27 protein-coding genes and 1 pseudogene (1 of these 28 running past the window's edge) are annotated in these 40,589 nt (G+C 39.7%); 20 read left to right on the forward strand and 8 right to left on the reverse strand.

Annotated elements, in window-relative coordinates:
* The 8 genes and pseudogenes from BW980_RS04590 to BW980_RS04620 form a co-directional block, all read left to right on the forward strand.
* Nucleotides 1-779: the final stretch of a carbohydrate-binding protein gene (locus BW980_RS04590; protein WP_076453712.1), read on the forward strand. It extends 829 nt beyond the left edge of the window; 779 of the gene's 1,608 nt are visible here — the last part of the coding sequence; its start codon lies beyond the left edge, outside the window; its stop codon occupies nucleotides 777-779.
* Between the two features lie 406 nt (nucleotides 780-1,185).
* Nucleotides 1,186-4,017 carry an AbfB domain-containing protein gene (locus BW980_RS04595; RefSeq protein WP_076453713.1) on the forward strand — a complete coding sequence of 944 codons (2,832 nt, stop codon included), beginning with the start codon at nucleotides 1,186-1,188 and terminating at the stop codon, nucleotides 4,015-4,017.
* Between the two features lie 395 nt (nucleotides 4,018-4,412).
* Nucleotides 4,413-4,541 (forward strand): hypothetical protein, encoded by a 129-nt coding sequence (locus tag BW980_RS22900; RefSeq protein ID WP_262508136.1) that lies wholly within the window; start codon nucleotides 4,413-4,415, stop codon nucleotides 4,539-4,541.
* 193 nt (nucleotides 4,542-4,734) lie between these two features.
* A complete protein-coding gene (locus BW980_RS04600) occupies nucleotides 4,735-4,938 on the forward strand; it encodes an IS66 family transposase (protein ID WP_076453714.1) in 204 nt (67 codons plus the stop codon).
* Between the two features lie 12 nt (nucleotides 4,939-4,950).
* Nucleotides 4,951-5,073 (forward strand): annotated as a pseudogene (locus BW980_RS04605) (transposase domain-containing protein); the annotation flags it as partial.
* 668 nt (nucleotides 5,074-5,741) lie between these two features.
* A complete protein-coding gene (locus BW980_RS04610) occupies nucleotides 5,742-8,543 on the forward strand; it encodes a triple tyrosine motif-containing protein (protein ID WP_076453715.1) in 2,802 nt (933 codons plus the stop codon).
* 317 nt (nucleotides 8,544-8,860) lie between these two features.
* Nucleotides 8,861-10,738 (forward strand): beta-1,3-glucanase family protein, encoded by a 1,878-nt coding sequence (locus BW980_RS04615; RefSeq protein WP_076453716.1) that lies wholly within the window; start codon nucleotides 8,861-8,863, stop codon nucleotides 10,736-10,738.
* Between the two features lie 135 nt (nucleotides 10,739-10,873).
* The gene (locus BW980_RS04620) at nucleotides 10,874-12,322 is read left to right on the forward strand and encodes a carbohydrate-binding protein (protein ID WP_076453717.1); all 1,449 of its coding nucleotides are present in this window, start codon (nucleotides 10,874-10,876) and stop codon (nucleotides 12,320-12,322) included.
* A 470-nt stretch (nucleotides 12,323-12,792) separates the two neighbouring features.
* Here BW980_RS04620 and pcaF read toward each other — a convergent pair whose 3' ends face one another.
* The 7 genes from pcaF to pcaH are packed head-to-tail and all read right to left on the reverse strand — an operon-like array spanning nucleotide 12,793 to nucleotide 20,290.
* Nucleotides 12,793-14,013 carry a 3-oxoadipyl-CoA thiolase gene (gene pcaF / locus BW980_RS04630; RefSeq protein ID WP_076453719.1) on the reverse strand — a complete coding sequence of 407 codons (1,221 nt, stop codon included), beginning with the start codon at nucleotides 14,011-14,013 and terminating at the stop codon, nucleotides 12,793-12,795.
* Nucleotides 14,014-14,017: 4 nt separating this feature from the next.
* Nucleotides 14,018-15,361, reverse strand: a complete 1,344-nt coding sequence (locus BW980_RS04635) for a 3-oxoacid CoA-transferase (RefSeq protein ID WP_076453720.1) — start codon at nucleotides 15,359-15,361, stop codon at nucleotides 14,018-14,020.
* Nucleotides 15,362-15,373: 12 nt separating this feature from the next.
* Nucleotides 15,374-16,567, reverse strand: coding sequence for a 4-hydroxybenzoate 3-monooxygenase (locus BW980_RS04640; RefSeq protein WP_175609847.1), 1,194 nt, complete (start codon nucleotides 16,565-16,567; stop codon nucleotides 15,374-15,376).
* Between the two features lie 9 nt (nucleotides 16,568-16,576).
* Nucleotides 16,577-17,707, reverse strand: a complete 1,131-nt coding sequence (gene pcaDC, locus BW980_RS22765) for a bifunctional 3-oxoadipate enol-lactonase/4-carboxymuconolactone decarboxylase PcaDC (RefSeq protein ID WP_076453721.1) — start codon at nucleotides 17,705-17,707, stop codon at nucleotides 16,577-16,579.
* 4 nt (nucleotides 17,708-17,711) lie between these two features.
* Nucleotides 17,712-19,022: a 3-carboxy-cis,cis-muconate cycloisomerase gene (pcaB, locus tag BW980_RS04650; protein ID WP_076453722.1), complete on the reverse strand. Its 1,311-nt coding sequence runs from the start codon at nucleotides 19,020-19,022 to the stop codon at nucleotides 17,712-17,714.
* A gap of 14 nt (nucleotides 19,023-19,036) precedes the next feature.
* A complete protein-coding gene (gene pcaG, locus BW980_RS04655; RefSeq protein ID WP_076453723.1) occupies nucleotides 19,037-19,573 on the reverse strand; it encodes a protocatechuate 3,4-dioxygenase subunit alpha in 537 nt (178 codons plus the stop codon).
* A gap of 9 nt (nucleotides 19,574-19,582) precedes the next feature.
* The gene (pcaH, locus tag BW980_RS04660; RefSeq protein WP_076453724.1) at nucleotides 19,583-20,290 is read right to left on the reverse strand and encodes a protocatechuate 3,4-dioxygenase subunit beta; all 708 of its coding nucleotides are present in this window, start codon (nucleotides 20,288-20,290) and stop codon (nucleotides 19,583-19,585) included.
* A 192-nt stretch (nucleotides 20,291-20,482) separates the two neighbouring features.
* Here pcaH and BW980_RS04665 point away from each other — a divergent pair, with 192 nt between their 5' ends.
* A complete protein-coding gene (locus BW980_RS04665) occupies nucleotides 20,483-21,352 on the forward strand; it encodes a helix-turn-helix domain-containing protein (protein ID WP_076453725.1) in 870 nt (289 codons plus the stop codon).
* Nucleotides 21,353-21,456: 104 nt separating this feature from the next.
* Here the strand turns inward: BW980_RS04665 and BW980_RS04670 are convergent, their stop codons facing one another.
* A complete protein-coding gene (locus BW980_RS04670) occupies nucleotides 21,457-22,224 on the reverse strand; it encodes an IclR family transcriptional regulator domain-containing protein (RefSeq protein ID WP_076453726.1) in 768 nt (255 codons plus the stop codon).
* 202 nt (nucleotides 22,225-22,426) lie between these two features.
* Here BW980_RS04670 and BW980_RS04675 point away from each other — a divergent pair, with 202 nt between their 5' ends.
* The 11 genes from BW980_RS04675 (at nucleotide 22,427) to xylE (ending at nucleotide 40,425) form a co-directional block, all read left to right on the forward strand.
* Nucleotides 22,427-25,180 carry a TonB-dependent receptor gene (locus BW980_RS04675; protein WP_083690346.1) on the forward strand — a complete coding sequence of 918 codons (2,754 nt, stop codon included), beginning with the start codon at nucleotides 22,427-22,429 and terminating at the stop codon, nucleotides 25,178-25,180.
* 59 nt (nucleotides 25,181-25,239) lie between these two features.
* Nucleotides 25,240-27,090, forward strand: a complete 1,851-nt coding sequence (locus BW980_RS04680) for an aryl-sulfate sulfotransferase (RefSeq protein WP_076453728.1) — start codon at nucleotides 25,240-25,242, stop codon at nucleotides 27,088-27,090.
* Nucleotides 27,091-27,647: 557 nt separating this feature from the next.
* Nucleotides 27,648-28,499, forward strand: a complete 852-nt coding sequence (locus BW980_RS04685) for an MBL fold metallo-hydrolase (protein WP_139327590.1) — start codon at nucleotides 27,648-27,650, stop codon at nucleotides 28,497-28,499.
* Between the two features lie 7 nt (nucleotides 28,500-28,506).
* The gene (locus BW980_RS04690; RefSeq protein ID WP_076453730.1) at nucleotides 28,507-30,261 is read left to right on the forward strand and encodes a SulP family inorganic anion transporter; all 1,755 of its coding nucleotides are present in this window, start codon (nucleotides 28,507-28,509) and stop codon (nucleotides 30,259-30,261) included.
* Nucleotides 30,262-30,267: 6 nt separating this feature from the next.
* On the forward strand, nucleotides 30,268-31,605 hold the full coding sequence (locus BW980_RS04695; protein ID WP_076453731.1) for an MFS transporter: 1,338 nt from the start codon (nucleotides 30,268-30,270) through the stop codon (nucleotides 31,603-31,605).
* A gap of 29 nt (nucleotides 31,606-31,634) precedes the next feature.
* Complete coding sequence (locus BW980_RS04700) at nucleotides 31,635-33,086, forward strand: aldehyde dehydrogenase family protein (protein WP_076453732.1); 1,452 nt, start codon at nucleotides 31,635-31,637, stop codon at nucleotides 33,084-33,086.
* Between the two features lie 12 nt (nucleotides 33,087-33,098).
* Entirely contained in the window at nucleotides 33,099-33,863 is a 765-nt protein-coding gene (locus BW980_RS04705; RefSeq protein ID WP_076453733.1) for a coniferyl-alcohol dehydrogenase, read from the forward strand.
* A 10-nt stretch (nucleotides 33,864-33,873) separates the two neighbouring features.
* Nucleotides 33,874-35,673 carry a sulfatase-like hydrolase/transferase gene (locus BW980_RS04710; RefSeq protein WP_076453734.1) on the forward strand — a complete coding sequence of 600 codons (1,800 nt, stop codon included), beginning with the start codon at nucleotides 33,874-33,876 and terminating at the stop codon, nucleotides 35,671-35,673.
* Nucleotides 35,674-35,924: 251 nt separating this feature from the next.
* Nucleotides 35,925-37,607 (forward strand): glycoside hydrolase family 43 protein, encoded by a 1,683-nt coding sequence (locus tag BW980_RS04715; RefSeq protein ID WP_083690347.1) that lies wholly within the window; start codon nucleotides 35,925-35,927, stop codon nucleotides 37,605-37,607.
* Nucleotides 37,608-38,801 carry a hypothetical protein gene (locus BW980_RS04720; RefSeq protein WP_076453735.1) on the forward strand — a complete coding sequence of 398 codons (1,194 nt, stop codon included), beginning with the start codon at nucleotides 37,608-37,610 and terminating at the stop codon, nucleotides 38,799-38,801. It abuts the gene before it with no gap.
* A 208-nt stretch (nucleotides 38,802-39,009) separates the two neighbouring features.
* The gene (xylE, locus tag BW980_RS04725) at nucleotides 39,010-40,425 is read left to right on the forward strand and encodes a D-xylose transporter XylE (protein ID WP_076453736.1); all 1,416 of its coding nucleotides are present in this window, start codon (nucleotides 39,010-39,012) and stop codon (nucleotides 40,423-40,425) included.
* The last annotated feature ends 164 nt before the right edge of the window (nucleotides 40,426-40,589 follow it).

Below are 40,589 nucleotides of genomic sequence, written 5' to 3' on the forward strand. Positions count from 1 at the left end.
CCTATCAGGGCTACAACACCGGGGCGGCTAGTAATCGTAAGATCATGTATGACGCATACAAACACTATGCGGATCAGTACGGCTTCAACATAGCGGCGGGTACCCATTATCCCAATGAGCCTTGGGGCCCACATTACACTTATGACTATCAAACAATTGCCGACCTGTCGGAGCATATCGCGGCCAAAAGCCAAAATGACGGTCTAATGATCTGGCAATTGCTGTTGGGCAATGGCAACACCTCGTCCTATGGCTATTTGCATGTAGGCAGCCAAATATTGAACGGTGTTTCTAGGTCGACCGCCATAGCCAATGCTGAAAATTATCCCGATGGTGGTAATGGAAACCCAAATCCGGATCCAGACCCAGATCCAAATCCAGACCCAGATCCAAATCCAGATCCAGATCCGAACGATGGCACGGATTGCGATTCGGCTGCGGCATGGAGCGCTACTGCGACCTATACTGGAGGTATGTACAGTACCTACGAAAATTCACTTTATCGAGCCAAATGGTGGACACTGGGCGACCTGCCTACTAGTGGTGGCGTATGGGAATTTATCGGCAGTTGTTCTGGTGATGAGGGTGGTAATAATGGTAACGATGGGGGCGATTGCTCATCTATTGCCCAATGGAGTGCATCAGCCGCCTATCTCGGTAATGCGGAAGTAGTTTACAGCGGAACCGTATATAAGGCGAAGTGGTGGACCAGTGGAGATGTACCTTCTGAAAGCACTGGTGACGGTCAGCCTTGGGAGGTGGTACGGTCTTGTAATTAAACCCATATCTCCTATGTTGTTTATGACAGGCCCATGTCAATTATTCAACATGCTTCAAACTTAAATAGTATAGTCTTAACCTACTAGAATGCGATTGATTAGGGACGATAGTGATATCGTCCCTTTTTTTTCAACAAATCATATAAACATCAACCATACGGCATCAATATGTTTTTGGTTTAGATCGATAAAATTCCAATAGTCAAGTATTTCTACGGAACATCGGGATGTCCGTCAAATCGGGTAATCCCACCTAGGGAATTTTTAAAAGCAGGGCCAGGTATTTGGCTTGTATGTTTTCTGTTGATGTCATTCTTAATCATTTACAAAAAATTAAAAATACTTTGGCAGTTAGATTAAATCACGAAAGGTGGAAAATTTTTAAAGGAAACTAAAAATTAATAAAATGAAAAATTGTTACACAAAGAAGGAATTTAGGAAGGGGCAAAAGGGAATAGGAACACCGATGTATTTAAAGTCAATCTTATTGGTGTTGATTGGTTCCGTTTTGTTCCTGTCAAATGTTCAAGCTCAGGTAGGCCAAGTTTTATGGGAAGATAATTTCGATACGTTTGACGAAAGTTTGTGGACTCCCGACATAGGCGATGGCTGCGCACAGGGTATCTGTGGTTGGGGAAATCAAGAACTTCAGTCGTACGAATCCGATAATATATATATAGAAGACGTGCCTGGCGAACCGGGGAACAAGGCCCTGGTACTCGAGGCCAAAAGGGAGAATTCTGGCAGCAAGTCGTTTACTTCAGGAAAAGTCACCACCAATAAGAAGGTAGCTATACATTACGGTCTTATCGAGGTCAGGGTGCGGGTGCCAGACCTACAGACCGGTCTATGGCCGGCTGTATGGCTCTTGGGAACTTCTAATCTGGTATGGCCCGCTAAAGGGGAAATCGATATGATGGAAATGGGCTTTAACCAAGAAGAGCGAACCCGGCAACTGGAACCTAATTCTACGGTCAACACCTACACGGGTGCCAATGCCTTTTTTCCAATACCCGATAACGGAGGGGTGGGAAACATCGCTTATGAAGTCGATTATAATACGCCCTATGTGGCCGACCGACCGCTAAACGATCGTTTTGTTACCTACAAGCTCTATTGGGAGCCTACGTCCCTGCGCTTTGTGGTTGAGGATGAAGGAACGGAGTACGATTTGTATGCCGGACCGCTACCCCTGGATCCCGAAGGCGATACTGCTGTTTTTACACGTCCTTTTTATATGTTGCTGAACTTGGCGGTAGGCGGTAGCTTAACGGGTGTTACGGATCCTAACGGTATCAATGCGCCCCTGCCTGGTAAAATGATGGTGGACTATGTGCGTGTTTCTGAATATAACGGACATGGAAGCGTAGAATTTGGTGATGGCAGTGACGATCTAGTGGCCGAATCGGGCAACTTTGGCGTGTTCACTGAAAACACCCCAGTGGCGAATAGACTGAATTTTGGCAGTGATGCCGATATCTTCGTTTTTTCTGAGACCTTTGCCGAAGGTTCTGAAGCGCCTTACGAGGGCGAGGAGGTCATCAGTTGGGAAACTCCCTCATCCAATACTTGGTTCGGTGCCGGAATTACCAGTCTGTTCGGTAAAAATATGTCCAATTATGTCGAGGAGGGCACCATGAAGTTCAAGATCAAGATTCCCGCCGACGTATCCTTCCGTATCGGTATCACCGATAATTTTACCAATGAAAAATATATCACTTTTCCAGCGGGCGAGACCAAATATGGTCTGGTAAGGAACGGTGAATGGGGGCAAGTAGAGATTCCCCTTTCTGATTATGAGGGCTTGTTGGCTTTTCAAAACTTATCCTATTTGTTCATATTCTCCAGTGACCCCGAGAATCTACCATCCTCGCCCTTCAAGGTGGCCATCGATGATATTGTCTGGGAAGATGGAAGTGGTGCGATAGGTTGTCAACCTTCGGATATCATCGCCTCTGCCAATGTAAATGGTGATGCGACCTCTCAAACGAATTTGACCGTTGGTAGGGGAGATAGCGTGAGCTTAACTCCGGAACCCTTGGAAGGTACTTGGAACTGGTCCGGTCCCAACAATTTTTCATCGAACCAAAGACAGGTCGATCTCCTTGCTGTCGAGGAGGGTGATGGGGGTAGTTATACGGGAACCTACACCAACGGTTGTGGCGCCGAGACGACTATTACCTATCGTATTACCATCGATTCCGTTACCTTACCGGAGCCACCGGTCGGAGTGATCAAATCTTGGACCAGTGTCAGCAAGGCGGGGAATGTTATTAGACATCTTGATGGTCGGGCTGGAATTGCCGATGATGTCGTGCCCGTTGAAGCGGGACAATGGAATATGGTAGCGGGACTTGCCGGTAGCGGCGTATCGTTTCAATCCGTTGATTTTCCGAACAAATACCTAAGGCATCGGGGTGGAGAGGTTTGGTTAGATGATGTTGAAGATAACACTATGTACAGAGAGGATGCTACCTTTTTTGAACGGGAAGGATTGGCCGACATCTCGGCGACCTCGTTCGAATCCTTCAACTATCCCGGATATTATCTGCTGCACAGAAATTCTCTATTGTACATCGATACCGTGGATACTGATTCGGCAAGAAATGATGCGACCTTTACGGAGAATGGCGAACAGGATAATGATGGTGACGGCAGCTGTTCTCAGCTTGCGCCCAATAACGATTACACCGTCAAGATAACCGAAAATAGTGAGGGAAGCTTTCTGACTTTTGTACCTGAAAAACCGGGTATCGGAGATAGCGTGGCCATTCTGTACTATGGTACGGTCGAAAACGGAATTTTTCCCGGTTATAACGTGATGCCCAATGAACCGAAGGCCATTAATGTCGAGCTTGGGCAGACCGTCTATTTCTACTACACCTACAACGTTCCCGAGGGTGGGGAGCACAATACATCGGCGAACCGACATAGTTTCGAGGTCGGCAGTTGTGCCGCTGCCGCTGCCGTACAATTCAATGCTTCGGTGTTTGGTTCGGAAGCCCCCGATTGCTTTGTCTATCCGAACCCTGTTCAAGATAGGTTACAGGTGAATATAGACCGTACGACCGATTATCATACGGCCATTCTAGTAAACGGATTGGGACAGGAATTGGACAGGAAGGACATCAAAAACGGGGAAAGTCCTGTTTTTGAAATGGCCAGTCTGCCTAGAGGTATTTACTTTATTCGGATGATAGCGGCCGATAGGACAGAAACCGTTAAAGTGATCAAATAGAATGCTTAGATAGGAATGTTTACGGGAAACTCCCCGGTTTCCCGTAAACCCTATTTTACCTTTTTTGCCTCATTTTTTATTGAACATTAACCTGGCATGCTAGTATGAAAAATATCACACTATAGCTTTTTAAGGTGGCCGGTACCCTGGTGTACGAATATTTTGGGAAAACGCTTGAGGGAAGGTTTGAGTTCCCTTGATGTCGCGATCGATAATCAGGGCTAAAGGCTATGTTTTATACGGTTTCAATCGGTGGTGAAATAATGGCCAATGAAGGATTTTTAGTGGACTCATATAAAACGGAAAAACAAGCTCCTTTTCAAAAGTAGGAGGATTATGTCTATTCTGATACCCTGTCCGTTACCAACACACCCCTCTTCGGAAAATCGCAGCTGATGTTGAGTATTATTGGTATCTTCAACCGAATACCTTTGTTCGTAGAAACCCTGAACCTAGCTGCCATGACGGTCAGAACTACCAAGGGGCACAGTATTCATCGCGTCAAAAAATTGGGTGCGTTTTGAATAGGTAGGGGTATATACATAAAAGTCTCCTTTTCTTATATTTTTTCTAAAAATAAACGTAACCATTTGGTAAACTGTATATTGTATTGCTGGTATTTAGCTTTGTGCTATGCAAAAAGAAGACACTAAACGAAAACTGTATGCTGTTCCTATTTTAACGGCATTAGAGGTTTGGTTCTAACAACAGACACTTATGGTCCTTCCTAAAAGCGCTATTGGTAAAGCAATCTCCTACACTCTTAAGTTATGGGGCAAACTCATAGCATACGCTAGTGATGGTAGCTATGAAATAGATAATAACCGCATAGAAAATACCATCAGACCATTGGCAATAGGGAGAAAGAACTATTTATTTGCAGGATTACATAAGGCTGCCCAGAAAGCTGCAATGGTATAGTCTTTCTTTACTACTTGTAAGATTAACAATGTAGATCCCTATACTTGGCTAAAAGATATTTTAGAAAGAATCTCAGACCATAAGGCTAATCGGTTATATGAGTTGTTACCACATATTTCGGAGGTATCATCATAGAGCAAAGTGGATAACAATAGATTCATCCCTGAGTAATAATTTTGAAACTTTCTAATGCCAATGGCTATAAAGGCGGTTATAACATCTCCAGTCAAAGGTATTATATCCAAGTCGTCGTTCTAGCCGTACTTGATAACCAATATTTTTGATATATAGTGAATTACAGGTTCGCTTAGAGTTACCGCTTATTTACTGTGTACTGAACCTATATTTACTCCAACAAAAGAAAAGAACTGTTAAAAATTACATTTTTCATAGGGTAATGATTTATGTAATTGTTTTTAAATAAAGATAAGTTTTAAAATTAATACTAGATATAAGACTTTACTTTTAGAATTATCGAACCTGTTTTTATTAAAAAAAAGCTTTCTTAATTATAAGTGATTTAAATACAGATAAAATATGAAACGAATAGAAAATACAGATCTGGAAAGCGATTTTAGAGCACTTCTTATAAGTCATCCTTCGTATGGACCCCGCAAAACTAAACTAGAGCTAACTATATATTAGAGCAAATTCAGCGTTTATATGTTCTGGAGCGAAAAACCGGAGATCGGAGTAAGCGTATGGTAATGTGCATTGCCATATGTTTACAAACAGACCATACGGTGATATATAAACGTATACAAATTATGTAGGCTGCCAATTTGAAAAATCGACGTAATCATTTGAAAACACTGTATTTTACAACGCTTTTTTTGACTGCCCTATGCTTAGGGGCGCAGGAACTTCCACCTATACAAAACTATGCGACCTTTGATTACGGGGCAGAGACCCAAAACTGGGCCATCTCGCAATCCAAGGAGGGCTACCTATATTTCGGTAACAATAGTGGGTTGCTGCAATACGACGGGGAGGATTGGAAAACCTATTATACCACTAATCGATCTGTCATTCGTTCCGTAAAGGCCAAGGGCGACCTGATTTACACCGGATGTTACATGGAATTTGGTTATTGGGAAATCAATGCCCTTGGAGATCGGGTGTACCGTAGTCTACTTGATAAATTGGAAACCCCTTTGGTGGAGGACGAGGAATTCTGGAACATTCTTATACTGGATCAGTACATTTTCTTTCAGTCCCTCAACCGTATCTATATTTATGATACCGATGCCGAGACCTTCAATATAATCGATGCGCCTTCAACTCGTGCACGTATCTTTGAAATGGGCGGTACAGTGTTCTTCCAGCGTTCGGGGGAGGGACTCTTTAAGATTGAAGACGGCGGGGCAACCAAAGTTTCGACCCACCCCTTACTTAAGTCTACTACGATTATCGGATTGTTCGAAATACAAGATAAACCATTGCTTTTATTGGAGAACGGAACCTTCTTCTTTTTGGAGGATGGGCGTCTATCTCCATGGAAAATACCAGCTTCCGATCAACTGGAATCGCTTACCATCTATAGCGGACTGCAACTTATTGACGGTAGTATTATTGTGGGGACTATTGCCGATGGTATCTACCATTTAGATGCCGAAGGAAGCATTCTACATCATATCAACCAAGGGGCAGGCCTAGGTAACAACACGATATTGTCTATCTATGAAGATAGGGAACAAAACCTCTGGCTGGGTCTCGATAATGGCATCAGCGTAGTCAACCTGAACTCTTTTTTCGAGGAATATGTCGACAAGATGGGCACTTTAGGAGTGGTGTACGCCGCCACGATTTTCGAAGGGTATCTATACCTAGGCACCAATCAGGGCTTATTCTTCAAAGCTGTGGATGCGACTGGCGATTTTGAGTTTATTGAGAATACGAATGGCCAAGTCTGGGCCCTGAACGTAATCGATAATACCCTATTCTGCGGGCATAATGAGGGTACTTTTACGGTCAAGGGAGGAAAGGCTAAGCTGATTTCCGATTTTCCGGGGTCTTGGGGGGTCAAAAAGATTGCCGACCGGCCCGATCTATTGCTACAGGGGAATTATGGGGGACTCAGTATTTTACATAAAACTGATGATGGGTGGATACTTCGAAATACCATCGAAGGCTTCGATATTTCGAGTCGTTTCTTTGAGTTCACTAAGAACGGGGAGATATTGGTCAACCATGAGTACAAGGGTATTTTTACCCTAGAGCTCGATCCCGATTTCCAAAAGGTCGTCGAAATCGATGAAAAACCGCCCAACGGTATGGGGGCCAGCTTGGTCAAGTTCCAAGATGATATATTGTTTATGAGTCATCTGGGGGTTTTTGATTATGAAGCTGATTCGAAAACCTTTGTAAAGGACAGTGTTTTTACGGCTAACCTATTTTCCGAGGAAGAAAGACCTATCGGTATTCTGATGGCCGATGCTTCGGCCGACAGACTTTGGTGTTTTACCAACGCAAATATTCAGTATTTGAGTCCCGGTAACTTTAACGAAAGACAACAGCGGGTTCAAATACCGATTCCCGAAGCCTTCCGACGAAATTTGGGTCCTTTGGGTTTTGAGTGTCTTATTCCCCTTCCTGATGATAAATATCTGATAGGCATATCCAATGGGTTTGTTACTTTGGATCTTAAAAAACTAGAGGAAAAGGTCTATGACATAAGGCTCAATTCCGTAGCCCTTAAAACCGATGATCCCGAGCTAAGCGTAAGCCTTCCAATAGCAGAGAAGGGCGAATTCGAGGCGGGTCAAAATAGCATTGAATTCACCTATAGCATACCCGAATACGCAAAGTATCTGGAATCCAATTACCAATATCAGCTCGAGGGCCTGCATAGCAATTGGCAAAGTTGGACACTGAGTTCGAAAGCGGTGTTTGAAAAGCTACCCAGTGGCGATTATGTATTTAAGGTGCGGGCCAAGGCCGGTAATCAACTAAGTGAGAATATTGCATCTTATGCCTTCACTATCGCAAGACCCTGGTATTTTTCGAAAATAATGATAGTGGTCTATGCGATTTGTTGCTGCCTGCTTTTCTATATGGTTCACCGTGTTTCCCGAGATTTTTACAAAAAACAACAGGCCCGATTGGAAAAAGAGAGCGCGCGTGAGCTGGAGCATAAGCGCGCCGAGGCCGAAAGGGAGATTATGCGCGTCATGAACGAAAAACTGGAACAGGAAATTAAGGGTAAAAGCCGTGAACTGGCCATCTCGACAATGAGCTTGATTAAAAAGAACAAATTTTTGAATGCCATCAAGGAAGAGCTTAAGGGGGTTGAGGATCCCAAGGTAAAGTCCGTTATACGTACCATAGACCGCAACATCAACCATGCCGACGATTGGAAATTTTTCGAGGATGCCTTCAACAACGCCGATTCCGAATTCTTGAAAAAAATCAAGGCAAAACACCCTGAGCTTACTTCAAACGACCTACGCCTTTGTGCCTATCTTAGGTTGAACCTTACCTCAAAGGAAATTGCCCCGTTATTGAACATTACCGTGCGCAGTGTCGATGTTAAACGGTATCGCCTGCGTAAAAAAATAGGCCTGTCCCACGATGATGGACTAACGGACTATATATTGAGTATTTAAGCCCCCTAACATACCTATGCCCTATCACAACATTATCACTACAACTTGCTACTTATCCTCTTTTTTGTACTGTTTAATCATATGGACTATAATCGCGGAACCCTAATAACTACAGTATGTTGTACTCGAATTCCTACGTTGTCTTAATTTATTTTACGTGATGTATACATTTTGTATTGCAGCCTTATTTAAATCTTTTTGTGTGAACTGATAAATTAGCGGTGTTAAAAAATAATAGTGGCCGTTGTGCAGACTTAGCTCAACTCGCCCATATCATGCCCCATTTATTACTGTAAAAATTAATTAAACGAAATGCTATGAAAACATTCTACTTTACACTGTTATATCTAATTCTTGGAGGGGCCCTTTTGAGTGCTCAGACCCTGCCTTATCAGATTGCGAACAACTCGGAGTTCCCTGATGATGAAGTTTACGTGGCCGTAGTCGGCGAAATTGGAGGCTTCGTTTGGGTAGACCCCGTAAATGGACAGGTCAATAGGATGTCCCGTTCCGATAATACCGTACCTGGCCCTGTCATTAACGGCAATCTCGGTCCCGGACTTGACGGTCGCTACGCGAATTGCTTCAGGAAGTTGAGCGACATCCCTGGTAAAACGGTAAACATCCCAAAAATTGCAGGATGCCGTATCCTGATTTCTTTTGGAAGTCCCCTCTATCTCTATTTTTTTGGGTATGATGGTGACCCAAGGGGATATGCGGCTCCCAACCTAGAGAACCCCACAGACCCGAACCAGGGAATTACATTTGAATCCATCGAACTTACCTATAACGAGTTCGGAATCTTTAACAATACCTCGAGGGTAGATGCCTTTCAATATCCTATCGGACTCGAAGTCGAGGGAGTCAATTTCTTTAAAAAGGTCGGGGAGTTGAAATCCTCACAGGAAATTCAGGATGAATGGGCAAGAACGGCCCCGCCCGAATTTCAGGGGCTTTTAAAAAGAGATCAAGGTATCATAAAGTTTCCCACCAAAGACGATAGCTTTCCGACGAATTATATGGACGGCTACATCGATGCCATTTGGTCGAAATACCGTAATGCCGAACTTTATTTCAACTCTGGGGATGCCGGCCGATGGAGAGGTAGGGTACAGGGTGATAATTTTGTATTTACACGGGAAAGCGATGGCCAGGTGGCCACCATCCCCGGAAAACCTACCACGCTTATGGCAATGGAAGGCAGTGGTGTCATGGCCTCCGGGCAACGTTGGGACTTGGTGGTGCAGGCTCAGATGGTCGCTGCGATCACACGTCACGCTATCGACTTGAACGCACCTTCGGGAGCCTTTCAGGATTTCGGGGACGCTTCAAGATATTATCAGGTAGAACCTTATAATTGGTACTCGAAATTCTTTCACAGAACGGACATCAGTTTCGAGGGCCAGACCTACACGTTTGCCTATGATGACGTATTCGACCAATCGTCGACCATTAGTACCGGACAGCCTCTTCGCGCAAAGATTACCCTTGGCCCGATCAAGGTAGACGGCGATGGAGATGCTACCGATCCCGACCCCTTGCCTTCACGGCTGATCGAGGCGGAAAGCTTTTCCTATTTCAACGGCGTACAAAAGGAAGCCTGCTTTGAAGGTGGCGAGAACGTCGGTTATATCAATAAGGGCAGTTGGATGGCCTATTCCGATATCAACTTTCCGTCTTCAGGAAATTATTTGATCGAGTATCGCGTGGCCAGTGCCATCGACGGCGGTCGGTTTTCTTCCGATCTGGAGGCAGGCAAAACGGTGCTTGGTGAACTTTCGGTACCCAACACTGGAGGATGGCAGAATTGGACTACCATTTCACAAACGGTCAATGTAAATGCAGGAACGTATCAGTTCGGTCTCTATTCGATTTCGGGAGGATGGAACATCAACTGGATTCGCATTACCCCACAAGGGAACTCCACGGCCTTACGGGCCGATTTGACTCAAGAGGCCATAAGTGAAACGAACACCGTCATGTATCCGAACCCCTTCTTCGATACGGTGACCTTCGGAAGAGGGGAAGGCGAAATAGATGTTATGATCCTAAACATAGAAGGTCGTGAAGTATTGGCGCCACATACGTTGAAAGCCGGTAGTTCCCTCGATTTGTCGACTCTCGAAAAGGGAATGTACATCGTAAAGATGAAAACAGGTAGCGGGGAGAAAACCCAGCGTCTTCTTAAAAATTAATAAGATGGTTTAAGCCATTCACCAACTCTTTTTCAATGGCCGTCGGAAGGGTTTAATTGTCGGTCTCCTATTCCGGCGGACATTTATTATTACAGTTTTTTAAAATTTAATTGACAACCCCAAAATTAGAACAAGATGAGAAAAATTACGATCTATTTACTAATGGCCTTGTGCTTTGGCCTGGCCCCGATGCTTTCGGCCCAAAATTACAACTTGGTCTGGCAAGATGAATTCGATGATGTTATTGGCCCTGATTGGGTCTTTGAGACCGGCATGAACTATATGGGCTGGGGCAACAATGAATTGCAGTATTACAGACGCGAAAACGCCCATGTCGAGAATGGCAATTTGGTAATTACCGCAAAACGTGAGAATTTCGGCGGTGCCCAATATACTTCGGCGCGAATGAAGACCCAGGGTCGGAAGAGTTTTAAGTTCGGAAAAATTGAGGCTAGGATCGCATTGCCTTCAGGTCAAGGACTATGGCCCGCGTTCTGGATGCTCGGGAGCAATATTACCAGTGTGAGCTGGCCTGCCTGTGGGGAAATAGATATCATGGAGCGCGTCAATAACGATCTACGGACCTACGGTACCATCCATTGGCCCGATGAAAATGGCGACGTGGTCTCCTATGGTGACGGCGTAGGTGTAAGCGATCCTGGGCAGTATCATGTCTATGCCATTGAGTGGGATACGGACTCCATCAAGTGGTTCGTTGACGGGCAGCAGTTTCACGAGGCGGATATTAGTAACGGTATCAACGGTACTGGCGTATTCCAGAACGAGTTTTTTATTATCCTGAACATGGCAGTAGGAGGTGATTGGCCGGGATTCGATGTGGACCATAGTAAGCTTCCGGCCGAAATGTTGGTAGATTACGTAAGGGTCTACCAAAAGGGAGATGACAATGATAATACTAACGCCCTTCAAATCGAGGCCGAAAGTTATTTACATTCCAACGACGTACAAAAGGAAGCCTGCTCTGAAGGTGGCGAGAACGTCGGTTATATCAATAAAGGCAGTTGGATGGCCTACCCGGGTATCAACTTCCCGTCATCGGGAAATTATTTGATCGAGTATCGCGTAGCCAGTGCCGTCAACGGCGGTCGGTTTTCTTCCGACCTGGAGGCAGGCAAAACGGTGCTTGGTGAACTTTCGGTACCCAACACTGGAGGATGGCAGAATTGGACTACCATTTCACAAACGGTCAATGTAAATGCAGGAACGTATCAGTTCGGGCTCTATTCGATTTCGGGAGGATGGAATATCAACTGGATCAAAATCACAAAGCTGGGCAATGCTCGGGCGGCCCAGACCATGAATTCCGCTTTGATAGTTGCTGACGATGATATTTCCCAAGAAATTAGGGTATATCCCAACCCTTTTACGGAATACGTGTCCGTTAATTTTGAGGGGGGGACGGCGAACCTGATCCTTCAGGATATGTTAGGTACGGTTATCTTTACTAAATCGGGCGTTTCAGCTGATGAATCCGTCGATTTATCGGGACTAAAAAGTGGTATGTATTTCTTGACCATTGAACAAGGCGGAAAGTCTACTGTTAAGCAGTTGGTCAAAGAGTAGCATTCTATCGCCCTATATAAAAACTGACAAAGCAATTAATGATTGATAGAATACCATACGAAGCTTAGGAAATACCTGAATTTTTTAATTGTTAGACTGTGTGGGTCGGTGCTGCTTCTAATCTTGGCGGTACCGACCCTGGTCTTTATTCCTGTAAATCGAAAAAATGTCGGGAAGAAAAAAAGCCATTTATCTGAAAACTCAGATAAATGGCTTCTTATTTAGTAGCGGGGACTGGACTCGAACCAGCGACCTTCGGGTTGTGGGCTTTATACCCAATTTTAACAACAGTTTTATTGAGGGCAATGGCTATAAAATTCTAAAATCGCATCATTTATTTTTCATTTAACTTATTTAAATTAAAGTGTTAGTATCGGTTCTGTCGATTAAAATTAGTGTGCTTAACTTAATAGTCGAATCTGTAATTTAGTATAAGTCAAATGTTTTAAGGGATTTAGGTCTTTTATTGTTTAATTCCTGTTTTTTTTGACATTTTCAATAATTATAGCGTAACCCATACCAACGCCTACACACATAGTTGCCAATCCGTATTTTCCACCGGAACGAATTAATTGATTTGTTGCAGCCTGAATAATGCGAGTGCCTGACATTCCTAAAGGGTGCCCTAGAGCAATAGCACCTCCATTAGGATTTATTCTTGTATCGTCATCAGCTAAACCAAGTTCACGTATGCAAGCTAATGCTTGCGAGGAAAAAGCTTCATTGAACTCCATGACATCCATATCACTTAACTTTAAACCAGCTTTTAGTAAGGCTTTTTTGGTGGCATAAACAGGACCTATTCCCATAATTCTTGGTTCTACACCAACCACGGCAGAAGCCACAATTCTTGCTTTTGGGGTTAAATTGTACTTTTTCAAAGCATCTTCAGAAACAACTAACATTGCAGCTGCACCGTCATTTAACCCTGATGAATTACCAGCTGTAACACTACCATCTTTTTTGAATACGGTTCTTAAAGTAGATAGTTTTTCTAAAGTTGTACTAGGACGTATAAATTCGTCTTGGTCCACAACCATCGGATCTCCTTTTCTCTGTGGAATATCTACTGGGCAAATCTCTTCAGCCAAGATTCCGTTTTGTTGTGCTTTGGAAGCTTTCATTTGAGAATTGTATGCAAACAGATCTTGATCTTCGCGGCTAATGTTGAATAGCTCAGCTAAGTTTTCAGCAGTAACGCCCATAGCATCTGTACCGTACATTTCTTTTAATTTAGGATTCACAAAACGCCATCCGAAACTGGAATCCTCCATTTTTGAATCATTGCCAAATGCTATAGAAGCCTTTGACATCACGTAGGGTCCACGAGACATATGCTCCATACCGCCTACAATAAAAACATCACCGTCACCGGCTTTAATGGCTCTATTGGCTTGAACTACAGTAGACATACCCGATGAGCATAATCGATTGACCGTTTCTCCTGGTACTGAATATGGAATACCTGCCAGAAGCAATGCCATACGGGCAACATTTCGGTTGTCTTCGCCTGCTTGGTTATGACACCCTAAAATAACGTCATCGATAACATCTTTGGGCAAGTTTGGATATTTTTCAAGTAAAGCTTTTATGGGGATCGCTGCCAAATCATCTGCTCTGATTGGAGCCAGAGCACCTCTAAAACTTCCTATTGGTGTTCTTAATGCGTCAACTATATATGCTTCTTTCATTCTTTTATAATTTTTCTACAAATTTTGCCTCAGTTTTTTCACGAACCTCCTCCAAACTACTTCCAGGCAGTATTTCTACAAGTGTCAATTGACCCGCTATAAATTTGAAGACCGCTAATTCGGTAATTAACATATCTACACAGTTGAAATCTGTAATAGGTAAGCTACATTTTTCAACCACTTTAGAAGCCCCATCCCTATCTGTATGTCTTAAGGTGACTATTAATTTTTTTGCTCCAGAGGCCAAATCCATAGCGCCGCCAACCCCTAGTAGAGGTTTTCCTGGAACCGTCCAATTCGCCAAATTTCCTGCAGCATCTACTTCTAGTCCGCCCATTATAGCAACATCTATATGGCCGCCGCGAATCATGGCAAAACTATCGGCACTATCGAAATAACTACTTCCTGGTAAAGCGGTTACTGGCACTTTACCCGCATTTACCGGGTAAAACATTGCGCCACCGCCATCTTTCGGTTCAGGACCAACGCCTAACATACCGTTTTCCGTATGTAGTATAATACCATCTTCTGGTTTAATCAAGTCAGCTACTAAAGTAGGAATGCCAATACCCAGATTTACCACGTCACCCTTTTTCAATTCGGCAAATGCTCGTTTCGCCATATTCATCCGTTTTTCATCAACTACTTTGGAGGAACCTACCGATGCCGAAGAACCTAAATCTTCTTCGGTCAATTTTCGTTCTACCAAAAAATCGACATAACAACCAGGTGTATGAATTTCATTCGGATCTAATTCTCCAACAGGAACAATCTCCTGAACTTCAGCTATAACGATATCTGCAGCGGTAGCCATGGCTCTGTTGAAATTCTGCTCGGTCATTCTGTATTGAAGATTGCCTGCCGTATCTGCTTTCCAAGCACGAATGATGGCTACATTACCTCGTATACCTTCAATAAAGACCTGTTCTTTACCGTTCAGTATTTTAGTTTCTCGTCCTTCGGCAATTAGAGTGCCTGCCGAAGTTGGTGTATAAAATCCGCCAATGCCTGCGCCACCTGCTCTTATGGCTTCGGCTAAAGTGCCTTGTGGCAGTAATTCATAGTCTACGCGACCTTCTTGTGCAGCCAAGACCGCTTCTCGGTTAGAAGTAAAAAAAGAACCTATCACTTTCTTCAACTGTCCGTTATTCAACAAACGGCCACCACCCATATTAGGTTCGCCTACATTATTGGCTATAAAGGTTAAATCTTTGGTTTTTGTTTTAGCCAATTCATGAATGATATTTACAGGGTTTCCCGTCATACCAAAGCCTCCGCCTAGAATAACATCCCCATCCTTTACTAAACTTGCAGCCTTTTCGGCTGATATTATAGGAACTTTTTTCATAATTGTTTGTCGCTAATATTCATAGGTTTCAAAAGGTAGTCCTACATAATTTTCTGCAATGGTAGTTCTACTGGCTTTTGACATTTTTAGGTAATCGAATTTCGCCTTCTGTAACTTATAATTATAAGAACCATGTTCCTCTTGTTTATGAAAAAGTGTGGTCATGAAATTAGAAAAATCTTGTGCTCTCCATATTCTACGTAGCGCCATTTGCGTGTAGTTATCTAAGTCATCTGTAGAATTATGCTTGTAAAAACTTACCAGACCATCTACCAAATGTTTTACATCGGCAATTGCTAGATTCAGCCCTTTTCCGCCAGTTGGAGGAACAATATGGGCAGCATCTCCAGCTAAAAACAAACGACCTGAACTTAGATTGTCAATCATGTGACTACGCATTGGGGTAATACTCTTATCGAATATAGGGCCTGCTTTAAGCTCAAATCCTGGTGTCGCCAAACGTGTTGATAGTTCGCTCCAGATACGGTCGTCCGACCAATCGTCAGGTGATTCTCCATTGGGTACTTGTACATACAATCTACTAACGGTTTCAGAACGGAGACTGTGCAAGGCAAATCCATTTTCATGGTAAGCGTAAATCAGTTCATCTGTTGAAGGTGCAACATTTGCCAAAATACCCAGCCAGCTAAACGGATAGGTGATATCATAAGAGCGATAGTTGTCTTTAGGCATTGTCTTTCTACCTACACCATGAAAACCGTCACAAGCAGCAACAAAGTCACATTCTAAAATTCCGTCTTCACCAGCATGTTTAAAATGAATTTTCGGGTTCTTTGTATCAAAATCTACAATTTCGCTAGCACCGGCTTCAAAATAAAGTTCTTCATCAGCATCCAACCAAGCATCGGTCATATCCTTTACAACTTCTTGTTGTCCGTAAATAGTGATTTTTCGTCCTCCGGTAAGTTCGGCGAAAGGAATATGTACCCGTTCGGAATCAAAACTCAAATTAACCCCATCGTGCTCAATACCTTCTTTCTTCAAGCGGTCGGCCAAGCCCAGATCATTCATGATATCAACAGTGTTCTGTTCGAGCAAACCTGCGCGAACACGCCCTTCAACATATTCTCGGCTGCGAAGTTCTAGAATAACGGATGAAATTCCATTTCTTTTCAACCAGTGCGCTAATGTCAACCCCGCCGGACCGGCTCCTATAATTCCTACTTGTGTTTTAATTTTTTTCATGTGGTGCTATTAAAGTTTGATGTTATTTTCTTGAAATACCTCTTCGGCAGAGTGCATGGCATCGTTAGCTGCTGGCAAGCCACAATAAATACCTGATTGCAATATGACTTCTTTGATTTCAGCTGCCGATACACCATTGTTGAAAGCTGCCTTTACATGCATTTTAAACTCCGCTTTTCGATTTAAAGGAATCAACATTGAAAGCGTTATTAAGCTTCGGTGGTGTTTTGGTAATCCTGGTCTGGTCCAAATTTCGCCCCATGCATAGTGAGATATAAATTCTTGAAAATCGGTATTAAACTTGTTTTTATTGCCGTTCGCCCTATCTACATGTTCGCTGCCCAAGACCGTTCTACGTACGTGCATACCTCTATCAAAAGTGAATTCACCCACAATAAAGTTGATAAGCGTCTCCGCATAGTCAAATGGTAATTCGGTACTTGGTAAATGTCGCGCATGAAATACTTTCATCTTTGCACCGGGAATCTCTTTTTGTATTTTTTGGGCAGCAGCTACATTGGTTACCACATCTTCATCACCCGTAATAATCAAGGTTTCTAAAGATATCGTTTTAACAACCTCCCTGAAATCAGCGGCACCAATTGCAGCGCAACAGGCCGCATAGCCTGCAGGTTTGTTTGCCAAAAACATCGTGGTCATTTCTGCTACACGGGATGTTTTGTTCTTGCGAAAGCCATCTGTGAACCATTTCTCCATAGTACCCTCAACAATAGAAGTCATTCCGTTTTCGGTAATGGTTTTTATGCGTTCGTTCCAACTTTCTACCGTTCCGATTCTTGAATCGGTATTACTGATAATTAGTTTATTTAGTCTCTCTGGATGGTTAATGCCTAACCATTGACCTATGAGTCCTCCCATAGATAATCCACAAAAATGCACTTTGTCAATGTTCAGTTCGTTCAAAAGATCGATAACATCGTTTCCTAATTGCTCAATGCTATATGGGCCTTTCGTAGATTCACTTTGACCGTGACCTCGGGTATCATATTGTAACACCCTGAAATAAGGTAATAGATACGGCACCAGTTCATCCCACATTTCCATGGTAGCCCCTAAAGAATTGGAGAACATTAAAACAGGACTATTAGGTGTGCCTTGTATTTTATAGTTGGTTTTCATAGTGTTACGAATAGGCTTTTAATAGATTCTTAACCCAAATGATGCTATTGCCAATCGCATTTTTTGGTTGAAATAATTTGTCGATATTTTCTATCTGCGGATGCATTTCCAACACCACTTCTTTTAAATGTCTTCTCTGTTGGGTAGCTATCTTACATGCCTTTTTAACCGATTCATGAGCTTGCATTTTTCCAAGAGTTTTGGATAGTTGGAAAGACACTTTTTCAGCATATATTAAACCATTTGTGATTTCTATGTTTTGAAGCATACGTTCCTTATCTACTTCTAGATTTCCAATTAAATCTACCGCCTTCTCCAACGAACCTGCTGTTAAACTCATCAATTGCGAAAGAGTTTCCCATTCGGTATGCCAGAGCCCGGCAGAGCGTTCGTGTTCTTGTGGCATGGCAGAAAGCATGGTAGAAATCAAACCTGGGGTTCGGGCGGCATTGCTCAATATAAGTGCACAAGCAACGGGGTTCCGTTTGTGTGGCATGGTACTGGAGCCTCCCTTACCTTCAGCAGCTCCTTCGAAAACCTCAGCTACTTCTGTTTGCATTAAAAGTGAAATATCTTTTGCTATTTTACCCAATGAACCTGATAGGATGCCTAAGAAAGAAGCGAATTCAACCAACGAATCACGTTGCGTTTGCCATGGAAACGATGGTGATAACCCCAATAATTTTGCAAAAACCAATTGAACATCGGTTGTAATATTGGTATTACCGCTTCCTACAGCTCCGCCCAGTTGAATACACAAAAGGCGACTTTTTAAATCATATAATCTTGATTTGCTGCGGGAAATGCTTTCTAACCATCCAGCTGTTTTGAGGCCGAAGGTCATGGGTTTTGCCTGTTGCAACAAGGTTCTCCCCATCATAATAGTATCTATATGCTTTTTGGTCAAATCAATCAAAATAGTTTCGAGACTATTTAGTTTGACTTCTAACCATTCTATATATTCCTTGCTTGTACTTATAGTGGCCGTATCGATAATATCTTGACTCGTAGCCCCTAAATGAACATACTTAGAGGCTTCAAAATCACTGTTTTTTATAAGTTTCGTCAACTGCTTAACCAAGGGTATTGCAACATTGCCCCCTAAAACCACATCATTCTTCAAGGCATTAATATCAATGGCATCAACCACACAGCAATCAACAATTGTTTTGGCCGCCGCTTCTGGTATAATACCCACTTTTGCCTGAGCCATCGCCAAAGCAGCTTCGACCCTCAATAATTGCGAGACTGCATATCGGTCTTCAAAGAGCTCAGACAATTCTCTGGTATAAAATGTTTCAGCGTATAGAGACATAACAATTTTTCTGATTATAATTGAAAGAAGACGGTTTCGTGATTTCCCTGCATATAAATATCAAATACATAGCGGCCGTCTTCTTTTTTGGCGATTATGGTTTTCCTACGGTCTTCTGGAATACTGTTCAACGTCTCATCAGTAGCGTTTAACGTTTCTTCGTCTTCAAAATAGATTCGTGTGTAGGAATGCAATAACTGCCCGCGCATGAATATAATTACATTGATAAAAGGTGCTTGGCCATCTACTGATTTTGGCTTCACTGTAGTAAAGGAAAATTTATTGCCTTCATCCGTACCTGTACCATATCTACCGAATAATCGACGTTCACCATCATTCTGCCAAAGCTCCAGCATAGCGTCGTCAACTGATTTACCCTCGGCATCATAGACCGTTCCAATTATTTGTACAACATTGCCTTCATCATTCTTGTCAACCATCATTCCATCCACTATACCGGGAAAATTATAACCATATTGACCTGGTGTTAATCCATATGCAAAATAAGGACCTATGGTTTGGGAAGGGGTCTGTAGTTTTTTAGCACTCATAATTTTAGGTTATAAATTCTCGAATGGAGTTGCGTTCTCGCCTCTTAAAACAATATCAAATCGATACCCTAAAGCGAAACTGGGCTCAGTGTGGTCTAGATCAAAAGTGGATACCAATAAATCTCTCCCTTTTGCTGGTACGGCATTAAAAATAGGGTCATACTTGCATAATGGATCGTTAGGGAAATACATTTGAGTAATCAATCGACTAGAGATGGCCCCACCGAACAAGGATAAATGAATATGCGCCGGCCGCCAAGCATTGTAGTGGTTTCCCCAAGGGTATGCCCCAGGTTTAATTGTATAGAACCTATACTTACCGTTTGCATCGGTCATACATCTTCCCGTACCCAAAAAATTTGGGTCTAAAGGTGCATCATGCTGGTCTACTTTATGTACATATCTACCTGCAGAATTTGCTTGCCAAATTTCTATCAAGGTATATGGCAATGGTTGCCCCTTCTCGTTTGTTACGATACCATGTACCACAATACGTTCTCCTAAAGGTTCGGCAACCTTAATTGCATTTTTTGTTAAATCATGGTCCAAGGCTCCAATTTCAAAATCCTTGAACAAGGGCCCCGTACTTTCGGACAATGACTTTTTTGGAAGAACAAGGGCCCTTGATGGCGCCCTTAAAAGAGTTGATTTATAACCTTTATCCAAATAAGATGGCTGAACTTCCATATCAAATCCCTGTTGGGCCATTTCACTCATGACTAACTATTTTTTTATTCTACCGACTAAATTATATGCATCATAAAAAGAACTATTGGACATATTTATTTTATTATTGTACTTTTTAAACATTTATGTTTTGGTTATACCAAAAATATATTCATAACTTACTATATATAAATGGTTAATACTATTTATATATATAGCATACACTTGTTTTAAATACACATTATGAGTAACATTTTACGGTTTAGAGGATTGTATGGGGACCAGCACCTATCTTTTGTTAGCGATTTTATTCACTTAGAACCCTTACAAGAACGAAGTAAGATATACTCATGGGAGATCAAAGAGCACTTTCATTCTAATTTGATACAAATCTTCATTATTGAATCTAGTGAGGGCACTTTATTTTCCGAAGGAAAAAAAATCAACTTAAAAGCACCATGTGTTGTTACGGTTCCATCCAATGTACTACACGGATTTAATTTTGAACCCAAAATTACTGGCGATGTTATAACTATTTCTCAATCTTTTTTTCAGACACTACTGACCGAAAAGCCGTATATCAAGAAAGAAATGGGGAAGCTATCTTGTTTAAACTTAAAAAATAAACCAGAAGTGTTGGCCGACTTGTTGAAGTTGAAATCCAAAATACAACAAGAAATATTCGATGAGGCCCCCGAAAAATCACTGGCCTTAAAAATTTATTTCGAGTTGTTTTATCTAGAACTATATCGCTCCACTTTACGAAGCACCTCCGAAGCCCTAATTAGCAAAAACAAGAACCTTGCCTATTTTCAACAATTTCAAGTACTCATAAGAAAACATGCCCAAAACCTACCTAGTATCAGAACTTTTGCAAAAGCTTTAGGAATAACCCAAACCCACCTTAACCGGGTTTGCCACACCGTTGCCGGCACCTCTGCCCTAAAGGTTGTACAGGATTTTACTATCAACGAAGCCAAAAAATACCTGTTGAATACATCTTATTCTATTTCCGAGATATCGTATTTTTTAAATTTCAACGACCCTGCCTACTTTAGTCGATTGTTCAAAAAACGGGTGGGTGTACCACCAGGAGAATTTAGAAAGGGATAACTACTATACTAAGACCTTTAGCGCCAGTTATATAATCAAATTATAAAATACCCACTTTAGTTAGTATCAATAAAAATCTTCAATTCACTAACTATAAAACTTACTTATGAACTTTTTTTCAATGCTATACTAATTTCTTCACATGTCGCTTGAAGATGGGGTAAAACATTAGAGATCAGTTCCTCATTGTTGAATCTACTGGTTTGCACAAGAATATTTATAGCATACTTTACTTTGTTGCCCTTAGAAAAAATTGGAGCGGAAATCGAACGCAAACCTGCTTCTAATTCTTGATCGACCAAAGACCATTTTTGAAGTTTTACCTTTTCCAGTTCTCTTTTTAAATGCTCTTTACTCATGATAGAATTAATGGTGTATTGTTTGTATTCTATGTCATCAAGGGCATTTGTTAAATGCAGGTCGTTCATGGCCCATAGAACACGGCCCATTGAAGTTACATGAGCCGGTAATCTTGATCCTACCCCTAGTGAAACCGTCATGATTCTAGACACCTGCTGTCTGGCTATGTATATTACTTCTAAGCCGTCTAAAGTAGCCAAAGAACAAGATTCGCCAACTTCAAGGGATAATTTTCTCATTAAAGGACCGGCTAATTCGGAAATATCAAGAGAAGACATATACCGATACCCCAGGTCGAGCACTTTTGATGTTAATTCAAAATATTTGCCGTTAGTGGACATGTAGCCTAAATAACAATAAGTCAACAGAAACCTTCTTGCGGCAGCTCTTGTTAATCCGGTTATTTCGGCAACTTCAGATAATGTCATCGACTTTCTGTCCGCAGAAAAAGCCGTTAAAACCTTTAAACCTTTGTCTAATGACTGTACGTAATCCGTTTTCTTTATATCCAATTTTAAACAAAAATAAATTATTCGAACAAATATAAATACTATTGAGTTATCGGCAAAAAAATCATCAGTAAATGCTATATTTTTAATTTTAACACATAAATATTTGCATATTAATTAATTAATAATAATATTTATCCGAAATAAAAACATTTGTTCATATATAGAACAAAACCAATTGACAATTCCAACTAAACTATTACTTATGAAACACTTAATGATTTTTTTTATTGTGGTGATCTTTACCGGTAATGCCTTGGCGCAAACAGAAATTAATGGGACGGTTACCGATGTGCAAAATGAACCCTTAATCGGGGCAACTGTGATCATAAAAGGAACAACCGACGGAATAGCAACCGATTTTGATGGCAAGTTTCAATTTTCAACAGACCTGCCTTTACCGATAACGTTAACTATTTCCTATATAGGTTTCAACTCTAAAGATGTAATAGTAGAAAAGGGAGGTGATGTTGGCAATATTACCCTAGCAGAGGGAGAGATGTTAGAAGAGGTAATAGTTTCCGCTAGCAGGGCTCCAGAAAAAGTTATTGAAGCCGTGGCCTCGGTAACTTCATTAGGTCCTGCGCAAATAGCGGCCACACCATCGAACGGAGATCCAACAGAATTATTGAGAAATGTACAAGGGGTTAATTTGGTGCGAAGTGGTACCCAGTTTTCAAATATAGAATTGAGAGGATCTACCACTGTAAATGAAACGAACACGCTTATATTAAAAGACTACATGCCATTAACAACACCCGTTGATAAATCAACAGAATCACGAAACAGTTCATTGTCCTCCTTAGACATTGCCAGGGTAGAAGTAGTTAGAGGTCCGGTCGGTGCTTTGTACGGGCCAAATGTAACCTCTGGTGTGGTACATTTTATTACTAAAGACCCATTTAAATACCCTGGCTTAGACGTTGCGGTAGGTGTTGGAGACAGAAGTGCAACCAATTATAGTTTACGATATGCTGGTAACAACGGTAAAAAGTTTGGCTGGAAACTTTTAACATCATATTCAAAATCAACTGATTTTGCAATTGCAGGCGAAGGTCTTATAGATGCCAATGGCAACCCTGTCGTTAGACCAAAAAATATGGAGACATTGGGCGGTAAAACATTCTATAATGTTGAAAATTTAGACCAAGAAGTAAGCAATTGGTTTGTAGAAGGTACTTTGGCTTATAAGTTCTCTGATAAGGTAAAATTGAATTACCTGTTTTCTCTTGCTAGATCTGTGGGTAATTCAAGAAATCAAACAGGACAGAATTATAGAGGTATGCAGCGATACGAACAGCAGTTAAGAATTGATGCCGGTAATTTCTTCGCTGCACTTTATCACCGCCATAGTTTCGGAAACATTGATAGTGATGGCAACCTTAACGGATTAAAAAATCACATTTTTACTGTAGGCTATAGTAATCCGCCCAATGTAGATAGAGATGGAGACGGTATCAATGAAACACGGGTAACCGATCCAATTGGGGCAACCGATTATTATGATATTAGCGCTCAATACACTATTAACACAAACGACAATCTCCGAATGATCGTAGGTGCAGATTCAAAAATAAGCCCTTCAATTGAGTCTCCAGCTGTTTATGGCATTAACGACAAAAGTAATGGAGGAGATAATTCTTTCAATATCTATGGGGGCTATATTTCTGGTAAATATAAAATTACCGACAAACTGGCGGTAAGTGCAACGGGTAGGGTTGATCATTACTCGGCATACAAAGAAACCGCATTTTCTCCAAGAATTGGCATGGTATACAATCCAAGTGATAAAACTGGTCTTAGGCTGAGCTTTAGTAGGGCGTTCGAATCTCAAAGTCAATTAAGGACTTGGTTAGACTTTCCAATTCCTGTTCCTTCCACTTTTCCCGAAACACATATTGCTGGGGTAGGAACTCCTGTTACCTATAATAACCCAGTAACCAAGTTCGCTTTTGGGAATGTAACCGGAGCAGGAACTTATCAATTTCAAGATATTGTAAATGCTTTGGCGACAAATGCCGGTATTACGGCGCCTTCTGTTTCAGGTACTATTGATTCTCAATTAACATCTTCTGTGTTCTCTGGGCCAGGGGCAGCCGGTGTAGGTGCGTCCACGGGGCCTATCTCCAATATAAACCAGGCCGGACAGCCTAAAGTTTCGTTGAAAACCGTAAATCAATTTGAGATAGGATATAGCACCGTTCTCGAAGAGAAACTTAAGATTAATGTTGATTTATATTATTCTATTTCCGAAAATTTCCAACCTGCAGGATCAATACCCATCTCACCAGGTTCGCAATTAAATTTAGCCAATGTTCAAGCACAAATAGAAGCACAAGTACCGGCTGGCAATGATAGGGATGCCCTGCTCAATGCTCTATACAGCCAACTAGGTACACCTAGCAACAGTAGTGCTCCTGGCTACGGGTTGGTCATTTCCGATTTGGCACAGGCCAACGGATGGGAGTTTGATGCCGGTTTTCCAACTTTTGGTAACGAATCTGCAAAATACATAGGTGCCGATATCGGACTGACGTATTATATTACACCAAAATTGATTGGTTCTACAAATTACTCATACGTATCTAAAAATATCTGGACACCAGAAGATCTTGGCGAAACAAATCAAAACTATCAGTTCTACCTTAATTCACCGACGAGTAGAGTAAACCTAGGTTTACGGTACGGTGGCGAAAAAGGTTTCTATGGTTCTATTAGTATGAACTATGCCTCAGAGTACGAAGGCAAACAAGGTGATGGTAGAGTATTCACAGGAGTAAACCCCGCCCGTACCATTGTTGATTCTAGAATTGGCTATAAAACGTTAATGTTCAATGAAAAAGCCAAAGTAGATTTCGGATTAAGTGTACAAAACTTGTTTGACGAAAAATACTCTCACTTTGTTAACCTGCCAGAATTAAGAAGGTTTGCAATGTTCAATGTGAGGGTCGGTCTTTAGTTTGTAGAAACACCCCTCCAACCATTTAAGATATAGCGTTTTTATAAAAAAAATATATAATGCAAAAAACAATTATAATACTAGCTCTTTTTATTTGTCATTTTGGGACTTCTCAAAAAATAAAAGAGAAACCCAGACCTCCTGAATTGGAAAAACTTGTTTTCAGATTAATGACCGTCCCAAATGCAGTTGACAGTAATGGTGATGGTGACCTTTCTATCGAAGAGGTACTTGCGGCACCTAAACAACTATTAAAGTTAGATAAAAATGGCGATGGAATTTTAGATTCAAATGAAATAGGTGCATGGGAAGAACAACTACCTTTAGTACGCAATCATAATATTACCAATTATATTGACGTAAATGGTGATGTTATCATATCCGCAGAAGAAATTAAAAATGCTTCATCCTCATTAAAATTATTAGATGCCGATGGCAACTGGCATATCAGTAAAGAGGAAATAGAATTTAACAAACCTCCTCTTTTTCCGCTTTTTAGTAATTCTAGAATGCCTTTGAAAACATGGAGAAGGTTTAGGGGGTATACAACGGAGCTCGACGGTCCTATTCCCCCAGGAAAGAACAAGCATGCCTACAAAGGTTATACATTGATACATGAATCAGGTGATGCCACATTAACCCAACAATCAGATAAAACCTATTTGTTAGATAAAAAGGGAAAAAAGGTTCATGAATGGAAACATAACGGATACTCCCCTGAAGCTTCTGTCGCCTATCTTTTACCCAATAGTCAATTATTAAGAACATATAGCAAACATCATTGGCATAAGGACAAAAAATTCCCTGTAGGTGCTACGTCGACTATTGAATTGGTTGATTGGGAAGGAAATATTCTATGGGACTTTACGATGAGTGTAGCCGAAAAATATAGTTTTCATCATGATGTAGAAGCATTGCCAAACGGGAATATTTTAGCGATTAGACATAACGCCTTCACGGTTGAAGAAGCTAAAGCAATGGGTTGGAATGCAGATTTAGGTAAAAGGGCCGCCTATATGATAACCAAGGATAAGACTAAGAAAAATGGGCTCGTTTGGATGAGTAATGTGTTAGAATTGAAACCAAACCTAGTAGACGGCAGTACCGAAATTGTCTGGCAATGGAATAGTTGGGACCATCTAGTTCAAAATAAATATCCTAAGAAACAAAACTTCGGAAACATAACAGATTCTGGTAAAATACATATAAACTACCTTGATTTAGACAAAGACGTACCATATAACGTTGGACAATTTTTTCATCTAAATACAGTAGATTATAATGCGGACTTAGACCTAATTATGTTGAGTTCCCCGACTTATGGAGAATTTTGGATTATAGATCATAGTACCACTACCGAAGAAGCTGCAGGCAGTACAGGAGGAAAATATAAAAAAGGAGGCGACATAATTTACCGTTGGGGCAATGATGAAGCATTTGGGAAAGACATTCGAGACAATTCAACATTGTATTGGCAACACAACGTGCATTGGATACCAGATGGTTTGCCTGGCGCGGGCAATATCCTAATTTTTAATAATGGCCAACGTCGCACACTAGATGGCAAATTCGTCAAAGAAACGAAAACTACGGGTTTTGGTAGTACGTACTCCGATATATTGGAAGTTAAACTTCCAATGGATGAAACTGGGAACTTTGACCCGAACAAGAAAACCAAAGTAGTTTGGTCTTGGGCCAACCCAGATAAAACCTGGTTCTATTCTCCGTTTATGAGCGGAGTTCAACGAATGCCTAACGGTAACACCATTTTCAATAGTGCGTATGATAAATACATTATAGAGGTAACACCTGATGGGAAGAAAGTTGAAGATTATAGAGTGCAAGGTTGGGGAAGATTATATCGCATATATAAATATGGCGATGATTACCCTGGGCTTAAATTTAAATAAATCGCAATCATCAATTCTATCTATGCCAAGATAAAAACGTAATTGCAATTCAAAGGCTTTACATCCTATAAATTATGTTGGATGGTTCAAGCATCTCGGGCTCAGGGAACAATGGTGGTAAAACATCTACATCTTATACAAATACATGAGTCAACAGTTTACAATGGTTCCCTGGTTTTAGAACAGATTTAATGTGTGATTCTTCAATAGGGATAATGATAAGGGACAACCGTATGCTTAGGAAAGGTAGGAACAGAATTATGAATAAGTATTTAAAAAACATTGTTACAGAGGACTCAAGCATTCCTGAGAAGAAATTTCAGACGATATAACTGTCTTTCGAAAACGGTCGCTGTTGGCAAGTAGTATTTAGTATCAAAAAGATGCTTCAAAAAAATGAATTCTTTCAACTTTTTAACTTAAAACAAGATATGTATGAACAACAAAACTTGGCTAGTGAACACCTAGAAATGTGTTCCAACCTAATTCAAGACCGGAAGTTTATAAATGGATGTATCGTTTTTAGAAAATTTTGAATAATTAAAAACACAAAATAATTGAAAAAATCAAGAACTAAAGTAGTGCTCTTAGGTACTGGTACCCCAGTAATGGTGAGTGATCGCTATCAAAGTTCATTGGCAATAATTGTTGATGAGACTTCATATATCGTTGATTGTGGTAGCGGTATTCTAGAACGCCTTTCAAATGCCCGCGCAAGGGGCATTAAAGGACTGGAAAATAAAAAATTAACACGTTTGTTCATTACCCATTTTCATCCAGATCATACCGTAGGCCTGCCTGCGTTTATGATTTGTCCCTGGAATGCGGAAAGATGGGATACACTTAAAATTTTCGGGCCCAAGGGTATTGAAAAAAAAGTGAATGGGCTATTGGACGTTTTTGAAGATGGCATCAATGAACATCTAAATAGTAACCCAAAATTTATGTCTCCTATAGATATAGAACCAAAAGCATATACACAAGGCATTATTTATAAAGATGATTTGGTCAAAGTTGAGGCCATTCCCGTTGAGCACGGTAATTTAGAAGCATATGCCTTCAAATTTATTACTCCAGACAAAACAATAGTAGTTTCCGGTGATACGTGCCCCAGGGGAAAACTATATGAAAAAGCCATAGACTGTGATATTTTGGTTCATGAAGTTTATTGCGAAAGTGCAATAAAAAAAGGAAAAGGAGTCGTACAAGAATATTTTAAAAGAGTACATACTGGTGGTGTTGAATTGGGAAAAGTAGCCAATAGAATAAAACCAAAAAAGTTAGTCTTGACCCACCAGATCGCATATGGTCTTTCTAATGAAGAGGCAGAAAAACAGATTTTAAAAGAAGTTCAAATGAATTTTACGGGAGAGGTAATCTATGGTAATGATTTAGACGTGATCGAATAAAAAGATAATGATTTCAATACCAATTATAAATAGAGTAAAGCATTACAACTTTAAGTTGTTCCAGTCTGACTTAATTTCTGGGCTAACTGTTGGCGTAATGATAGTACCTCAGGGCATGGCTTACGCTATGCTTGCCGGTGTACCTCCTATTTATGGATTGTACGGTGCCATAGTCCCACTTTTTTTGTATGCTATTTTTGGTACATCACATGCTATGGCCATAGGGCCCGTAGCAATTTCATCATTGTTAATTTTTGCAGGAATAAGTGAAATAGCGGTGCCCGGTTCTCCCGAATTTATTTCATTCGTGATTTTGTCCGGTTTTTTTATAGGGCTCCTTAAGCTGCTAATTAGTATAATGCGATTAGGGTTTTTGGTCAATTTTTTATCAAAACCTGTGATTATTGGTTTTACTTCCGCTGCAGCAATCATTATAGCCATTAGTCAAGTGAAGCATGTGCTTGGTGTACATATTCCAACAAGTTCATCTTTATTAAGTACTATTCAGGGTTTAAGTTCAGAAATAGATAACACGAATGTGGCAACGGCATTGGTTTGCATTAGTGGTATTACATTAATGTTATTATTAAAAAAGCTGAACAAAAAAATACCTGGCGCCTTATTGGTTGTGATATTGAGTGTAGCGGTAGTCTCTCTATTCCATTTAGAAGACTATGGCATTACAATTGTTAAAGAAGTACCTAAGGGTTTCCCTTCTTTTTTAGTGCCAAACTTCACCATAGAAAATATTCGTTTGGTAATGCCTACGGTCTTGACCGTAACAGTAATCAGCATTGTAGAGTCAATAAGTATTGCCAAGGTTTGGGAGTCTAAATATAATGCAACTCAAGATCCAAAAAATAGATATAAGATAGATGCAAACCAAGAATTATTTGCCCTTGGTATTGCTAAAATTGGTGGTTCCTTTTTTCAAGCTTTGCCATCTTCAGGAAGCTTTACTCGCTCAGCAATAAACCATGAGAGCGGAGCAAAAACACAAATTTCATCAATAATTACTGCGCTTTTCGTCACGCTGGTATTGTTGTTTTTTACACCGCTATTTTATTATTTGCCCCAAGCCATATTGGCTGCTATTATTTTAGTGTCCGTTGTGGGGCTGTTTGAATACAAAGAGGCATTTTCATTATGGAAAACCCATAGAAGCGACTTCTATATGTTGTTGACTTCTTTTATATTAACACTTGTAGTCGGTATTAAAGAAGGGGTGTTTGCCGGTATATTTTTATCCATTATTGTTGTTGTTTATCGCTTGGCAAAACCAGACATCCTTGTGTTGGGCAAATTACCAAACACAAGCCATTTTAGATGTATTCACAGATATCCTGAAGCTGAGCAAGTCAAAAATTGTAAAATCATTCGATTCAACGGTCAACTATTCTTTGCTAATAGTGATTATTTGAAAGATTTTATTGTAAACGTCATAACTGAAAACAGTAACATCAAAGTACTCATCATAGATGCTTCGAATATTCATGATGTAGATTCTACAGGAATAAAAATGTTAGAAGAAATTAAAGAGCTTCTGGAAGCAAAAGGCATCCATTTTTATTTTGCTAATACGATAGGTTCTTTTAGAGACCGTCTACATAGGGCTGGTTTAACACAAAAAATAGTCGGTAAAAATCATTTTATGTCAATTCTGGAGGCCGTTGAATATTCTCAAGAACAAATTCCGGAACAAGAAAAAACAATGAATAATAACGTGGTCTATGCAATCTCATCCGTAACCACCAAATTTTAAAAGATCATGACCACATTGGATATAAACCAAATAATAGATAAGGCTAAAGCCACGTCATTTCTAGTTCACATAGTTGTTCTTGGATGTTTGTGCTCAATTATTGAAGGTTTTGAGATGATAGTTTTGGGTATGATTATACCAAATCTTGCAAAGGATTGGGGCTTAAAACCAGAAGATTTCGAATATGCACATCTAGCCGTTCTATTCGGAATTTTAGCAGGCTCTATTTTTGCCGGAATCCTCATGGATAAAATTGGCCGAAGAAAATCAATGCTACTTATGTTTGGTCTAGGTACTATTGGTATGGGGGTAAGTTTTTTCCTTGAAAATATGACACAGCTGATTATACTAAGGTTTTTGACAGGATTGGGGGCCGGAGGTTCGTTGCCGATCGCGTTGGCAATAGTAACCGAATATTCTCCTAAAAAGGTTAGAAACATGTTAGCTGTATTGGTATATGCCGGAGCCCCATTTGCCACTACCGTTGGCGGGTATATAGGTCCTCATTTCATTGAAATGTACGATTGGAAGGGGATGTTTCTTTTAGGCTTTATGATGTCTTTGCCAATTTTTCTTTGGATGGTCTTTTTCTTACCTGAATCATTAAAATACCTAGTAGCCAAAGAGAAAAATACAGAGAAGGCAAAAAAATTATTAATCAAAGTTGATAGCTCCATAACTATTGCCGAAACGGATCGACTGTTTATCAATGAAAAACCGATTGCAAAAAGTCCTATTGGAGCACTGTTTTCTGAAGGTAGGTCTATTGTTACCTTCTTATTATGGATTGCATTTATTGGCGGCCAGTTCATCGTTTATTTTATGTCGCTATGGCTACCGACAATTTTACAAAATAATGGTTGGGAACAAAATCTAAGTTTAAACGCAATCGGTCATTACTATTTAGGTGCTGGAATTGGTGGAATTATTATTGGCTGGATGGCAGACCGATGGGGGTCCGCAAAAGTTTTGGCCATAGCTTTTCCTCTTGCCGCATTGCTATATTTTTGGTTAGGACAAGTTGTTGACGACCCGGATATGTGGTTTATCATAGCGCCATTCGCTGGAGCCGTAAGTGTTGGTGCAATGATGGCAAAGGCTCCCTTTGCTGCTAGTCTTTATCCAACAACAATTAGAGGAACAGGTATAGGTACGGCAATGGGCGTTGGTCGTATCGGTGGTTTGCTGACTCCTGGGGTTGGTGCCGCATTGGTAGCCGCCAACGTGACTGCTGCCCAATTTTATAACATAGCTACAATTGCCCCGATAATATGTGCTAGTGCAATACTCGTCATTTTGTTGATTACCAGGAAAAAGAAATTCGGCACAGATAATATTCAATAAATTCAATTATACCCTAAAAACACCAAAATATGTATAGTTCTTATATAAATGGAAAATGGACTGCTATGGGCGAGAATTTTGAAACCACCAGCCCAGTAACCAATAAACCATTCGCTACTGTTATTGGTTGCGATGCAGAAGATGCTAGGGCGGCCATCAAAGCAGCAAAAACGGCATTTCCATTATGGTCAGGTTTAAGTGCTGAAGAGCGTAGTCATTACCTGATCAAAGTAGCGGAAGCTCTTGAAGAAATGGTTGAGGAAATTGAAGATATATTAATTGATGAGGTTGGCTCTTGGATCGGGAAAGCAAAATTTGAATGCCTTACCACACCTAAGTTATTTCGTGCAGCAGCAGACCTTGCTAAAACCGTAAAAGGTTATGAGCTAGTATCGCCTGCTGGCAAAAAGAGCATGGTAGTAAAAGAACCTATGGGAGTGGTCAGTGTTATCACACCGTGGAATATGCCCTTAAACCTTTCATCAAGAACCACATCTAGTATTCTAGCGGTAGGTAATACCGTAATATTAAAGCCTGCCGAATTATCTCCTTTGTCAGGAGGATGGGTTTTGGCAAAAGCCTTTGAAAAAGCTGGTGTTCCTAAAGGTGTATTTAATGTTCTTTTGTGCTCCAAACAAAATGTAGAGAAAGTTGGTGATGTTATGGTTACGGACCCCTCTATTAAGGCCATAAGTTTTACGGGGTCTACAGGTGTGGGTAAGCATATCGCAGCAAAAGCCGGAGGTCTTTTAAAAAAGGTTAGTATGGAGCTCGGCGGTAAAGATGCGATGATTATTTTAGACGATGCGGATTTAGATATAGCCGTAAACGCAGCTGTTTTTGCCTCCTTTAATCATTCTGGTCAAATATGTATGGGTACCAAGCGTATCTATGTACATGAAAAACTAACTACCGAATTTACTGACCGTTTTGTTGCTAAAACTAAGAAACTTGGTTACGGTGATGTGCGAGATTTAAATAAGCCCATTGCTCCCCTGATCAATGAAACCCAAATTAGGAAAATTGACGAACAAGTAATAGATGCAGTTGCTAAAGGAGCAACTGTTTTAGCTGGCGGAAAAAGAGATGGTATGTATTACCTGCCCACAATTCTTACTGGGGTAACTTCCAATATGAGCACTTTTGACGAAGAAGCCTTTGGTCCTTTAGTATCTATATACGTTTTTTCAACTATCGAAGAAGCTATTGATCAAGTGAATGCCTCTAAATATGGTCTTTCAGGCGCTGTAATTACTAGAGATACAGTTAAAGGGTATGAAGTAGCCAGGAAAATTGAAAGTGGAATGTGCCATGTAAATGACGGTACTATCTATGCTGAAGCTTTAGCCCCTTTCGGGGGTGTTAAAAATAGTGGTATCGGGCGTTACGGTGGTCAAGCGTCAATAGATAGTTTTACGACAACGAAATGGATTACAATTGCCGATAAAGGTATTCAATATCCACCAGCATTCATGGAATAAAAATAAAACAAAATGAGCAAAACAATAATAATAACGGGGTGTTCTTCAGGAATAGGAGCGGAAACAGCAAGGCAGCTTAAAGCACAAGGCATGACCGTAGTCGGCTTCGACTTAAAAAAACCCGAAGCTAACGTCGACGTATATATTCCTATGGACTTAAGTGATTATTCCTCTATTGATAAGGCCGTAGAAGCACTAAAAATAAAAGGTGATGCACTATATAACGTAGCAGGGGTTCCCCCAACATTACCTACTGATATCCAAATTAAAGTGAATTTTTTTGGACTGCGCCATTTTACCAATCTTATGATTCCTAAATTAAATTCGAACGCTTCAATTATAAATTTAGCTTCATTGGCTGGTGCTAATTGGCTTAATAATATAGACCATATTAATTCTTTGTTCGCAATTGAAAACCCAGATGAAGCAGAACAGTTTTTAATAGAAAATAATTTGAACGATGTAGCTACCTATGCCTTTTCAAAAGAGGCCGTCATTGCATGGTCCCTTAAAGTATCGGATAAATGGAAAGAAAAAGGTATCACTGTAAAATCTGTAAGTCCAGGTCCAATAAAAACACCTATTCTTAAAGATTTTGAAGCAACAATCGTAAAAAAACAAGTAAGTCTTCCTGAGGAATATAAAGGTGAGACAAGAGATATTGCCGCAATGCTTTGTTTTTTATGTAGTGATGGTGGTAGATGGGTTAATGGCACAGATATTCTTATGGATGGAGGCTTAAAGGCTTCAAGGTTGAAATCATCATTGTTCAATTAAAATAATTGGTATGTCTTTAAATAAAGTTTTTACGGTAATTTTCATTTTGGTATTTGCAGGGTTTACATTGACCAGTTGCGAATCAAAGAAAAAGAATGATGGGAAAAAAAATGTAATAACTACAACAATTGAGTTGCCAAACCGACCAAATATTTTATGGTTGGTCACTGAAGATATGGGGTCATATATACCTTCTTTTGGCGACTCTACAATTACAACTCCCAACTTAAGCCGCTTGGCCAAAGAAGGAGTGGTGTATCCTAATCTATTCTCTCCCTCCGGAGTATGTGCGCCTAGTAGGGCGGCAATTACTACGGGAATGTACCCAACAAGTATAGGGGCCAATAATATGCGTACCATTTTGCATACCAAGATGACAGGTTTGCCCGCCTATGGGGCAGTGCCTCCACCTGAAACGCGTATGGTAAGCGAACTTCTTCGAATGAACGGGTATTATTGCTCAAACAACTATAAAGAGGATTATCAATTTAAAGCCCCAAAAACTGCTTGGGACGAAAGTAGTCCGTATGCCCATTGGCGAAATCGAAATAAGGACCAACCTTTTTTCGCGGTATTCAATTTTACGGAAACACATGAGTCTGGATTATTTGAACCCTATGGTCATAGAAAAATTGAAACGAGACATTATCACTCGGGAGACACTACCTATACTTGGGGAGAGGATAAATTAGAATTACAAAAAAAACCGTACATAGCTTGGGGAGCTAGCCGATTTACTGAAGAAGAGACGCCGGTGAACTTGCCCAAAAACACAAAGTTTTCTATTCCCCCATATTTGCCCAATACCCCTATAGTACATAGGGATATGTGGAAATTATATAATAACATAGCCGAAATGGACAAACAAGTTGGAGCCATTTTAAAGCAATTGGAAGATGATGGATTATTGGAAAATACCATCATTTTTTTCTATGGTGATCATGGAGGGCCAATGCCAAGGGAAAAGCGGCTAATTTATGATTTAGGGCTGAAAACGCCTATGATTATTAGGTTTCCAAACAAGCAACGCTCAGAAACAAGAGATGATCAATTACTCAGTTTTGTAGATTTTGCCCCTACCTTACTTTCCTTGGCCGACATTGAACCACCAGCTTATATTCAAGGACAAGCTTTTTTAGGAAAGTACAAAGCCAAGGAAGAACGAAACTATATATATGGGGCCGCAGATCGTTTCGATGGGGTTACCGACGCCATACGTGCCGTTAGAGATAACCAATATAAATACATACGTAATTATAGACCTGATCAAGGGTATTATTTGCCTGTAAAATTCAGGGAAAGGATACCTACAATGCAAGAGTTGTTACGACTACGTGATGAAGGAAAATTAGATAGTATACAATTACAATGGTTTCGTGAAAAGAAGCCCGATGAAGAACTTTATGATTGTTCGGCTGATCCATACGAGCTAAATAATTTGGCTCAAGATCCTTCTTATCAAAGTAAACTTGTTGAATTGCGAACGGAATTGGACCGTTGGTTATCTGAAATTGGAGATGAGCCCAATCTTCCTGAAAAAGAACTGATTGCCAAGTTGTGGAATGGGGCAAAAAAACAGCCAACAACCTCAAAACCAAAACTTGCGTTTTCTGATAATAAATTAACTATTAGCTGTGCTACCATAGGAGCTTCCATTGGTTATAAAATTATTCCTGAAAATGGGAAAACACCAAAAACATGGTCAATATATCAGAAACCATTAAACCTTCCTAAACATGCTAAAATAGTTGTGCAAGCGTATAGAATAGGATTTGTGCCAAGTGACATTGTTACTGAAAACAGAATCTAACAGATGAGAACCATGGTTCTTTTTTTATTCAAAATGTAACTATTTACTGGGCAAAAAAAACCATAAGCCAATAAAAACAGCTGTTAGGGAAAACTATTGTTAATAAAAGATGTTTTGCGATCTATAATGTAAAAGCATGATATCAAGAACAAAATTTCTGGATATCTAAAAAAGGTGCTCCGTCGATAGAGTTATCTGAAAAATGATAAATGGCCTTGTCACATTGCTGAATTTTAAAATATATGTATACGATGATTAAAAATATTATTACAATTTCATTGGTTGGGATTGTTACTTTAAGTTGTGTTACGAACAAGAGGATCGATAAAGTTTCAGTGAATGAAATAAATGAGTACTCAAATCCAATTTTACAAGGTTTCTACCCCGACCCAAGTATTTGTAAAGCTGGTAGTAATTACTACATGGTACATTCAACCTTTGCCTATTTTCCAGGAATTCCAATTTTTGAAAGTAATGACCTTGTGAACTGGACACAAATTGGAAATGTATTAGACAGACCGGAGCAATTAGATTTAGAGGGGTTAGATGTATCAAGAGGAGTTTTTGCCCCGGCAATCAGTTATCACAAAGGAATTTATTATTTAGTAGGCACAATAGTTAAAGGAGGAAATAATTTTATTGTTTCCGCAACCGATCCAGCCGGTCCTTGGTCCAATCCGATATGGATACCCGAAGTAAAAGGAATAGATCCTTCACTTTTTTTTGATAATGAGAAAACTTTTATTGTATACAACAGTGTCCCTCCAGATGGAAAACCAATGTATAAAGGACATAGGACTATAAGAATGTATGAGTTCGATATAGAAAAAGGAAAAGTTTTAGGGGCACCTATAATTTTGGTAAATGGTGGTTCGGATATTTCCAAAAAACCAAACTGGATCGAAGGTCCACATATCTACAAAAGAAATAAGTATTACTACTTAATGGCTGCCGAAGGTGGAACTTATGAAAATCATTCAGAAGTTGTTTTTCGAAGTAAAAATGTAACTGGGCCATATACAAGTTATGAGAATAATCCAATTCTAACCCAGCGTCATTTAGACCCAAATAGACCAAGCCCAATTGTTTCAACTGGACATGCGGATATAGTAGAAGATAATTATGGAAATTGGTGGGGCGTTTTTTTAGGATGCAGACCTTACGAAGGCAATTATTATAACACTGGTAGAGAAACATTTATGGCGCCTGTAAAATGGGTAAATAACTGGCCTATTTTTGATTTAGGAGGAGATATTGTAAAGAGAAGTTATCCAACACCCAATAATGCAAAAAAACAAAAGCGATCATTTAAAAACAGTGGAAAATATATATACAAAGAAGAGTTCGAAAAATCGAAACTCGGTTATGAATGGTTGTTTTTAAGAACACCAAGAGAAAAGTGGTACACTATTTCCAATGGTACTATTTCAATTAAAACAAGGCCGGAAAGTGCTTCCAAAAAACAAAATCCAAGTTTTATAGGATACCGACAGCAACATATAAATGGGAGTGTAAGTGCAGAAATGGACTTTAACACACTTAAAGAAAACGAAAAATCCGGATTAGTAATTTTTCAAAACGAGACACATTATTACTACATGTGTAAATCAATTTCCAATGATAGGCCCGTAGTTCAGTTATTTCAATCTAAAAAAGACACATTAGAACTCTTAATTGAAAAACCTGTAATCTCAAAAAGTTCTTTACAGCTAAAGATAGAAGCAAACGGAGCGCATTACAATTTCTATTATGCTGACGAAAATGAAAATTGGAAACCATTACAATTAGATGTAGATGCAAGTTTTTTAAGTACTCAAGAAGCAGGTGGTTTCGTAGGTGCTATTTATGGTATGTACACGACTTCGTTAGGAGAGAAAAGTGATAACACTGCTAGATTCAATTGGTTCGAAATTGAAAACTTGGATTCATATTAAATGAACTTTCATAGTTTTTTATTTCTAATTATTTGTTCTGATTCTAAAAGTTCGGGAAACGTAAAACATATATTATTATCGGGCCTTTCATTGAACTTGTTATATGTATTAGGTATTGGTAATCTCTATGGGCAAGAAGTACTAAAACTTGAGAAAGTCCGATCCAATTTTTTCTCTACCCAGTTCAATCTTCATGCAGGGTATATTCACGATGAAGAAGGCAATAGATTTGGCACCACTACTAGGGGGCAAAGGAATCTTGTTGCTTTTCAGTTTTTTCATAAACAAAAACGAGATGTTACTACTGATCCAACAAAACTCATTCGATTCAACTCATTAATGTTTCGTGTTGCAACTCCTACCAGTTTAGACTTTACTAAAGAAAATAATGGCATCAACTTTAAAGTACGATTAATAAAAGCTTGGGCTAAGTTTTCAACAAAATGGGTGAACACTACAATCTGGGTAGGTAATAAAACACTACCCTATGGCCATAGTCATTTTTTAGATACCGCTTCTAGTTTTATGCTTCATAGTATTAATATAGATATGGGGTTTATTCAAGATTTAGGTGTATTTGTTAAAACTCCAATTTCAAATAAAATAGATGCTCAATTTAGTATAGGTACTGGAGGCTTGTTTAGTACAGCGCTTCTGGAGATTGAAGGGAATGATTATTCTTACAATAGTTTTAAGAGAGATAAAAGGTGGCTAGTTGTCGCACATTTCGATAATCGTCATTTTCTCAATGATAAAATTGGAGTAAACCTAGTTTCTGGACGAATAAAGGACAAATTGGTTAATGATGATTTTATACAAATAAACAGAATCGGGGTATACTGGAAACATAAAGACAAAAATAAATTAAAAGTTATTAATCAAGTATTTGTAGGTAGCTCAAAATCATGTGAATATGGTTCTTTTATGTCTCTTAATACGCAATCTAGCCTAGGGTATTATCTAAAAGATGATTTTTCTATAGATACATCTTTTGTTAGTAGTTATTTGACTTCAACCTCCTCTAATCAATATTATTTGAACTATACCAGTGGTATGAGCTTTACCTACATGATAGAACCTCTAAAACGTCTGAAACTAAATAGTTACTACACCAATATCTATGATTTAAATGAAAGAAATTGGGGAGTTTTACTTCAATTGACTATGGAATTTGGGAATAAACCTAAATTCTAACTTATGGATTGTTTGAACAAGGGTAAATCTACATAACCTATTTCAAGTCAAAAAAATGCACGAGGTAGTAGCCCAGGAATATTTCATAAACCGAAAAGAGAAAGATATGGCAATATCAAATTCGGTTGAAAATTTACATTAATCATAAAAAATAGCAAGACGGCGACAAAAAGTTGCTTGAAAACAATAATAAATTCAACTAAACACCATGGAAACAACAGCAAACAGAAGTTATCTAATAAAATTAACGATAGTAGCAACACTTGGAGGTCTATTGTTCGGGTATGATACAGCAGTAATTTCCGGAACGGTCAGTTCTTTGGAAAGTTTTTTTATTCTACCATTCGGATTAAATGAAATGGATGCTAATGCCAGATTAGGATTTGTTGTTTCTTGCGCCTTGATTGGTTGTATTGTAGGGGGAATATGCGGAGGAATGATCAGCAAAAAATTGGGACGGAAAAATGGCTTAATTTTAGCGGCATTATTGTTTTTAGTATCTGCAATAGGGTCTTCGATGCCCGAACTATTTATTGAGTCAATAGGAAGCGCAGATCATACATACATTTATATTTTCGTTATTTATAGAATTATAGGCGGCATAGGTGTTGGTTTAGCATCTATGCTTTCACCATTGTACATTGCTGAAATTGCACCGGCTAAAATAAGGGGTAAACTGGTTTCGTTGAATCAGTTTGCTATTATATTTGGAATGTTAGTGGTGTATTTTGTTAACTTTTATATTGCAAAACAAGGAGATGATTCTTGGTTGAATTCTATTGGGTGGCGTTGGATGTTTGCTTCGGAAACCATTCCTGCTACACTGTTTTTGGTTATGTTGTTTTTTGTGCCGGATACTCCTAGGTCGTTACTGTTGAAATCTAAAACAGAAAAAGCTATGGAAGTTCTAACAAAAGTAAATGGGCTAGAAGAAGCAAAGAAAATATTTGCTGAAATTGAAAATACGGTAACCAGTCGTTCGGGAAAACTATTTTCTTTCGGAATGAGAGTAATTGTTATAGGGGTCTTACTCTCCGTTTTCCAACAATTTGTAGGTATTAATGTAGTATTATATTACGCGCCAGAGATTTTCAAAAGTATGGGTTCTGGAACTGATACAGCATTATTGCAGACAATTATTGTTGGTTCGGTGAATTTAGTATTTACAGTATTAGCTATAGTGACCGTTGATAAATATGGAAGAAAACCATTAATGGTTATTGGTGCCTTGGGTATGGCTATTTCGATGTTTGCATTAGGAACAACCTTTTTTACACAGTCTGTTGGTCTAGGGGCATTAGTTTTTATGCTTATTTATGTAGCAAGTTTCGCTGTGAGTTGGGGGCCGGTTTGTTGGGTTTTGTTATCGGAAATATTTCCAAATAAAATTAGAGGTCGTGCATTGGCTGTTGCTGTTGCGGTACAATGGATTTCTAATTATTTAGTATCATGGACGTTTCCAATGATGGATAAGAACACGTACTTGTTAGAAAAATTCAACCACGGATTTGCTTATTGGATTTATGGTGTTATGGGTTTACTGGCAATGTTTTTAGTATGGAAGTATGTGCCGGAAACAAAAGGAAAAACATTGGAAGAATTGGAGAAAATTTGGAAGAAGTGAATACGGATCATGACTAATTGTTTTCATGCAAATAGCAAACTCCTATTTCATTTCATACACAACAATGAGGGCTCAACACAAAAAGTTGTGGAGAGGTTAAAATTGGCCGATCTTTGAATCCAAAAAGTTAAATGCTTTCAGATTCACTATCATCTATAGCCAAA

It is taken from the genome of Zobellia uliginosa (assembly GCF_900156625.1).
GTDB classification, from domain to species: Bacteria; Bacteroidota; Bacteroidia; order Flavobacteriales; family Flavobacteriaceae; genus Zobellia; species Zobellia uliginosa.

Coding starts and splice junctions, on each gene's coding strand:
- BW980_RS04640 (WP_175609847.1), bottom strand. CDS start 16,567: ATGAAAAAAATTAAAACACAAGTAGGAATTATAGGAGCCGGTCCGGCG.
- BW980_RS04620 (WP_076453717.1), top strand. CDS start 10,874: ATGAGAAAAATTACGATCTATTTACTAATGGCCTTGTGCTTTGGCCTG.
- BW980_RS04700 (WP_076453732.1), top strand. CDS start 31,635: ATGTATAGTTCTTATATAAATGGAAAATGGACTGCTATGGGCGAGAAT.
- BW980_RS04720 (WP_076453735.1), top strand. CDS start 37,608: ATGAACTTTCATAGTTTTTTATTTCTAATTATTTGTTCTGATTCTAAA.
- pcaF (WP_076453719.1), bottom strand. CDS start 14,013: ATGAAAGAAGCATATATAGTTGACGCATTAAGAACACCAATAGGAAGT.
- BW980_RS04695 (WP_076453731.1), top strand. CDS start 30,268: ATGACCACATTGGATATAAACCAAATAATAGATAAGGCTAAAGCCACG.
- pcaH (WP_076453724.1), bottom strand. CDS start 20,290: ATGAGTGAAATGGCCCAACAGGGATTTGATATGGAAGTTCAGCCATCT.
- BW980_RS04675 (WP_083690346.1), top strand. CDS start 22,427: ATGAAACACTTAATGATTTTTTTTATTGTGGTGATCTTTACCGGTAAT.
- BW980_RS04690 (WP_076453730.1), top strand. CDS start 28,507: ATGATTTCAATACCAATTATAAATAGAGTAAAGCATTACAACTTTAAG.
- pcaDC (WP_076453721.1), bottom strand. CDS start 17,707: ATGAAAACCAACTATAAAATACAAGGCACACCTAATAGTCCTGTTTTA.
- pcaB (WP_076453722.1), bottom strand. CDS start 19,022: ATGTCTCTATACGCTGAAACATTTTATACCAGAGAATTGTCTGAGCTC.
- xylE (WP_076453736.1), top strand. CDS start 39,010: ATGGAAACAACAGCAAACAGAAGTTATCTAATAAAATTAACGATAGTA.
- BW980_RS04665 (WP_076453725.1), top strand. CDS start 20,483: ATGAGTAACATTTTACGGTTTAGAGGATTGTATGGGGACCAGCACCTA.
- BW980_RS04615 (WP_076453716.1), top strand. CDS start 8,861: ATGAAAACATTCTACTTTACACTGTTATATCTAATTCTTGGAGGGGCC.
- BW980_RS04595 (WP_076453713.1), top strand. CDS start 1,186: ATGAAAAATTGTTACACAAAGAAGGAATTTAGGAAGGGGCAAAAGGGA.
- BW980_RS04710 (WP_076453734.1), top strand. CDS start 33,874: ATGTCTTTAAATAAAGTTTTTACGGTAATTTTCATTTTGGTATTTGCA.
- BW980_RS04600 (WP_076453714.1), top strand. CDS start 4,735: ATGGTCCTTCCTAAAAGCGCTATTGGTAAAGCAATCTCCTACACTCTT.
- BW980_RS04705 (WP_076453733.1), top strand. CDS start 33,099: ATGAGCAAAACAATAATAATAACGGGGTGTTCTTCAGGAATAGGAGCG.
- BW980_RS04715 (WP_083690347.1), top strand. CDS start 35,925: ATGATTAAAAATATTATTACAATTTCATTGGTTGGGATTGTTACTTTA.
- BW980_RS04635 (WP_076453720.1), bottom strand. CDS start 15,361: ATGAAAAAAGTTCCTATAATATCAGCCGAAAAGGCTGCAAGTTTAGTA.
- BW980_RS04680 (WP_076453728.1), top strand. CDS start 25,240: ATGCAAAAAACAATTATAATACTAGCTCTTTTTATTTGTCATTTTGGG.
- pcaG (WP_076453723.1), bottom strand. CDS start 19,573: ATGAGTGCTAAAAAACTACAGACCCCTTCCCAAACCATAGGTCCTTAT.
- BW980_RS22900 (WP_262508136.1), top strand. CDS start 4,413: ATGTTGAGTATTATTGGTATCTTCAACCGAATACCTTTGTTCGTAGAA.